Source organism: Aureimonas sp. AU40 (assembly GCF_001463785.1).
Lineage (GTDB): Bacteria > Pseudomonadota > Alphaproteobacteria > Rhizobiales > Rhizobiaceae > Aureimonas.
On record NZ_BBWL01000052.1, the window covers coordinates 1 to 55,821 of the forward strand.

General features: G+C 68.0%; 50 protein-coding genes and 1 pseudogene (1 of these 51 only partly in view). 27 read left to right on the top strand and 24 right to left on the bottom strand.

All coding sequences use genetic code 11. The features are described 5' to 3' along the window. From AUL32_RS19605 to AUL32_RS19630, 6 genes are all read right to left on the bottom strand, one after another. A partial coding sequence (locus AUL32_RS19605; protein ID WP_192847489.1) for an alanine racemase occupies positions 1-604 on the bottom strand: 604 nt, incomplete at its 3' end. Then, positions 601-1,557, bottom strand: coding sequence for an amidohydrolase family protein (locus AUL32_RS19610; RefSeq protein ID WP_062118824.1), 957 nt, complete (start codon positions 1,555-1,557; stop codon positions 601-603). The genes AUL32_RS19605 and AUL32_RS19610, both read right to left, overlap by 4 nt. Next, a complete protein-coding gene (locus AUL32_RS19615; RefSeq protein ID WP_062118827.1) occupies positions 1,554-2,501 on the bottom strand; it encodes an ABC transporter permease in 948 nt (315 codons plus the stop codon). The genes AUL32_RS19610 and AUL32_RS19615 overlap by 4 nt, the downstream gene beginning before the upstream one ends. Further along, the gene (locus AUL32_RS19620) at positions 2,498-3,451 is read right to left on the bottom strand and encodes an ABC transporter permease (RefSeq protein WP_062118830.1); all 954 of its coding nucleotides are present in this window, start codon (positions 3,449-3,451) and stop codon (positions 2,498-2,500) included. The genes AUL32_RS19615 and AUL32_RS19620 overlap by 4 nt, the downstream gene beginning before the upstream one ends. Continuing rightward, positions 3,448-4,974, bottom strand: a complete 1,527-nt coding sequence (locus tag AUL32_RS19625) for a sugar ABC transporter ATP-binding protein (RefSeq protein ID WP_062118833.1) — start codon at positions 4,972-4,974, stop codon at positions 3,448-3,450. The genes AUL32_RS19620 and AUL32_RS19625 overlap by 4 nt, the downstream gene beginning before the upstream one ends. 25 nt (positions 4,975-4,999) lie before the next feature. Next, positions 5,000-6,067 (bottom strand): ABC transporter substrate-binding protein, encoded by a 1,068-nt coding sequence (locus tag AUL32_RS19630; protein ID WP_062118836.1) that lies wholly within the window; start codon positions 6,065-6,067, stop codon positions 5,000-5,002. Positions 6,068-6,285: 218 nt separating this feature from the next. On the opposite strand from AUL32_RS19630, the gene AUL32_RS19635 reads away from it, so the two are divergent. From AUL32_RS19635 to AUL32_RS19660, 6 genes are all read left to right on the top strand, one after another. After that, a complete protein-coding gene (locus AUL32_RS19635) occupies positions 6,286-6,954 on the top strand; it encodes an amino acid ABC transporter permease (RefSeq protein WP_156421544.1) in 669 nt (222 codons plus the stop codon). An 11-nt stretch (positions 6,955-6,965) separates the two neighbouring features. Continuing rightward, the gene (locus AUL32_RS19640) at positions 6,966-7,616 is read left to right on the top strand and encodes an amino acid ABC transporter permease (RefSeq protein ID WP_061978083.1); all 651 of its coding nucleotides are present in this window, start codon (positions 6,966-6,968) and stop codon (positions 7,614-7,616) included. Then, positions 7,603-8,337 (top strand): amino acid ABC transporter ATP-binding protein, encoded by a 735-nt coding sequence (locus AUL32_RS19645; protein ID WP_062118839.1) that lies wholly within the window; start codon positions 7,603-7,605, stop codon positions 8,335-8,337. The genes AUL32_RS19640 and AUL32_RS19645 overlap by 14 nt, the downstream gene beginning before the upstream one ends. Before the next feature lie 37 nt (positions 8,338-8,374). After that, positions 8,375-9,157, top strand: coding sequence for a transporter substrate-binding domain-containing protein (locus tag AUL32_RS19650; RefSeq protein WP_062118842.1), 783 nt, complete (start codon positions 8,375-8,377; stop codon positions 9,155-9,157). Positions 9,158-9,249: 92 nt separating this feature from the next. Next, positions 9,250-10,266: a succinylglutamate desuccinylase/aspartoacylase family protein gene (locus AUL32_RS19655; RefSeq protein WP_062118845.1), complete on the top strand. Its 1,017-nt coding sequence runs from the start codon at positions 9,250-9,252 to the stop codon at positions 10,264-10,266. Positions 10,267-10,287: 21 nt separating this feature from the next. Next, positions 10,288-11,406: a LacI family DNA-binding transcriptional regulator gene (locus AUL32_RS19660; protein WP_062118848.1), complete on the top strand. Its 1,119-nt coding sequence runs from the start codon at positions 10,288-10,290 to the stop codon at positions 11,404-11,406. 71 nt (positions 11,407-11,477) lie between these two features. Here AUL32_RS19660 and AUL32_RS19665 read toward each other — a convergent pair whose 3' ends face one another. Then, on the bottom strand, positions 11,478-12,245 hold the full coding sequence (locus AUL32_RS19665; protein WP_082659867.1) for a sugar transferase: 768 nt from the start codon (positions 12,243-12,245) through the stop codon (positions 11,478-11,480). A gap of 395 nt (positions 12,246-12,640) precedes the next feature. Here AUL32_RS19665 and AUL32_RS19670 point away from each other — a divergent pair, with 395 nt between their 5' ends. Beyond that, positions 12,641-13,156, top strand: coding sequence for an acyltransferase (locus AUL32_RS19670; protein WP_062118851.1), 516 nt, complete (start codon positions 12,641-12,643; stop codon positions 13,154-13,156). A gap of 4 nt (positions 13,157-13,160) precedes the next feature. Further along, positions 13,161-13,901, top strand: coding sequence for an acyltransferase (locus AUL32_RS19675; RefSeq protein ID WP_062118854.1), 741 nt, complete (start codon positions 13,161-13,163; stop codon positions 13,899-13,901). A gap of 6 nt (positions 13,902-13,907) precedes the next feature. Here AUL32_RS19675 and AUL32_RS19680 read toward each other — a convergent pair whose 3' ends face one another. From AUL32_RS19680 to AUL32_RS19700, 5 genes are read right to left on the bottom strand one after another with little or no spacing between them, the layout of a single operon-like run. Continuing rightward, on the bottom strand, positions 13,908-15,524 hold the full coding sequence (locus AUL32_RS19680) for a GMC oxidoreductase (RefSeq protein WP_062118856.1): 1,617 nt from the start codon (positions 15,522-15,524) through the stop codon (positions 13,908-13,910). Between the two features lie 32 nt (positions 15,525-15,556). Continuing rightward, entirely contained in the window at positions 15,557-16,783 is a 1,227-nt protein-coding gene (locus tag AUL32_RS19685; protein ID WP_082659869.1) for a DegT/DnrJ/EryC1/StrS family aminotransferase, read from the bottom strand. Next, positions 16,780-17,754 carry an NAD-dependent epimerase/dehydratase family protein gene (locus AUL32_RS19690; RefSeq protein WP_202814433.1) on the bottom strand — a complete coding sequence of 325 codons (975 nt, stop codon included), beginning with the start codon at positions 17,752-17,754 and terminating at the stop codon, positions 16,780-16,782. Before AUL32_RS19690 ends, AUL32_RS19685 begins: the two co-directional genes overlap by 4 nt. Positions 17,755-17,791: 37 nt before the next feature. Then, complete coding sequence (locus AUL32_RS19695) at positions 17,792-18,913, bottom strand: DegT/DnrJ/EryC1/StrS family aminotransferase (RefSeq protein WP_062118862.1); 1,122 nt, start codon at positions 18,911-18,913, stop codon at positions 17,792-17,794. After that, the gene (locus tag AUL32_RS19700) at positions 18,910-19,941 is read right to left on the bottom strand and encodes a Gfo/Idh/MocA family protein (RefSeq protein WP_062118865.1); all 1,032 of its coding nucleotides are present in this window, start codon (positions 19,939-19,941) and stop codon (positions 18,910-18,912) included. The genes AUL32_RS19695 and AUL32_RS19700 overlap by 4 nt, the downstream gene beginning before the upstream one ends. 558 nt (positions 19,942-20,499) lie before the next feature. On the opposite strand from AUL32_RS19700, the gene AUL32_RS24680 reads away from it, so the two are divergent. The 5 genes from AUL32_RS24680 to AUL32_RS19725 are packed head-to-tail and all read left to right on the top strand — an operon-like array spanning position 20,500 to position 25,237. Beyond that, positions 20,500-21,792, top strand: a complete 1,293-nt coding sequence (locus tag AUL32_RS24680) for a glycosyltransferase family 4 protein (protein ID WP_244497992.1) — start codon at positions 20,500-20,502, stop codon at positions 21,790-21,792. After that, a complete protein-coding gene (locus AUL32_RS19710; RefSeq protein ID WP_062118867.1) occupies positions 21,764-22,666 on the top strand; it encodes a glycosyltransferase in 903 nt (300 codons plus the stop codon). Before AUL32_RS24680 ends, AUL32_RS19710 begins: the two co-directional genes overlap by 29 nt. After that, positions 22,663-23,619, top strand: coding sequence for a glycosyltransferase (locus AUL32_RS19715; RefSeq protein ID WP_062118870.1), 957 nt, complete (start codon positions 22,663-22,665; stop codon positions 23,617-23,619). Before AUL32_RS19710 ends, AUL32_RS19715 begins: the two co-directional genes overlap by 4 nt. A 10-nt stretch (positions 23,620-23,629) precedes the next feature. Further along, positions 23,630-24,367 (top strand): polysaccharide deacetylase family protein, encoded by a 738-nt coding sequence (locus AUL32_RS19720; protein WP_244497993.1) that lies wholly within the window; start codon positions 23,630-23,632, stop codon positions 24,365-24,367. A gap of 12 nt (positions 24,368-24,379) precedes the next feature. Then, positions 24,380-25,237, top strand: coding sequence for a glycosyltransferase (locus tag AUL32_RS19725; protein ID WP_062118873.1), 858 nt, complete (start codon positions 24,380-24,382; stop codon positions 25,235-25,237). A gap of 43 nt (positions 25,238-25,280) precedes the next feature. On the opposite strand, the gene AUL32_RS19730 is transcribed toward AUL32_RS19725, so the two are convergent. Both AUL32_RS19730 and AUL32_RS25690 read right to left on the bottom strand, forming a co-directional pair. Beyond that, positions 25,281-26,528, bottom strand: coding sequence for an O-antigen ligase family protein (locus tag AUL32_RS19730; protein WP_192847490.1), 1,248 nt, complete (start codon positions 26,526-26,528; stop codon positions 25,281-25,283). An 11-nt stretch (positions 26,529-26,539) separates the two neighbouring features. After that, a complete protein-coding gene (locus tag AUL32_RS25690) occupies positions 26,540-26,710 on the bottom strand; it encodes a hypothetical protein (RefSeq protein ID WP_192847491.1) in 171 nt (56 codons plus the stop codon). 248 nt (positions 26,711-26,958) lie between these two features. On the opposite strand from AUL32_RS25690, the gene AUL32_RS19735 reads away from it, so the two are divergent. Continuing rightward, on the top strand, positions 26,959-28,206 hold the full coding sequence (locus AUL32_RS19735; protein WP_062118880.1) for a rhamnosyltransferase WsaF family glycosyltransferase: 1,248 nt from the start codon (positions 26,959-26,961) through the stop codon (positions 28,204-28,206). 467 nt (positions 28,207-28,673) lie between these two features. On the opposite strand, the pseudogene AUL32_RS26090 reads toward AUL32_RS19735, so the two are convergent. Next, positions 28,674-28,976 (bottom strand): annotated as a pseudogene (locus AUL32_RS26090) (glycosyltransferase family 2 protein); the annotation flags it as partial. A gap of 215 nt (positions 28,977-29,191) precedes the next feature. Here AUL32_RS26090 and AUL32_RS19740 point away from each other — a divergent pair. Continuing rightward, positions 29,192-30,250, top strand: a complete 1,059-nt coding sequence (locus AUL32_RS19740) for a glycosyltransferase family 2 protein (protein WP_062118883.1) — start codon at positions 29,192-29,194, stop codon at positions 30,248-30,250. On the opposite strand, the gene AUL32_RS19745 is transcribed toward AUL32_RS19740, so the two are convergent. From AUL32_RS19745 to AUL32_RS19760, 4 genes are read right to left on the bottom strand one after another with little or no spacing between them, the layout of a single operon-like run. Continuing rightward, positions 30,251-31,171 (bottom strand): hypothetical protein, encoded by a 921-nt coding sequence (locus AUL32_RS19745; RefSeq protein WP_062118886.1) that lies wholly within the window; start codon positions 31,169-31,171, stop codon positions 30,251-30,253. It lies immediately after the preceding gene. A gap of 24 nt (positions 31,172-31,195) precedes the next feature. Beyond that, positions 31,196-32,422, bottom strand: a complete 1,227-nt coding sequence (locus AUL32_RS19750) for a pyridoxal-dependent decarboxylase, exosortase A system-associated (protein WP_062118889.1) — start codon at positions 32,420-32,422, stop codon at positions 31,196-31,198. Further along, on the bottom strand, positions 32,419-34,008 hold the full coding sequence (locus AUL32_RS19755; protein ID WP_062118892.1) for an acyl-CoA ligase (AMP-forming), exosortase A system-associated: 1,590 nt from the start codon (positions 34,006-34,008) through the stop codon (positions 32,419-32,421). Before AUL32_RS19755 ends, AUL32_RS19750 begins: the two co-directional genes overlap by 4 nt. An 18-nt stretch (positions 34,009-34,026) precedes the next feature. Beyond that, the gene (locus AUL32_RS19760; RefSeq protein ID WP_244497994.1) at positions 34,027-34,896 is read right to left on the bottom strand and encodes a hypothetical protein; all 870 of its coding nucleotides are present in this window, start codon (positions 34,894-34,896) and stop codon (positions 34,027-34,029) included. A 311-nt stretch (positions 34,897-35,207) separates the two neighbouring features. Between AUL32_RS19760 and AUL32_RS19765 the strand changes: the two genes are divergently transcribed. The 3 genes from AUL32_RS19765 (at position 35,208) to AUL32_RS19775 (ending at position 37,528) form a co-directional block, all read left to right on the top strand. Next, positions 35,208-35,846, top strand: coding sequence for a class I SAM-dependent methyltransferase (locus AUL32_RS19765; RefSeq protein WP_062118895.1), 639 nt, complete (start codon positions 35,208-35,210; stop codon positions 35,844-35,846). 10 nt (positions 35,847-35,856) lie between these two features. After that, complete coding sequence (locus AUL32_RS19770; protein WP_061978062.1) at positions 35,857-36,117, top strand: acyl carrier protein; 261 nt, start codon at positions 35,857-35,859, stop codon at positions 36,115-36,117. Between the two features lie 595 nt (positions 36,118-36,712). Further along, on the top strand, positions 36,713-37,528 hold the full coding sequence (locus AUL32_RS19775; RefSeq protein ID WP_156421547.1) for a LuxR C-terminal-related transcriptional regulator: 816 nt from the start codon (positions 36,713-36,715) through the stop codon (positions 37,526-37,528). Between the two features lie 83 nt (positions 37,529-37,611). Here AUL32_RS19775 and AUL32_RS19780 read toward each other — a convergent pair whose 3' ends face one another. Together AUL32_RS19780 and AUL32_RS19785 are read right to left on the bottom strand one after the other, a co-directional pair. Next, complete coding sequence (locus AUL32_RS19780; RefSeq protein WP_062118900.1) at positions 37,612-39,159, bottom strand: O-antigen translocase; 1,548 nt, start codon at positions 39,157-39,159, stop codon at positions 37,612-37,614. Positions 39,160-39,451: 292 nt separating this feature from the next. Next, complete coding sequence (locus tag AUL32_RS19785; protein ID WP_156421548.1) at positions 39,452-40,903, bottom strand: polysaccharide biosynthesis/export family protein; 1,452 nt, start codon at positions 40,901-40,903, stop codon at positions 39,452-39,454. Between the two features lie 425 nt (positions 40,904-41,328). Between AUL32_RS19785 and AUL32_RS19790 the strand changes: the two genes are divergently transcribed. Further along, on the top strand, positions 41,329-42,882 hold the full coding sequence (locus tag AUL32_RS19790) for a GumC family protein (protein ID WP_062118909.1): 1,554 nt from the start codon (positions 41,329-41,331) through the stop codon (positions 42,880-42,882). Positions 42,883-42,931: 49 nt separating this feature from the next. Then, a complete protein-coding gene (locus AUL32_RS19795; protein WP_082659875.1) occupies positions 42,932-43,741 on the top strand; it encodes a CpsD/CapB family tyrosine-protein kinase in 810 nt (269 codons plus the stop codon). Between the two features lie 330 nt (positions 43,742-44,071). On the opposite strand, the gene AUL32_RS19800 is transcribed toward AUL32_RS19795, so the two are convergent. Then, positions 44,072-45,469 (bottom strand): GntP family permease, encoded by a 1,398-nt coding sequence (locus AUL32_RS19800; RefSeq protein ID WP_062118916.1) that lies wholly within the window; start codon positions 45,467-45,469, stop codon positions 44,072-44,074. 137 nt (positions 45,470-45,606) lie between these two features. Between AUL32_RS19800 and AUL32_RS19805 the strand changes: the two genes are divergently transcribed. Next, on the top strand, positions 45,607-46,494 hold the full coding sequence (locus tag AUL32_RS19805) for a LysR family transcriptional regulator (protein ID WP_061978055.1): 888 nt from the start codon (positions 45,607-45,609) through the stop codon (positions 46,492-46,494). A gap of 53 nt (positions 46,495-46,547) precedes the next feature. Here the strand turns inward: AUL32_RS19805 and AUL32_RS19810 are convergent, their stop codons facing one another. After that, entirely contained in the window at positions 46,548-46,796 is a 249-nt protein-coding gene (locus AUL32_RS19810; RefSeq protein ID WP_061978054.1) for a CBU_0592 family membrane protein, read from the bottom strand. 171 nt (positions 46,797-46,967) lie between these two features. On the opposite strand from AUL32_RS19810, the gene AUL32_RS19815 reads away from it, so the two are divergent. The 5 genes from AUL32_RS19815 to AUL32_RS19835 are packed head-to-tail and all read left to right on the top strand — an operon-like array spanning position 46,968 to position 53,969. Next, positions 46,968-48,533 (top strand): ABC transporter substrate-binding protein, encoded by a 1,566-nt coding sequence (locus AUL32_RS19815; protein WP_062118919.1) that lies wholly within the window; start codon positions 46,968-46,970, stop codon positions 48,531-48,533. After that, a complete protein-coding gene (locus tag AUL32_RS19820) occupies positions 48,533-49,480 on the top strand; it encodes an ABC transporter permease (protein WP_062118922.1) in 948 nt (315 codons plus the stop codon). Before AUL32_RS19815 ends, AUL32_RS19820 begins: the two co-directional genes overlap by 1 nt. 5 nt (positions 49,481-49,485) lie before the next feature. Continuing rightward, positions 49,486-50,301, top strand: coding sequence for an ABC transporter permease (locus AUL32_RS19825; protein ID WP_187301352.1), 816 nt, complete (start codon positions 49,486-49,488; stop codon positions 50,299-50,301). Next, a complete protein-coding gene (locus AUL32_RS19830; protein ID WP_062118924.1) occupies positions 50,298-51,908 on the top strand; it encodes an ABC transporter ATP-binding protein in 1,611 nt (536 codons plus the stop codon). Before AUL32_RS19825 ends, AUL32_RS19830 begins: the two co-directional genes overlap by 4 nt. A gap of 54 nt (positions 51,909-51,962) precedes the next feature. Beyond that, on the top strand, positions 51,963-53,969 hold the full coding sequence (locus AUL32_RS19835) for a CocE/NonD family hydrolase (protein WP_062118927.1): 2,007 nt from the start codon (positions 51,963-51,965) through the stop codon (positions 53,967-53,969). Positions 53,970-54,176: 207 nt separating this feature from the next. On the opposite strand, the gene AUL32_RS19840 is transcribed toward AUL32_RS19835, so the two are convergent. Next, complete coding sequence (locus AUL32_RS19840; protein ID WP_062118930.1) at positions 54,177-55,046, bottom strand: SDR family oxidoreductase; 870 nt, start codon at positions 55,044-55,046, stop codon at positions 54,177-54,179. Between the two features lie 102 nt (positions 55,047-55,148). Here AUL32_RS19840 and AUL32_RS19845 point away from each other — a divergent pair, with 102 nt between their 5' ends. Continuing rightward, a protein-coding gene (locus AUL32_RS19845; protein ID WP_062118934.1) for a LysR family transcriptional regulator crosses the window boundary here: on the top strand, positions 55,149-55,821 show its 5' portion. Its footprint extends 224 nt past the window's final position; only the first 673 of its 897 coding nucleotides appear in the window; it begins with the start codon at positions 55,149-55,151; its stop codon lies beyond the right edge, outside the window.

A 55,821-nucleotide genomic window follows, 5' to 3' on the forward strand; every position in this document is an offset into this window, starting at 1 on the left:
GCGTCTCGGCGGCCAGCGCCGCCGCCAGCACCTTTTCCGCCGCCTCGGGCGTGCGCAGGCCGGCACGTCCGAGCCCGAGTTCCACCAGGAGGCCGAGCGGCGGCAGGTCGTCCCGCCCGGCCCAGGCCTCGGCGAGATGCCGGACGAGTTCCGCCGAGTCTACGAAAACATGGAGTTCCGCGTCGGGATGGCCGGCCAGAAGCGCGGCGAGGCGACGGCCGGCGGCCGCGCCGCCGATCTCGTTGGCGAGGATCAGCCGCTTGAGGCCGGCCTTCAGCATCACCGAGGCCTGCCGGATATCGGCGACCGTCGTGCCCCAGGCGCCGGCCTCCATGAGCCGGCGGGCCAGCTCGGGCGACATGGGCGTCTTGGCATGCGGGGCGATGGCGGCCCCCGCCTCGCGCACGGCGCGCATCATCAGCGCGGCATTGCCGTCGAAGGCTGTGCGATCCAGCGACAGGAGCGGCAGCGCCATGGCGCCGTCCTCCGGGCGCCAGCCCCTGCCCCCGATCGCGGACAGCGGCAGCGGCGCGTGGCCGGGCGGGAAGCCCCGGATGCGATCGTCGATCAGCGGATCGGTGTCGAAGGGCAGCAACTGGCTCATACGGGGTCTCTAGCGATATCTCTGGCGGGAAAGGCCGAGCGATCGAGGCCCAGCCGGTAGGTATGGTTGGCGGTGTCGAAGAAGAGCGCGGCCTGCTCGCTCGGCGAGAGGTCGGCGGCGATAGCGCGGAAGACGCCGTAGATCGCGTCGAAAGAGGCATGGAGGCCGGTGACGGGGAAGTCGCTGGCGAACATGGCGCGGTCCGGCCCGAAACAGTCGATCCCATGCGCGATGACCCGGCGCAGGCTCTCCTCCGTCCAGTGCGGATCGTAGGCGACGGGATCGGAGAGCTTGAGGCGAAGGTTCGGCGCTTGGGCGAGCGCGCGCAGACCCTCCGCCCAAAGACGCATTCCCTCCGGGCTCCGGTCGGCGGGGCTGCCGCAATGGTTCAGGACGAAGAGCGTATCGGGAAAGTCTGCGACGAGGCGCTGCGCTTCCGCCATCTGCGGGGGATAGAGCATGAGGTCGAAGACGAGGCCGAGCTTCGTCGCCGCTCGCAGGCCGTTTCGCCAGGCGGGATCGCTCATAAGGCCGGGGCAGGGCGCGAAGCGCTTGGCGGGATCGGGGTCCCAGCTCACGATGTCGCGAATGCCGACGACGCGCGGGCGCGCGGCCTCCGCTTCCAGAAAGGCTTCGGCTCGGGGGTGGGCAAGTGGAACACGGGCGACGAGGCGGCGGGCGATCCGATCGTCCGCTTGGCTCTCCAGCCAGCGCGTTTCACTCAAGGGATCGTCCTCGCGCCAGCCGGCTTCCACATGCACGGTGGCGACGATGGTTTGCCGCGCGGCGTCTCGGGCGTAATGTTCGCGGCGATAGGTCCGGCGGATCGGCTCGATCGAGCCGAAGACCATGTCCCCGCCCTCGGGGCGCTTGCGGAGCCAGGGATGGCAGTCGAGCGCGAGATCCCAGAGATGGTGATGCGGGTCGATCACCGGCCCGGCATAGGCGCTCATCGGCGCGCCTCGCGGCCGGAGATCAGAAGCAAGGCGAGGATCAGCGAGCCGAACATGATGGCGCGCCAGCCGGGCGAGGCGTTGACCACGGTGATCAGCGCCGAGGTCGTGACGAGCAGGATCGCGCCGGGAATGGTGCCGGCATAGGTGCCGCGCCCGCCGAGGATCGAGGTGCCGCCGAGCACGACCGCCGCGATGGAGGTGAGCAGATAGGGCTCGCCGATGCCGGCATAGCCCTGCCGGTTCATGCCGAGCACCAAAATTCCGGCGAGCCCTGAGCAGAAGCCGGATGCCGCGTAAAGCCGCAGGCTCGCGCGCTCGACGCCAAGGCCCGAGAGGCGCGAGGCCAGCGGATTGGCGCCGATCGCCATCAGCCGCGCGCCGAACGGCGCGCGATGGATGACGAGAAGCACTGCCAGCGACACGAGCGCCCAGAGGATGACGCCCGCCGGCAGGCCGAAGGGCCGCGCCGACCCCAGCCAGATAACCGCTGGATTGCCCACCGACACGGCGCTGCCGCCCGCCACGATGATGAGCAGCCCCTGCAGAAAGGTCGCCATGGCCAGCGTCATGATGATGGGCGGCACGCGCAGATAGGCCGCGCCCGCGCCGTTGAGACAGCCGATCCCAGTGGCCAGCGCCAGCGTCAGAGCGAGGCCGAGAAAGCCGGTCGGATCGGCCGCCGGCGAAAGGAGCGGCAGGAGGATGGCCGAGACGGTGATGACGGCGCCGACCGACAGGTCGATGCCGCCGGCGATCACCACCAGCGTCTGCCCGGCGGCGGCGATGCCGATCACGGCGCTGAGTTCGAGGAGGTAGCGCAGATGGCCCCAGCTGCCGAAGCCCCGCAGGGTCAGGCCGGCCACGAGCCAGACCAGGGCGACGAGAGCGAAAGTGAGCAGCCAGGGGCGCCCGGCGAGACGGGCGAGCGGGGCGGGCCTCATGCGCGATACCGGGCGAGGAGTTCGGGAACGGCCACGGCGCCGACGATGATGAGCCCCTGCGCCACATATTGCGCGACGGGCGGGAAACCAAGAAAGAACATGACGTTGATCATCACCGTGAGGAGCAGGCTGCCGGCAAGCGCCCCGCGCATCGTGCCGTGCCCGCCGAGAAAGCCGACGCCGCCGAGCACCGCGCCGGCAATGGAGTTCAGCGTCATGGGCGTGCCGATCACCGGATCGCCCGAGCCGGTCTGCGCAGCGACGAAGAGACCGGCGAGCGCGGTGAGGAGCCCCGACAGGGCGAAGGCCATGATGCGCACGCGCTCCACCGGCACGCCTGAGCGGAAGGCGCCGAGCGGATTGTCACCGGCGGCGTAGAGGCCGAGGCCGAGCGGCGTCGCCAGAAACAGCTTCCAGCCGGCGACGACGAGAAGCAGGACGGCGAAGGCGGTCGGCTGATGGCCGGCCAGCGCGTCGGAGAACCAGGCCGGAATGAAGCCGCCGGGGCGCGGCAGGACGAGGAGCGCGCCCCCGCCGACGATGAAGGAGCCGGCGAGCGTGACGATGATCGCCGGCAGGCGGAACAGGGCGACGATGGCGCCGAACAGGGCGCCGATGCCGAGCCCCGCCAGAACGACGAGGAGGATCGCGCCGGGCACGCCGAGCGGCCCCGCCATGCTGGTGGCGGCGATCACTGCGCCGAGGCTGACCATGGGGCCGATGGCGAGCGAGATGCCACCGTTTAGCATCAGGAGCGCCTGCGCCATGGTGACGAGCGCCAGCGGCAGCCAGTTCTGCGTGAACTTGGAAAAGCCGGACAGGCCGAGCACGCCGGGGAAGAGCCAGACATAAACGAGGAGAAGCGCGGCGACGAGGAGATAGAGCCCGCCGAGGCCTCGGTTTCGGCCGCGCTGGACCGCGCCGTAAAGGGAGCGAGGCGAGCGGCTCATGCGGCGGCCTCCTTCCGGCCAAGGCCCAGCGCGGCGCCGACGATGGCCTCCTCGGTGATGTCGGCGCCCTTCAGGTGGCCGGCCACCCGCCCCTCGCGAAACACGGTGACCCGGTCGCAGAGATGGACGAGTTCGGGCGTGTCGGAGGACAGGAGAAGCACCAGGGTTCCGCCGGCGGCGAGGTCCCGCAGCATGCGGTAGATCTCGCGCTTGGTGTCGAGATCGACGCCGCGCGTAGGGTCGTTGAGCAGGAGGATCGAAGGGCGACGCGGCAGCCATTTGGCGAGCGCCACCTTCTGCTGGTTGCCGCCCGACAGGGCCTGGACCGGCCGCGACGGATCGCCCTTGATGGCGAGGCGCTGCGAGAGATCGGCGACGAGCCCGGCCTCGGCCGCCCGGTCGCGAAAGCCGGAGCGGGCGAGGCGCGCAAGGGATGGCAGCGTCAGGTTCACCGCGATGGAATGGGGAAGCACGAGGCTTTCGCGCTTGCGGTCGGCCGGGACATAGGCAAGGCCCAGCCGATTGGCCGCTTCCACGCTGCCGGGCAGCGCCGCGCCGCCGGCAAGTTGCACGGATTTGGCGCGGGCGGGAATGGCGCCGTAGAGCCCTTGCAGAAGATCCTCCTGGCCCTGCCCCACCAGGCCGCCGATGCCGACCACCTCGCCGCGCCGCGCTTCGAAGTCGACGTCCCGCACGGCACCGGCGCAGAAGCCCTCCAGCCGGATCAGCGTCTCGCCGGGTGAGGGCGTCCAGGCCGGGAAGAGATGATCGGCGTCGCGCCCGACCATGAGCTTCACCAGCGCATCCGGCTCGACGCCTTCGAGCGAGCGGTCGGCCGTCACCACGCCGTCCTTGAGGATGGTGACATGGGAGCAGAGCGCCAGAACCTCGTTCAACCGGTGCGAGATGTAGAGAAGCGCCAGCCCCTCCCCCGCCAGCTGCCGTACGAGACCGGCGAGGATACCGGCCTCATGGGCCGAAAGCGAGGAGGTCGGCTCGTCCAGGATGAGAACGCGAGGCCGGCGGAACAGGGCCTTGGCGATCTCCACCATCTGCCGTCGCCCCAGCGACAGCGCGCCGACCGGGGTTTCCGGCGGCTCCTCGATGCCGACGAGCCGGCAGACCCGCTGAACGCCCTCGCCTAGGGCTCTATAGTCCACCAGCCCGAACCGGCGGGGATAGGCGCCAAGGCCGATATTCTCGGCGATCGAGAGATCGGCCGCGAGGCTGAGTTCCTGGCTCACCACGGCGATGCCCGCCCCGCGCGCGGCGGCGGGCGAAAAGCCTGTGACCGGGTGCCCGTCGATGCGGATGTCTCCCGCATCCGGCGCCAGCGCGCCGGAGAGGAGATTGATGAGCGTGGATTTGCCGGCGCCGTTCTCGCCCAGAAGCGCATGAACCCGGCCGGGGCGAAGCGCGATATCGACCCCTTTCAGAACCGGATTGCCGAAGAAGCCGCGGTGAACGCCGCGAGCCTCCAAGATCGCGGCTCCGCCGTCCCCTTCCCTTGCCTGATCCGGCATGGCCACCCCTCCCGAGCCGCCGGCCTTACTGCGCCAAGAGCTTGTCGAAGAGCGCCTTGTCGTAGCTGGAATAGATGTAACCGTCGGCGGGGAACTCGCTCGCGCGGGCGAGATAGGTGTCGATCGTGGAATCGTCGATCACCGGCAGCGGCACCTTGACGAAGGCGGGAACCGGCTTGCCGTCCAGCGCCTGAACCGCCGTGTAGACGGCGAGCGCGCCCAGCCAGTTGGGCTGCATCGTGGCCCAGCCCTTGATGCCCTTTTCCTTCCAGAGCTCCAGGAACTGGCGGGCGTTCTCGCCCGTGGTCGGCACGGGATCGCGGCCCTGCCGGTCGAAGGCGAGCAGAGCGCCGGCCGAAAGCGCGCCGCCGAGCGACAGGACGCCGTCGATCTCGGGATTGGCGAAGAGAAGGCTGGTCATCGCCTCCTGCGCCGGGGCGACGTTGTATTCCGTGTTGGTCTCGGTGATGATCTCGAGCCCCTTGTTGGCGTCAAGCACGGGCTGCGCGCCCTTGCGCCGGTCGTCGCTGACCGAGACGCCGGCCGGACCGTTCATGACGATGATCCGGCCCTTACCGCCAAGCTGGTCCACCATCCACTGTGCGGCCTTGGAGCCCCACTCGTTGGAATCGGTGTTGATCTTCGCGGTCACCTTGTCGGTATCGACCAGACTGTCGAAGTTCACCACCGCGATGCCCTTGTCGCAGGCGTCCGAGATGACGCGGTCGAGCGCGGTGGAGGAACCGGCGATCACGATGATCGCGTCCACATTGGCGTCGATCATCGACTGGATCTGCTGGATCTGCGTCTGCGCATTGCCCTGCGCGTCGGTCACCATCAAGTCCTTGACGCGACCGTCCTTCTTCAATTCCTCGACCTCGGCGGTGATCGTGCCTTCGGTCTGCTTCATCCAGGTCGGCACCGAATAGATATTGGCCCAGCCCACCGTATAGGGCGCCTTGCGGTCGCCCTTAATGCAGTTGGCGGCGGCCTCGGCCCCGCTTGCGCCCAAAAGCGCTGCGGAGAAGGCCAGACAGGCGGCGCTCGCTGTCAGGAAGGCGATGCGGCGTGAGGTCGGGGACTGCACTGTCATGAACGTCTCCACAGGCTTGTGATGAAGTTTCGGACGAGAGGCTGCTTGACAACGTTATCATCGTGCTGCCAGCTATGACAACGTTGTCACGATGAAAAATGTGGCCCGCCTAATATCTGGCCATTTGGCTGGAAGGGTCGCCCTTTTGTCGATCGCACTGTGCCGGTCGCTCCTCCGAGAGCGCCCCGCCTCCTGCCCCACGCTCGACCCGATGGCCGATGAACCGACTGAACTTCTCCCAGCTCTGGCGCTATGACGACGTGCTCCTGCACGGCGTCCTCGTCACGCTCCTCCTCACCCTGATCGCGACCGTCGCGGGCCTTGCGATCGGCGCGCTGTGCGCCAGCGCCGCCCAGAGCCGTTTCGCGTCCCTGCGCCTCGCCGTGCGGGCCTATGTCGAGATCATCCGCAACACGCCGACGCTGATCCAGATCTTCCTGATCTTCTTCGTGCTGCCCTTTGCCGGCCTGCGGCTACCGCCGGTCTATGCGGCGGCGACCGCGCTCTCGATCTATTTCGGCGCCCATGCCACCGAGATCCTGCGATCCGGGCTGGCCTCCATTCCGCGCAGCCAACTCGAAGCCGGCCAGTGCCTGGGAATGACGCGCTGGGAGGTGTTTCGCCACGTCATCCTGCCGCCGGCTCTGCGCAACGTCTTCCCGTCGCTGACCAGCCAGATCGTGCTCCTGTTCCTGGGCACCTCGCTCGCATCGCAGGTCTCGGCCGAGGAGCTGTTCCATGCCGCCGGCTTCGTGGAAAGCCGCACCTATCGCTCCTTCGAGGTCTATGCCGTCGTCTGCGCGATCTATCTGGCGCTCGTTCTTCTCATGAAGGGCGCCTTCTTCGCGGTGGAGCGCCTCGCCTTCCGCTGGCCGACCGGGCGCTGAGGAGACAGGTCATGCGCGGCTTCACCCCACAAGACGTCCTCACCATTCTCGCGGCCCTGCGCTGGACGCTGGTTCTCGTCGCGCTCAGCCTCGCCCTCGGCGCGCCCTTCGCGCTCCTGCTGGCGTTGGCGCGCACCGCGCGGGCCGGTGCCTCACGCTGGATCGCCACGGGCTTTCTCCAGATCGTCCAGGGCGTGCCGGTTCTCGGCCTCATCATGTTCTTCTATTTCGGTCTGCCGGTTCTGACCGGCGTGCAGGTCTCGGCGCTGGCCTCGGTCACCGTCGCCTTCGCGCTCTACACGGCGGCGTTTCTGGGCGAGATCTGGCGCGGCGCCATCCAGGCCATTCCCGCCGCGCAGTGGGAGGCCGGCGCCTGCCTCGGCCTCACGGGCTGGGAGCAGTTCCGCCACGTGATCGGGCCGCAGGCCTTCCGCCTCGCCCTGCCGGCGACGGTCGGTTTCCTCGTCCAGCTCGTAAAGAACACCTCGCTCGCCTCGATCGTCGGCTTCGTGGAACTGGCGCGCGCCGGGCAGATCGCCTCGGCGGCGACCTTCCAGCCGCTTGCCGCCTATGCCTGCGTCGCCGCCGTCTATTTCGCCATCTGTTTCCCGCTGACCCTCTGGTCGCGTTCCCTGGAGGATCGCCTCAATGGCGCTCGTTGACATCAGAGACGTCCGCAAGACCTTCGGCAAGCTCGAGGTTCTGAAGGGCGTCACCCTGCCGATCGAGAAGGGCGAGATCGTCACGATCATCGGCCGCTCCGGCTCGGGCAAGTCCACCCTGCTTCGCTGCATCAACGGACTGGAGGCGATCGACGGCGGCGAAATCCGCATCGAGGACGAGATCGTCCACGCCAAGACCACGGATCTGCGGAAGCTGCGCCAGCGCGTCGGCATCGTGTTCCAGCAGTTCAACCTCTTCCCTCATCTCAGCGTCGAGAAGAACATCACGCTGGCCCCTGGCCTTCGCGGCCGCGTGGCGAAGGGCGGGGCCGCGCGCGAGCTGGCGCGGCGCGTGCTCGCCCAGGTCGGGCTGGAAGCCAAGATCGACAGCTATCCCGCCGAGCTTTCGGGCGGCCAGCAGCAGCGCGTGGCGATCGCCCGGTGCCTGGCCATGGAGCCGCACCTCATGCTGTTCGACGAGGTCACCTCGGCGCTCGACCCCGAACTCGTCGGCGAGGTTCTCAAAGTCATGGAGGACCTCGCCCGCCAGGGCATGACCATGATCCTCGTCACCCATGAGATGAACTTCGCCCGCAACGTCGCTTCCCAGATCGTCTTCATGCACGAAGGCCGCGTCTGGGAGCACGGGCCGCCGGCCGAGATCTTCGCCGGGCCGAAGACGCCGGAGCTCAGAAGCTTCATCGGCGCCTCGCAGCACTGATTTCCCCTTCCCTTCCCCCACATCAGGACCCCAGCCCATGCGCGCCTTCCGCACCCTTCTCGCCGCCACCGCCTTCGCCCTCGCCATCCTGCCGGCGGGTGCGGCCTTCGCCGACAAGTTGCAGGACGTCCTGTCCGCCGGCACGTTGCGCATCGGCGTTCTCGCCGATTCCGCGCCTTGGGGCTTCAAGGACGGCTCGGGCGAGCTGACGGGCTTCGATGTCGAACTCGCCAAGCTGATGGCCGCCGACATGGGCGTGACGCTCGAGATCGTGGAAGTGACGGGCCCAAGCCGCATCCCCAGCCTCCTGTCCGACAAGATCGACGTGCTGGTGGCCGCCGCCGGCGCGACGCCCGAGCGCGCCCAGCAGGTCATGTTCTCGCAGCCCTATGTCGCGGTGCAGCTCGGCGTGTACGGCAAGGCGGACACGCCGAGCTTCGAGAAGCCAGACGACCTCGCCGGTCATTCGATCGCGGTCGCCAAGGGCTCGACGCTCGACGTCTGGCTGACCGACAATGCCAAGGGCGCCCAGATCGTGCGCTTCGAGGATGCGCCGAGCGCCATCGCCGCCTTCCGCGCCGGCCAGGTCGAGATGTTCGCCGAGAACAGCGCCATCGCGCTCAACGTTTCGGGTGCGGACGCCAGCGTCGCGCTGAAATTCGCCATTCGCCAGTCGCCGGCCCATGCGGCCGTGGCGCAGGGAGAGCAGAACCTTCTGAACTGGCTGAACACCGACCTCTTCACCAACCGAATGAACGGCAAGCTGCAGGCGCTGCAGATGAAGTGGTTCAAGGAAGCCGCTCCGCTTCCGACCCTGTGACCCCGGCCTTCGTGCCTTGACGGCGGCGACCGCCGCCGTCCGATTCCCCCTGACGGCCGGGCGGGCGCACGCGCTCCCCGGCGGAGGCTTTCATGCACACCGGTCTCTTTCATTCGATCGACTTCGAGCGGAACGGCAAGGTCCTGTCCTATCTCGGCATTCCCTTCTCGGTCGATCGCTCGCCCTATCATCAGGTCAAGGTCCCGATCTGCCGCATTCGCAACGGCGCCGGGCCGCGCGTCCTGCTCATCGCCGGCAATCACGGCGACGAGTACGAGGGCGAGATCTGCCTGACCCGCCTCATCCGGCGCATCGAGCCGGAAATGATCCGAGGCGAGCTGACGATCCTACCCTTCGCCAACCATCCCGCCGTCATGGCGGCGCGCCGCCGCTCGCCGCTGGACGAGGGCAATCTCAACCGCGCCTTTCCTGGCGACCCCTTTGGCACGCCGACTTTCCGCATGGCGCATTTCCTGGAGCATACGCTGTTCCCGCGCCATGATGTGGTGGTGGACCTTCATTCCGGCGGCACCTCGATGGAGCATCTGCCCTGCGCGCTGATCGAGCGGCAAGGGCCGCCGGAGCGCTTCGCCCGCGCGCTGGAACTCATGAAGGCCATGGGCCTCGCCTATGGTTTCATCGCCGAGAACGGCGCCGGTGCGCCGACCTCCATGGCGGCGGCGGCGCGCGCGGGGGCGATCGGCCTGTCCGGCGAGTTCGGCGGCGGCGGCACGGCGACCCGCGCCAGCGTCAGGGGCACCGAGCTCGCGCTCGACAATCTTCTCGTCAAGCTCGGCCTCGTCGAGACGCCGCCCTTCGGCACCGATCCCGGCAGTTTCGAGGAGATGACGATCCTCGCCCTGGAAAGCCACGAGCAGGCGATCTTCGCGACGCGGCGCGGCTGGTTCGAGCCGGCGGTGGCGCTGGGAGACCGCGTCGAGGCGGGCGATCTCGCCGGCTGGTATCACGATTTCGAACGGCTCGACCTGCCCGAGGCGGAACTTCGCTTCGAGCGCGGCGGCATCGTCCTGTCGCGCCGTCTTCATACCGATTGCCGATCCGGCGATTGTCTGGTCCAAGTGGCGCGGATCGTCGGCCCGGCCGAATAGCGAAAGGATGCGCGACCCGGCATGACGGAGGCGAGAAACGAACCGGCATCGCAGGGCGCGCCCACGCCGCTCCCCACATTCGACGAGGTGGTTCGCGTCCAACCCACGGGGCGCACCGCGCCAGCGCGGAGCCATGACGCCGCGCTCCTCGCCCGTCCGCCGAGGATCGAGGACGTGGCGCGAGAGGCCGGCGTCTCGCCCATCACCGTATCTCGCGCGCTGCGCTCGCCCGGCCTCGTCTCGCCCGCGACGCTGGAGCGGGTGCGTGCCGTGGTGGAGACCACCGGCTACGTCTCCAATCCGCATGCCTCGGCGCTGCGATCGGGGCGGTCCACCGTCGTCGCCGCCTTCGTCTCGAACCTCGTCAGCCAGCAGTACAACGAGGCCGCCGACGCCTGCTCCGAGATTTTGGAGGCGGCGGGCTACCAGCTGATGATCGGCCAGACCTCCTATTCCTATGCGCGCGAGACGGCGGCGGTTCAGTCGCTGCGCGCGCTCAAGCCCGCCGCCGTGTTCTTTACCGGCGTCGTGGAACTGGAGGACAATCGCCGGGCCTTGCGGGAGCTCGGCGTTCCCATCGTCGAGAGCTGGGCCTATCCGCGCGATCCCATCGACATGCTGGTCGGCATTTCCAACACCGATGGCGGGCGCATGGCGGCCGAGCATCTCGTCGCGCGCGGGCGAAGGCGCCTCGCCTTCGTCGGCCGCAGCGGCGGCCGGGGGCGGCTGCGGCTGCATGGTTTCGAAACGCGCGCGCGCGAACTCGGCGCCGAGATCGCCCTCGTTCGCGAGGTCGAGCATGTCCGTTCCATGTCGGAAGGCCATGTCGTCCTGCGCGAGTTGATCGCCTCGGCCCAAAGGATCGACGCCGTCTTCTTCGCCAACGATCTCCTTGCCATCGGCGCCGTTCTGGAAAGCCGGCGGCAGGGTCTCGCCCTTCCCGACGATCTCGCCATTCTGGGAATGGGCGACAGCGAGTTCGCCGCCGAGATGTCCCCCTCCCTCTCCACCATCGCCATAGACGGCCGCGCGATCGGGGCGCGCGCAGGCGCGCTCTTGTCCACGCGCCTCCTGGCGAGTGGCGACACGCCCGGTCGCGAATGCCTGCCGCTGCGCCTGATCCAGCGCGAGACGACCTGACGTCCGAGCAAGGCGTAATTGCTTGGGAAACTTCGTGCGGCTTGCCCTCCGAGCCCTATCGAGGACCCAGCCTAGTAAGCGTTCGGGCAGTGGAACGTCAGCGCGATCGTCCTGGATAGGATCATCAGGTCGTAGAGGACCGACGCGTGCCGGATATAGTGGAGATCCAGCGCGACGCGGCGCTGCATGTCGGAAGGGCGGACGGTCTCGCCCCGCGCGCCGGAAATCTGCGCCAGTCCGGTCAGGCCGGGGGTGCAGGCATAGCGCCTCGCGTAGCCCGCGACATGGCCGAGATAGTAGAGATCGTGGCTCCGCGCATGCGGGCGCGGGCCGACCAGCGACATCTCACCCCGGATGACGTTGATGAGTTGAGGAAGTTCGTCGAAGCTGAGCTGCCGCAGCCAGCGCCCGACCGCCGTCACCCGCCGGTCTCCCCGGCAGGCCTGCGGGAGAAAGCCGCCGGGCCTCTCCTGCGCGACGATCATCGTTCGAAATTTCAGGACCTGGAAGGGCTGATGATGACGCCCGCCGCGCTCCTGCGTGTAGATGACGGGTCCCCGGCTCGTGAGCTTGATGAGAAGCGCGATGTGCAGCATCAGGGGCAGGACGATCGCGAGGATCACGACAGCCAGGATCAGGTCGAGAACGCGCTTGCGTCTCGAATGGAGATAGGGACTGACCTCCTCCCGCCGGACGGACCGTCCGCTCGGGACCCGGAGGAGAGAGTCTGGACCGGGCACCGACGGTCCGAACCGGCTCCAGCCGAGGGCCGGCTCTGCGGTCAGCCGTTCGGGCTTCGACCGTGAACCCAGGTTGCGGGTGGGAAGTCCGGTCAGCATCGCAGGCGCTCCTGATCCGGGTTCGAACGAACCGTCGGAGCATTGGTAAAATATTGGTTAACGCGGTCAATTTCCCTCTTCGGCGGTCATGCCTCCCCGCCTGCCCGGCCGAAAGGGCGTAGGGCGGCCGGACCTATTCCCAAAGCGGCGGACAGGCCGACCAAAGCGCGTGCGCATTCGGCGGCGCCCATCGCGCCCGCCGGTCGGATCTTCGCCTTCCGTCGGACCTCTGAGGCGGCAGGTCGCGAGAGGGTCCCGTCTCCTGCCGGAGCGCTTGGGAGCAAGGCGGCGACCCCTTCGCCCAAAGCGGTACGCTTCCGCTCCGTAAGGCGACTTTACGGATATCCCCGTCCCATGATCGACTTCGACCGAGCACAGAGGGGACTCGTGAGATCATGACAACGCTGGCGCCGGTCCTTGAGGATGGAGTGACGATCCACCATCCGCATCTCGTCAATCTCTACGGCTGCCATGTCGGCGCCGGCTCTCGGATCGGAACCTTCGTAGAGATCCAGCGGAACGCCTTCGTCGGGCGCAACTGCAAGATCTCCAGCCACAGCTTCATCTGCGAGGGCGTGACGATCGAGGACGGCGTCTTCATCGGCCATGGCGTCATGTTCACCAACGATCTCTATCCCAGCGCGGTGACCGAGGACGGCACGGTGCAGGGCGACAGCGACTGGCAGGTCCATCCCATCCGCGTGCGGCAGCGCGCCTCGATCGGCAGCAACGCCACCATCCTGGCCGGAGTCACGATCGGCGAAGGCGCGCTCATTGGCGCCGGGGCCGTCGTGACGTGCGACGTGCCCGACTTCGCCATCGTGGCAGGCGTCCCGGCGCGGATCATCGGAAGCACGCGCCACAAACCGGCGCCGGCCGAGGCCAGCCAGGCTGCGGCCTTGGCCGAGTAGACCCATGTCGCTCGGGAGGAACAGGCTTGGCCGGATCGTCAGCGCGGTTCACGCCCGCCGAGCCGTCGAAGCCGATCCCGCCTACGAGAGCGACTTGTGCGAAGCCCTGGCCGCCACCTATGGCTCGGCCGGGCTGATCGAACTCTACGCCCGCTTCGCTTCGGGCGAGGGCTTCGTCGACGCCCTGATGCGCCGCTTGATCTGGCGCGCTCTGTCGCGTCGCTGCGCGGACGGGCTGCAGGTCTCGAGCGGTGCCGGTTTCAAGCATCCCGAGACCTTCGAGTTCGGCAAGGGCGTCTTCATCGGCGCGGATGTCTACATACAAGGGCGGTTCGACGGCCGCTGCGTGATCGGCGACCATGTCTGGATCGGGCCGCAGGCCTATTTCGACGCGCGCGATCTCGAACTCGGCGAATTCGTGGGCTGGGGTCCGGGCGCCAAGGTCCTGGGATCGGCTCATACGGGGCTGCCCGTCACCGTCCCGGTCGTGCAGACCGACCTTCGGATCGGGCCGGTTCGGGTCGAACCTTGGGCCGATATCGGCACGAACGCGGTTCTGCTTCCCGGCGTCACGGTCGGCAAGGGGGCGATCGTGGGTGCGGGAGCCGTGGTGGCGGGCGACGTCGCCCCCTTCTCGATCGTGGCCGGCGTGCCGGCCCGCTTCATCCGCTGGCGAACCGACGAGACGGGCGATCATCCGGCAACCGCGCAGGAAGCCGAGAGGATCGCTCCGCCTCGTCTCTAGCGAAGGTCAAGCCGATATCGTGGCCCTTGGGGTGGCTTCGGGATGCCGGGCCATCAGATGATCGGCGAGCCGCAGGGCGAGGGCCATGATCGTCAGGGTCGGATTGGCGCTGCCGGCGGTCGGGAAGGTCGATGCGCTGGCGATGCTGAGATTGGGGATGGCATGGCAGGCGAGGTCCGGGGCGACGACGGACTCGCGCGGGTCCGTTCCCATTCGCGTCGTGCCCGAAGGATGCGCGCAGGCTTCCGCCAGCGGCGCGATCGGGCGGGAGGCGTCGCATGCGGCGGGCGTCCAGGACAGGGGGCAGGTTCGGTCGAACCCGGCACGGGCCCAATAGGCCTCGATCCGGGCGATGGCGAAGCGGAAGGTTCGCTCGTCGGCCTCTCTCGGCCGCCAGTCGAGGAGAACCTTCGGCATGGCGAGGCTGTCCCGGCTCTCCGACAGGCGAATCTGGTTGCTCCAGTCCGGCAATTGCTCGATCCAGACCTGAAGATCGAACCCGACATGGCGTGGCACGAGAAGCTGCCGCCGCACCCAGCGCCAATAGGCGGACCGGGCGAGAAAGGGGACGTGCCGGCCGAGGGAGGCCCAGTCGCGCGGCTCCATGTCGCGCTTCTGCACGTCCTGTACGATCTTCTTGACGATGCCGAGCGGGCTTTGGCTGAGCGCCATCGTGACATAGGCGAAGGCGCTGGCCGCGCCGTCCTCCCGCTGCGCCGCGGCCGTGGTTTCCAGATGCAGGTCCCGCCGCGAAGATTCCAGAAAACGATAGGCGAAGAGCCGGTTGGTGCCGAGCCAGTCGCCGCGCGAGATCTCGGCCACCTTCACCTTGAGATGGTCCTGGAAATAGCGCCCCAGCACCTGGCAATCGGCGAAGGCGCGGTGTTCGGACAAGGCGTCCAGCCAAAGCAGGAGGCGCGTGGTCTCGATCGTGCCCGCCGCGAAGACGAAACGGTCGGCCCGCACCGTCAGCGTGCGCCCCGCGCGGCTGCGCGCATCGACGGAGAGAAGACGCCCAGCTACGCGGTCGAGCTGGAACCCGCAGACCGTGGCGTCGAGCCAGATGCGAAGGGACGAAAGGTCCCCGATATCGCGCGCCAGAAGCGTCGCCACGTTGGAGCGCCGGAACGAGGGGCATTTGGCGAAACGGCTCGTCAGGTTCCCGTCGTCGCGGGGGAAGCGGCCGTCCCGGTCCACCGTGTCGAGAAGGTCGGCCTCGTAGGAACTCGGGCCGATGCCGAAGAGCTTTTCGATCTCGGGCAGATAGGCGTCGAGCTCGCTCCGATCCACCGGCCAGCCGGGAAGGGACAGATAGTCCCGCGCCGACACCTCGTGCCGGCTGATCGGGAGCATCCGCCCACCCCATTTGACGGAGGAGCCGCCAAGCGCGCGATAGCGCCCCGTCAGGGCGCGGGTATAGGCGCCGGAGGGATTGTCGATTTCGTTGAGCGCCTGCGCCGTCGGCTCCAGCGTCGCGCCGCCGCTTTCCAGAACGACGACCCGTCGTCCCCTGCTGGCAAGGCGGCGGGCGAGCAGGAGACCCGCGATCCCGGCGCCGATCACGCAGATCTCGGCGGTGTCCTCGGCGTCTTGGGGATGGTCGGAAAGCGGGATGAGAGGCACGAGCGTAACCCTCGATAGCAGACACCGGACTGTCAGGAGTGAAGCGGAGCGGTCTCCTCGTCGCTCGGCAGAGGTGATCCGGGCGAGGATGCCGGCACGGCGCGCGTCCTCGGAACCCGGTCCTCCCGCACCAGGGCGAGGGTCAGCGCCTCGACGATCTCGGCCTGCGTCGACCGGGTCATCTGCGCATAGAGGGGCAGGAGGATGCACTTGTCCTGCGCCGCCTCGGAGTGGGCGAGATCGCCTTTCGACACGTCGGCATGCGCCTCCTCCCGGTGGCAGCACATGATGCCGCGCCGGGTCGCGATGCCCCGGTCGAGCAGGGATTGCATGACGCGGCGCTGCGAGACGCGCGGCGGCAGGCGCACGCAATAGCTCTGCCAGTTGCTGCGCGCCCAGTCCGGCTCGCAGGGCTTAAGCGTGCCGGTGACGCCCTCGAGAAGCGCGGCGTAATGTTCGGCGTGCCTGCGCCGGGCCGCAACGATCTCGGGCAGGCGCTTCAACTGCTGGCGACCCACGGCCGCCTGCAGATCGGTCATTCGGTAATTGTATCCCTGGACGGGATAGGTCTCGAACACGACCGTGGCCGAGCCGTGCCGCACCGTATCGGACACGCTCATTCCATGCTGGCGCCAGAGCCGGAACAATCGGTCCCATTCGGGATGGCGCGTCGTCAGCATGCCGCCGTCGCCGGTCGTGATGACCTTTCGCGGGTGGAAGGAGAAACAGGCGACGTCGCCATGCGGACGGCCGATCCTTTGCCACTCGCCATCCATGCGGATCTGCGACCCCGCCGCGCAGGCGGCGTCCTCGATCAACGGCACACCATGCGCGCGCGCCAGCGGAACGAGGCGCGAGAGATCGCAGGGCATGCCCATCTGGTGGACGCAGACGATGGCCGCCGTCTTGTCGCTCAGCGCCGTTGCCACATGGTTCGGGTCGAGGTTGAAGGTCGCGGGATCGATGTCCACGAAGACTGGCGTCCCCCCACATTGACGGATCGCGTTGGCCGTCGCCACGAATGTGTGGCTGGGAACGATCACCTCCCGCTCGGCATCGACGCCGCACGCCTGGAGGGCGAGATGCAGCGCCGTGGTGCAATTGCTGACCGCGCAGGCGAAGGGCGCGCCGACAAAGGCGGCGAACTCCGCCTCGAAAGCGGCGACCTGCGGCCCCTGCGTGAGCCAGCCGGACAGGACGGTTTCCGCCGCCGCTTCCGCTTCGGCCGTGCCGACGAGGGGTTGGCCGATCGGGATCATTGCGCCGCTCCCTTCAAGAGAACCTCTTGCTCGCGCCACCAGGCGGCGAGGCCGGCGAGACCCGCTTCGAGCGGGATACGGGCCTCGAAGCCGAGATGCTCGCGCGCCATCGCGACATCGGCGAGGCGCCGGGGCACGGGGTTTACGCCGCGCTCGGCCTCGTGCATGGGCGTGAGATCGGGCCGCCCCATGACGGCGCAGAGGCTGAGGGCGAGATCGAGAAGCGAGGTCTCGCGTCCGCTCCCGATGTTGAAGGCCCGGTCGGTCACGGGCGCGACGGCGGCCAGTATATTGGCGCGCGCGACATCCGCGACATGGACGAAATCCATGGTCTGCCGTCCATCACCGAAGATCACCGGCGGCAATCCGGCGTCGATCCGCTCCATCCAGCGGATCAGCACTTCGGTATACCGGCCATGAACGTCCATGCGCGGACCGTAGACGTTGAAATAGCGAAGGCTCACATGGTCGAGATCGTGGAGATCCTGGCAGGCGCGCAGCATCCCCTCGCCGAAGGCCTTGGCGGCGCCGTAGAGCGTGCGATTGTCCCAGCCGCCCGCCGCCTCCGGGGTCGGAAACCGATCGGCGAGGCCATAGACGGAGGCCGAGGAGGAGTAGACCACCCGCGACACCCCGCGCGCGGCGCAGGCCTCGAACAGGTCGAAGCTCGCATCCACCATCACCTCCAGCGCACGGCGCGGTTCGGCCGCGCATTGGGTGATGCGCAGCGCCGCCATATGGAAGACGATCTCTGCCTCGCCCACGAGTTCGGCCATCAGCGGCTGGTCGCGAATGTCGCCTTCCACGAAGCGCACGTGGCCCGACGGCAGCGCCCGGCCGAGATTGGCGATGGAGCCGCGCACGAGATCGTCGATGATCGTGACGCGGGCGCCCGCCTCGACCAGCAAGTCCACCACATGCGAGCCGATGAACCCGGCCCCGCCGGTGACGAGAACCCGCCGCCCCCGCAGCGCCGCGAGGGCGCCGGGCGCGGGTCTGATAGCGGTCTCATGCGGCGCGTTCATGGCTCACCTCGCAGATCGATCCGAGCCGCTCGATGATCCGGTCGATGTCGGCCAAGGGCAGTTCGGGCCAGAGCGGCAGCGAGAGCGTCTCTGCCGCCAGCCGTTCGGTCACGGGAAGGCTGCCGCGCGCGAAGCCGGCGGCGCCCCTGCCCGGCTGAAGATGAACGGGCATGGGGTAATGCACCGACGTCGCGATGCCGGCCTCGCCCATCCGCTGGCGGACGCGGTCGCGCTCTGCCACCCGCACAGCGAAGACATGCCAGGCATGGTCGCCGCCCTCGTCCGGCGCCGGGCGGCCGATCGAGGCGAAGCGAGAAAGCCGCTCACGATAATGGGCGGCCCGCGCCCGGCGCTGGCGGGTCCAATCTTCGAGAAAGGGCAGCTTGGCGCTGAGGATCGCCGCCTGCAGCGCGTCGAGGCGCTCGTTGAAGCCCGGCTCGTCATGGCAATATTTGGCGCTCTGGCCCCAGTCGCGCAGCCGGCGCACACGCGCGGCGAGAGCCGCGTCGTCGGTCGTGATCAGGCCGCCCTCGCCGCAGGCGCCAAGATTCTTGCCGGGATAGAAGCTGAAGCATCCCATTTCGCCGAAGGCCCCGGCCCGCCGTCCGCCGCGCTCGGCGCCATGCGCCTGGGCCGCGTCCTCGATCACCAAGAGCTTGTGCCGGTCGGCGATGGCGCGGATGCGATCCATCTCGGCCAGCCGCCCATGCAGGTGCACCGGCACGATGGCGCGGGTCTTGCCCGTTATCGCGTCCGCCAGCCGATCGGGGTCGAGGGTCCAGCTTGCGGGATCGATGTCGACGAAAACCGGCTTCGCCCCGCTCATGCCGATGGCCGCAACCGTCGCGACGAAGGTGGAGGAGACGGTGACGACCTCGTCGCCCGCCCCGATATCGGCCGCGCGCAGCGCCAGATGCAGCGCCGCCGTGCCGGACGAGACGCCGACCGCGTGGCGCACGCCGCAGAAGGCGGCGAAGGCCTCCTCGAATTCGGCGACGTCCGGGCCGCCGACATAGTGGCCCGAGCGCAGGACCGCGAGCGCCGCCGCTTCGACCGCCGCGCCGACGGCGCCATATTGCGGCGCGAGGTCGAGAAACGGGATCATGACGCCATCCTCAACCGGGACAGCTCGACGGGCTGCCCGCGCTGGGCGAGTGAGCAGGATGCCGCCTCCAGCATCTCGACGATCCGCAGGCCCATGGAGCCCGATGTCAGCGGCCGGGCGCCGGTCTCGATACAGTCGGTGAAATGCTCGAACTCGATCGCCAACGCCTCGCCGAGCGGCAGATGGGGTGCCCACATGTCGCCCGTCCGGTAGGACACCAGCCGGGCGCGGCGATCCTCGGTCTCGCAGGCGTTGAGCGCCGCGCCGCGATCGTAGACCTTCAGCTTCTCGTCGGGCTCCAGATCGTCGTAGACCACCATCTTGCGCGTGCCGCCGATCAGCGTGCGCCGCATCTTCACCGGCGAGAGCCAGTTGGTGTTGATATGGGCCATGGCGCCGTCGCCGTAGTAGAGCGTGACATGGGCCAACGTCTCGTGCGCGGCGCCCAGCATGTCGCCCCCGTTGGCCGAGATCGCCTGGGGCGCGGCCTCGAACAGATGGTCGAGGATCGCGAGGTCATGGACCGCGAGATCCCAGACGACGTTCACGTCCCGCTGCACGAGGCCCAGATTGATGCGTGTGGAATCGTAGTAGAGGATGCGCCCGAGCTCGCCCGCGTCGGTCATCTCCTTGATGCGCCGAACCGCTGGCGTATAGAGGAACGTGTGGTCGACCATCAGCGTCAGCGAGCGCTGCGCTGCCTCGCCGACCAGGAAGGCGCATTGGGCCGAGGAGCGGGCCATGGGCTTTTCCACCAACACGTGCTTGCCCGCCGATAGCGCCGCGAGGGCCATCTCGAAATGGCTGTTGACGGGCGTCGAGATCAGGACGGCTGATATCTCCGCGTTGTCCACGATCTCCTGCCATTCGCGCGTCCGGCGCGTGCCGGGATGCTGCCGCCGCGCCCGCTCCAGGGCGGCCTCGTCGCGATCAGCGATGGCCAGGAGCCGGGCTCGCGGATTCTGGGCGGCGACGCGGGCAAGGTTCGGCCCCCAATAGCCGTAACCGATCAGGCCGATACCGAGCATTCGACATCCCTCCGTCTCGCCGGCGCCCGAGGGCCGTTCCGCCCCGCGCCCGCCGCGCGTCCCTCCACCTGCAAAGCCCGCGCCGGAGCCGCCAGGCCAAGCCGGCGGCCCCGACACGTCCTCCCGACAGTACGCGGCGAGGCCGTGCGGCAAAGCGCTGAAAGAGGCCGATCCTCGGGGGAGGTAGGTCCCGCGCCCCGTGTCCCTCGCAGGCCGCAAAAGGGCGGAGGCGGTCGTCCGAACGGCGAGGAGCTACCTCCCGCGAGCCCTCGGCCGCGCACGGGAAGCCTCCCCCTGACCCATGGGATAATGGTCGAAGTGCAAGATTGATCCGAGGATTCCCGGCGCGGATGATCGGGCGGACAGGTCGAGAGCCCGGCATTCCGGGCGCCGGAGGAGACCATGGTCGATCAGGCCCTTCCGCCCCGCACCGACAGAACGAGCCCCACCAGGAACGGCCGCACCCTTCGTGTGGCACAAGCTCTTGGTGCGGTAGGCGCTTCGCTTCGCACTTGGCTACAGTTCCAGGCCCTTTCGAGGCCGGCCGCGTCCCGCCTCGTGGCGGATCGCACGGGCGCGGCCGTCGCTCCCGTCAGCGGAGAGGCGGGCGCGCAGGGCGACAGGCGCGGCCGGCGCCATGTTCTCATTCTCGTGGAGAACCTGCCCGTTCCCTTCGACCGGCGCGTCTGGCAGGAGGCGAACGCCCTGCATGAGGCCGGCTATGCCGTCTCGGTGATATGCCCGACGGGCAAGGGGTTCGACGCGCCGTTCGAGATCCGAAACGGCATCGAGATTCATCGCCATCCCCTTGTGGAAGCCTCTCGCGCCCGCGACTACCCCCGCGAATATCTCGGCGCGCTCGCCCATCAGCTGCGCCTCTCGATCCGCGTCCATCGCCGGCAGCCGATCGACATCATCCAGGCCTGCAACCCGCCCGATCTCCTGTTTCTGGTCGCGCTGGTTCACAAGACGCTGTTTGGAACGCGCTTCGTCTTCGACCACCACGATCTCAGCCCCGAACTCTACGCGACGAAGTTCGGGCGCAAGGACGTCCTCTATCGCATCCTTTGCTTCCTCGAGCGCCGGACCTTCCGCCTCGCCGACGCCAGCATCGCCACCAACGAGGTGTTCCGGGAGATCGCGGTGAAACGCGGCGGCATGGACCCGCGCGAGGTCTTCGTCGTGAAGAGCTATCCCGAGCTTGCCCGCTTCCAGCGGACCGACCCGGACCCCGCGCTCGCCGGGCTCGGACACCATGTCGTCGGTTATCTCGGCATCATGGGCGAGCAGGACGGCGTGGACATCCTGCTGCGGGCCATGGCCGAGATCGTGCACGGGCGGGGGCGGGGCGACTTCGCCTGCGTCGTCATCGGCGACGGGCCGCAGTTCCAGCGGCTCGGCGCGTTGTCGCGCGAGCTGGGAGTCGACGGCGTGGTCCGCTTCACCGGCTATCTCTCGGGATCAAGCCTGATGGCGCATCTTTCGGCGCTTGAGATCGGGGTCATCCCCGACCCGCCGAACGAGTTCAACCGCAAGCTCTCGATGAACAAGGTCTTCGAGTACATGATGCTCGGCCTGCCCTTCGTGCAGTTCGACCTCGACCAGGCGCGGCGAGAGGCGGGCGCGGCCGCCTTGGTGGCGCGCCGCCATTCGCCGGAAGCGCTGGCCGACGCCATCCTCGCCCTTGCCGACAACGCCGCCCTGCGCCAGCGCATGGCGAAGGTCGGGCTTGCCCGGGCCGCCCGCGACTTTCGCTGGTCCACCGAGCGCACACGCTATCTCGCCGCCTACGAGGCGGTCTTCTCGCAAGGACGGCACGTCCATGATCAGCGTTATCATCCCGCATCTTAATCAGGAGAAGGCGCTTCGCAGGTGCCTCGCCTCGCTGTGCGAGCAGGGCGGCCTTCGCGAGCCCGCCGAGATCATCGTCGTCGACAACGGCTCGCTCGCCCTGCCCGACAAGGTCTGCGCCGACTTTCCCGGCGTGGTCCTGCTCCAGCAGCCCGAGCCCGGCCCCGGCCCCGCCCGCAATCTCGGCGTGAGCACCGCCCGAGGCGACATCCTGGCCTTCATCGACGCCGACTGCGTGGCCGAGGAGACCTGGCTGTCCACGATCGAGCGCCGCTTCGAGGGATCGCCGCAAACGACGATCCTCGGCGGCAATGTCCGCATTCTCTACGACGACCCCGGGCAGATCACGCTTCTGGAAGCCTATGAGAGCGTCTTCGCCTATCGGATGAAGGAGTATATCGAGAAGCGCGGCTTCACCGGCGGGGGCAATCTCGCGATGCGCGCCGAGGTGTTTCGCGCGGTCGGCCCCTTCGGCGGCATCACGATCGCCGAAGACACGGAATGGGGGCAGCGGGCGAGCCGGCTGGGCTTCCGCATCCGCTACGCGTCCGAGATGATCGTCTACCACCCCGCGCGAAAGACCTTCACCGAGCTCAGCCGCAAGTGGGACCGGCATATCGCCCATGATTTCGCGGAAATGCGCGGCGAACAGTTCTGGTGGCCTCGCTGGGTCCTGCGCAGTGCGGCCGTGGCCCTATCGCCCGTGGCCGAGTGCCGGCGCATCCTCGTTTCCGACCGGCTGATCGGCGCGCGTGCGCGCCTGCTGGCCTTTCTGGGCGTGGTTCAGATTCGCTTCTACCGAGTCCGCGTCATGCTCGCCTTAGCCGGCGGGGCCGATGTCTCCGACCTCAGCGCCCGGTGGAACCGGCCATGATCGCGCCGCTCCACCAAAAGAAGCGCGTCCGCACGCCTGAAAGGGACGCGGGCCTCAGTGTCGTGACCGTCGCCTACAACAGCGCCGGGACGCTGCCCGGACTTCTCGACTCGCTTCCGGCCGGGCTCGAAGGGATCGCTTCCCCCGAGATCGTCGTGGTCGACAACGATTCCAGCGACGGATCGGCGGAGATCGCAGAGGCCCATGCCGTGGCCCCAAAGGTCATTCGCACCGGCGAGAACGGCGGCTACGCCGCCGGTATCAACCGCGCCTTGCGAACCATCGCGCCCGGCCGGCACGTTCTGATTCTCAATCCCGACGTGCGTCTGACGCCGGGTTCGGTGCGGCCGCTTCTCGATCGGATCGAAGCGCCCGAGATCGGCATCGCCGTCCCGCGCAATCTGATGGTGGACGGCGCGATCGACCCGACGCTTCGCCGCGAGCCTTCCCTCGCCTCGGTCTGGGCGGAAAGCCTTCTGGGCGGCCGGCTCGCCGGGCGCCTCGGCTTCGGTGAAGTCCTGATGGAAGCCAGCAGCTACGAGTATGAGCGGACCATCGATTGGGCCTCGGGTTGCGCGCTTCTGATCGCGGCGCGGGCGCGCCGGCTCGCGCCGGAATGGGATGAATCCTTCTTCCTCTATAGCGAGGAGGTCGAATATCAGCGGCGGGTGCGAGAGGGTGGATTGCAGATCGCCTATGTCGCCAGATCGCGCTTCCGGCATATCGGTGGCCCCTGCCGAAGCGACCCTCAGTTGACGGCCCTGCTCGTCTCCAATCGCATCCGCTATTTCCGCCGCCACCATGGCGCGCTCTCCACGGCGCTGTTCCGCCTCGGTCTCGCTGCCGGGGAGGCGGTGCGCGCCTTTCGGGGGGGAACCCATCGGACGGCCCTTCGCACCGCCCTGCACCCGTTGCGCCCTCCTCTTTCCTATCGCGCCGAGAACTCGGGTTGAGGACGGGCTCATGGACTCCCACGCCGCAATGGAAACGCTCTCCACCGACGCCGCTAAGATCCAAGGGCTGGACGTCCTCGAACGCGCGCCGATCCTGACCTTTCACGGGATCGGCGAGCCGCAGCGCGAACTCGACCCCGGCGAAGCGCCCTTCTGGATCGGGATCGAACGCTTCCGCGCGCTTCTCGACCGGGTCGCGGCCTTGCCGGCCGCCCATCGTCCCTCGCTCACCTTCGACGACGGCAATCTTTCCGACTGGGCGATCGCCGCGCCCGAGCTCGAACGGCGCGGGCTCCGGGCGACGTTCTTCGTCCTGACCGGACGCTTGGGCCAGCGCGGCTCGCTGGGCGAGGATCACGTCGGAGAGCTTGCGCGGATGGGGATGGGCATCGGCAGCCACGGCGTCGACCATCGGGACTGGACGACGCTCGGTGCAGCGAACCTTGCCCGCGATCTTTCAGCCTCGAAGGCCGCCCTGGAGTGGATCTGCGACCGGCCGGTCCGGGCCGCCGCGATCCCCTTCGGGCGCTACGATCGCCGGGTGCTCGAAGCCCTGCGCGAGGCCGGCTTCGAGGCCGCCTATTCCAGTGACGGCGGCACGGCCCGCCGGGCGGACTTTCCCCGGCCGCGCACGTCGGTCCGCGCCGACATGTCCGTGCGGGCGGGCGAGGCGCTTCTGACCGGCGCCCTGCCGCTGGCCCGGCGGCTTCGCCGGATGGTGTCCATGCAGATCAAGCGACGGATGTGAAAGGGGGCGGACATGACTTCGCGCATCGCCCATGTGCTGCTGACGCGGTTCAACCTGCCCTCGGTCAGCGTCGAGCGGATCATTCGCGCCCGGGATGGCTGGCTGCAGGAGCGCGTGGCCCTGTTCGAGCGCTACTGCCTGCCCTCGGTCCGCGCGCAGACGGCGACGGGGGTCCATTGGATCATCTATTTCGACCCGGAAAGCCCGGACTGGCTGAAGACGCGGATCGAGGAGCATCGCGCGCTCGGCCTTTATCAGCCGATCTTTCGCGCCTCCGTCAGCCGGGAGGAGCTTCGCGCCGACATACGCGACGTCGTGGGACCAGGCTGCGACGAGCTCGTCACCACCAATCTCGACAATGACGACGGCCTCGCCGCCGATGCCCTGGCCCGCATCCAGGCGGCGGGGCGCGCGGGCGAGAGAACGGCCATCTATCTCACGCAGGGCCTCGTCAGGCAGGACCGGCGCCTCTACCGCTTTCGCGATCCGCACAACGCCTTCTGCTCGGTGCGCGAGCCCTGGGACGCGCCCGTCACCTGCTGGTCGGACTGGCACACGATGCTGGGGCAATCCATGCCGGTGATCGAGCTCGGCGGTGCGCCGGGATGGCTGCAGGTCATTCATGGCCGCAACGTCAGCAACAGGGTTCGCGGCAGCCGCACCCGCCCCTCGTGCTACCGGCGCCGCTTTCCCGGCTTGGTCGATGACCTCGCCGAGCCGACGGCGCGCGAGCGCGCCTTCGACCTGCTTCTGGGGCTGCCGATCCGCGCATTTCGAGAGGTTGGCCGAAATACCCTCAAGCGCGCGGCGCTGGGCGTTCTCGGACGCGACGGTCTGACCCGGGCCAAGCTGATCTGGGCGTCGCGCTAGAGGCAGCTATGCACGCGCGGAGGTGCGGGACTTCGCCGTGTCCTCACGCGTTCGGCCTCGGTTCTTCAAATCCGCGCCGCCGGCGGGACCGGTCCGGCGCAGCCTCGCCCCGCGCCCTCCGACGGGGCGAGGGGTCTTGCGAGGCCTCGGCCGGCGCATCCAGAAGCCACAGGCCGCTGCCCAGCAGGAACATGAACCAGAGATAGGACACGCCCCAGAAATGGACGGTCCACCCCACCAGGAAGAAGCTGGTCATCACGATGACATAGGCCATGCGATAGGCGGCCAGCCGATCGTCCAAGCCCTTGCGCCAGCCGACCGCCAGAACCGCCGAAAGGAACGCGCCGAGCATCAGCAGCCCGGCGGGAAGCCCGTGGCGCATCGCGTTGAGCAGCCAGAACATGTCGATGCTCGACGACATCCAGCTTTCGCGAACCCATTCGCCGAACCCGATCCCGAAGAGTGGATGCTGGAGAACCGAGGCCGAGCCGTACTGCCAGATCAGGAGGCGGTGCCAGCCCGTGTGCGGGTCGAAGGTAAAGCGCGAGATGTAGAACTGGACCGGGGTCTGGTTGGAGCCGACCGCGACCACGAGATAGGACGCGGCGACCAAAGCCCAGAGGAGCCTCCAGCGCGCCGGGTTTCGTCGCAGGCTCCAGCCCCAGACCATCAGGAAGACCTGCGCCAGAAGAGCCGCCATCGGCGCGGAGGAGAGCGACAGGAATGCCGTCCCCCCCACCACGCCCGATCGCCACCAGCGCGTGAAGGCTGAGGCGCCCCGCCCCAGCACGAGATGCGTCAGCGCCAGCGCGCTGCCGGTGCAGATGCCGAACAGGATCGGGTGCTCGAAGACCGTCTGAACGCGGTAGAGCCCGGCCCGCATGTCGCCCCCCGCATCGGCGTAGGAGGGCAGGATCGCGGCGAAGAACTGGAGGAGAATGTCCCGGTCCGTCAACGCCTCGAAAAGCGCGAAGGGCATGAGAAAGGCGACGATCCGAAACAGAAGCCGCGCCAGCGCGAGGAAGTCGTCGGCATCGCGAATGTAACAGCGCGCCATAAGAAAGGCGCCCATCGTCTCCACGAAGAGGATGCCGCTGGGCTGGACGGCGAAGCCCGGCCCGTGGACCACGGCAAGGCTGAGCCCGCACCAGGCCCAGAAGGCGAGAAGGCAGAGATCGGCGGCGCGGATCGCCCCGGCCCGGCCTCGGACCCAGCGCAGGAAGCAGGGCCCGACGAGGACGACGAGGATCGCCCTCGGGATCGACATGGCCAGCGGCCCGATCAGAATCATCCAAGGGATCGTCAGCGAAACGAGGAAAAGAACCACCGGCCAGGCGAGCGCGCGCCGCGCGTCCCGAGGCTGGGGCGCGACCCGCGCTCGCCCGCGCGGCGGCCGGACGGCGCGCTCGGGCGCGCGGGCGCCGTGGCCCGGCGGGCGCCGGCGCCGAAGGCGGGCGCGATCGAGGTCTTCATGCGTTGGCGCGTCCACCGACATTCGCGATCTCGCAGCCCCCTCGCCTTTGGGAGAACTTGCGCGGCCTGCCAAAGCATCCACACTGCTCGGGCAGCAGAGTCCGCGTTCGCGGGGCCCAAATCAATGCAACAACACGGCAGACAGGCCAGCATTAAGCGTTACTTCGACTGATCACCTCCACGAAAGCTCCGCCCGAAGACGAAGGTTTCGCACCGTTACCAAGGTCCCTTTATTCGAAAGGTGTAAGATGAATAGCCATTGGCAGGGGGAGATCATGCGCCGGGCGCGGCAGGTCCGCTCCACCTGGCGGCAGGAGGGGCCCCATTGGGTCGCGGACCGGGTCCGCACGACGCTGGCCGACCGCATCCGGCCGAAGATCGCCGTGTCGCCCGTGCGGCCCGCCGATGTTGTCGCCGCCGATCTTCACCATCCGCCACGGGTCTTCGTGCCCCCGCTTCGGGAGGGCGAACCCGTCGCTCTCAACTGGGTGATGTCGCCGCCCTCCAGGGGGTCGGGCGGCCACACGACGCTGTTTCGCCTGATCCATCATCTCGAGGCCAACGGCTACCGGAACCGGGTCTATTTCTACGATCCCTATCGCGGCGACCATCGCTATTACGAGGAGATCGTCCACGACGCCTATGGCTTTGCCGGCCTCGTCGCGCCGGTGGAAGGGGGCATGGCGGATGCGCACGGGGTCGTCGCCACGACCTGGTCCACCGCCTATCCCGTCTTCAACGCGCGCTCGGCCGGCAAGCGGTTCTATCTCGTCCAGGATTTCGAGCCGATGTTCCACGCGACCAGCAGCGACAGCATCCTGGCGGAGAACACCTATCGCATGCCCTTCCACGCCATCACGGCGGGGCGCTGGCTGGCGGAGCGGCTGCGCGGCGACTACGGGATGGAGGCCGATCATTTCGACTTCAGTTGCGACACCGCCCGCTACAGGCGGATCGGCGACAGGGCGCGCTCCGGCATCGCCTTCTATGCCCGGCCGAACGCGACGCGCCGGGGCTTCGAACTCGGCCTCATGGCGCTGGAACTCTTCGCCCGGCGCCGGCCGGACATCACCATCCACCTTTATGGCGATACGATTGGCCGCCTGCCCTTCCCGTTCGTGGACCACGGGCTGGTCACGCCCGACGCGTTGAACACGATCTACAACCAGTGCTTCGCCGGACTCAGCCTGTCCCTGACCAATGTCTCGCTGGTTCCGCTCGAAATGCTCGCGGCGGGCTGCATTCCCGTAATGAACGACGCGCTCCACAACCGGATGGTGCTGGGCAATCCCCATATCCGCTATGCGCCCCCTTCGCCGCACGAACTGGCGGCGGAACTAGAGGCGGTGGTCGCGGTGCCCGACTTCGCGTCTCTTTCCCGGCAGGCGGCAGCGAGCGTCGAGGGGCTGACCTGGAGCGATGCCGGCGCGAAGGTGGACGCGATCATCCGCCGCTCGCTCGCCGCATCGCAAGGCGCAAGCCCGTCGCCGGGCTGACGGCGAGAGCCGCGAAGACGGTGATGCGTGAAATAGGCGAACAGGACGGCGTTGAACCATCGCGCCCTCACGGTCGAGCGCGGCTTGACCACCCGGCCCGCGACCCGCGCGATCGCCCGCCAGCCGAGGAGCGACGGCTTGGCGTACATTGCCACGGCGAGATATTCGCGCAGCCACTTGCTTAAGGGATAGCGCAAGGGACTGTCATAGATCATGCCGCCGCCGGATATGCGCGCGATGCCTAGCCCTTCCGTCTCGAACAGCCAGCGCGACCATTCCTGATCCTCGGCCGAAAAGACTTCGGGGCGAAATCCGCGCCGCTTCAGAAGCGCCGTGCGATAGAGGGCGCAGGTGTTCCAGACGCCGTTGAAACCATGGAAGCTCTCGCCGTCCACGCGCTCGTACGAGAAGGGACCGGGAGACCCGAGCAGGAAATAGGCCGCGCCGAGCCGATCGTCCCGCGCCAGGAGATCGAGCGCGAAGCCGATCGCCTGCTCGTTGGCGAGCGAGGTGTGCGAACTGACGACGAGGACATAGGGCGTGTCGACGAAACCGATCCCCTGGTTCAGCGCCTCGGAATAGTTGAACGCCGCGCCGACATAGCGATGCGACACCGAGCCCGGCGGGAAGAGCGCCGGGGTGCCGTCGCTCGACCCCGAATCCACGAAGACGTGCCGCAGAGGGGGCACGCTCTGCCGCTCCAGCGAAGCCAAGGTCTCGGGAAGCGTCCCGGCCGAATTGAAGGTGCGGATGAGCGCGCAGTAGCTCATGGCTCGCCACCGCCTTTCGCGGCCCACTTTCGTGTCTGCCCAGTCCGACGAAAGAGGGAGACGGGCCTTAAGTCTTCCGTATCAGGCTGCATCCTGCATCCCCCTATTTGCCACTCGCCCTCGCGCAACCAACGGTTACTATAAAACAACCTGCCGCCGGCACGACCCGCAAACGCTAGACCCGCGACAGGCTCAACACGCGTGGGATTTTCGCCATGGCATCGCTTGACCCCGACAGGACGGCATCGGTCGACGTGATCGTGCCCTGCTACCGCTACGGCCATTTTCTGGAGGAGTGCGTGGGCAGCATCCTCGCGCAGGCAGGCGTCGGGACGCGCGCGATCGTGATCGACGATGCCTCCCCGGATGGTTCGGCGGAGGTCGGCGCCGAGCTGGCGCGGCGGCACGAGGCGGTGACCTTCGTACGCCATGCCGCCAACAAGGGCGCGATCGCGACCTACAACGAAGGGATCGAATGGGCAGAGGCGGACTATCTCCTGCTTCTGTCGGCCGACGACGCGCTGGTGCCGGACACGCTTCGCTTTTCCACGGAGCTCATGGATCGTCATCCCGAGGTCGGCTTTAGCTTCGGCAACTGCCTTTCGCTGTTCGAGGATGGCTCGCTTCAGCTGGTGCGCCCGCTCGGCGGCGGAGCGCCCAGCGGGCCTCAGGTGTTCGGCGGAGAGACCTTCATCCGGCGCTGCGGCGCGACCAATATCGTTCCGACGCCGACGGCCGTGGTCCGCACCACGCTGCAGAAGCGGCTCGGCGGCTATCTCCCCGAACTGCCGCATAGCGGCGACATGGAAATGTGGTTTCGCCTGGCCGCCCATGGGTCGGTCGGCTTCACGGACGAGACGCAAGGCGTCTATCGCCGCCACGACCGCAACATGTCGCAGGGATACGACACGGCGGGCGGACTGCCCGATCTCCAGCAGCGAAAGCTTGCGATCGACCTGTTCGTGGAACGGCAGGCCGACGCTCTGGCGAACCCGCAGGGCTGGCGCGGCCATCTCTACCGCGACCTTGCCAGGGTCGCCGTCACAAGGGCGAGCTCGGTCTTCAACACGGGCGATCTTTCCGCCTCGCGGAACCTGTCGAGCTTCGCCGCCACGCTCGACCCGCGCCTGCGGACCTCGCTTCCCTGGCTGAAGCTCGGGGCCAAGCGGCTGGCGGGCCCGCGCGGCTGGCGCCTGTTGCAAGGCGCGCTTTCCTCCGCACGGGGCAAGTCCTCCGTGCCGGGCGAGGCTGCGGCCGGGACCCATCCGGCCTGATCAATTGCCCGCTTCCGTGTCGCAGCGCTGCCGGCGCAGGATGGCCTTGGGCTGGTAGTCGGCCCCGGCCGTCACGATCTCGGCCTCCCAGCTCCCGACTGCCGAGCATTTGACGTCGATCGGCCCATAGCCCCAGGATTGCGCCACGATGCTGAGGCCCCGCACCGATGCGGGCACACCGAGGCGAAACAGGTAGCCGCCGCCCTGGACGAGCAGGCCGTCGATCCGGGCGGACGTGTTGCCCTGTTTGTCGGGATAGAAGAAGGGCGCGGTGCCGCCGCAGCCGGGGCGCTCGTCGAGGTGCAGCGTCACGTTGTGCACCGTCAGGGGCGGGCCGTCATAGCCCTGGATGCCGTCGCCGTGCCAATCGCCGCAGGGCTCGGGCGAGACGACGCGCACGAAACTGTCTTCGATCGTCACCGGGCCGCAGCCATGGCTGACGCCGCCGACGCGAAACCCTTCCGCCACGCCGTCGATCCTCACCCGGCGCGCGGTGTAGCCGCCGGTAGTGATCGCGGGATACTCGCTCGCCTTCGCCTTGTCACGCGAAGGAAGGATCGACGTGTCCTCGACGGTGAGCCCGTTTCGGCAGGCGTTGGCGGGGTCGTTGACGATACGCCCGCCCAGAAGCTCCACCCGCCGCACAGTGACGTTTTCGGCGTCGACCAGGAGATTGCCGTCCACGATGCGAAGATCCTCCACCACCGCGCCCGGCTGGCTGACGACCACGTCGCTCTCGCGGGTGTCCCTGGGCTGCCAGCCCGGCGGCACGCCCGCCGTGGCGGCGTTGGGGAAGGGTTTTGGACCGTTTCCCTGCGCTTGCGCGGGCGCGCAGACCGCGCACAGGCCGGCGAGGGCGACGATCCAACGACCGGTGAAACAGCCGCCGGTCTTCTGGCTGGTTGGTGACGAACCTGGCATCGGTGTTTCCTCCGTTGTGGAGTTTCAGACCAGCACTTCGATGGCAGGCGCATGCCCAAGAAACCCCGTGGGGCTGGCGGTCGGGCCATAGGCGCCGGCCTGGAAGATCACGACGAGATCCCCGATCTCGGCGCGCGGCAGCGACACCTGATCGCCCAGGAGATCGAGCGGCGTGCACAGGCACCCGACGACGCTCACCGTTTCCTCGGCCGGAGCGCCCATCCGATTCGCCAGCGCGATGGGATAGTTGCGGCGGATCACCTGGCCGAAATTGCCGGATGCGGCGAGTTGATGGTGCAGGCCCCCGTCGACCACCAGATAGGTTCGCCCGCGCGACGGCTTGCGATCGAGAATGCGGGTCACGTAAATCCCGGCCTCGCCGACGAGATAGCGGCCGAGTTCGATCACCACCCGGGCCTCCGGCATCCCGGACCGGATGGACCGCTCCATCAACTCGGCCAGATTGGCGCCGATCGGGTCCAGATCGAGCGGTGCATCCCCTTCGAAATAGGGAATGCCGAAGCCCCCGCCGAGATTGAGATACCGGATCGGCGCCCTCGCCCGCTGGCCGAGCGCCATCAGGAGATCCACCGTCCGACGCTGCGCCTCGCACAGGATCTCGGCGTGAAGGTTCTGCGATCCGGCAAAGACATGGAAGCCGAGAAGATCGAGATCGAGACCGGCGAGATCCGCCATCAGCGCGGGAACGCCCTCGGCGTCCACCCCGAAGGGCTGCGGCCCGCCGCCCATCCGCATGCCCGACCCCTTGATCCGAAAGTCCGGATTGACGCGGATCGCGACCCGGGGGCGCAGGCCGAGCCTTTCCCCGGCTGCCGCGACGCGCAGGGATTCCGTTCGCGATTCCAGTTCGATCGTCACGCCGGAGGCCACCGCCTGGGAGAGTTCGGCATCCGTCTTGCCCGGGCCGGCAAAGCCGACATGCGTGGCGTCGATCGGCGTATCGAGCGCGGTGCGCATCTCCTGCGCGGAGGCAACGTCGAACCCATCCACCAAGCCGGCCAGATGCTGCACGATCGCCGGCATCGGGTTGGCCTTCACGGCGTAGTTGAGATGAATGCCCCTCGGCAGGATCGAGCGGAGCAGGCCGACGCGGGCCGTCAGGAACCGCCGGTCATAGGCGAAGAAGGGTGTGCTCCCGACCCGCTCGGCCAATCGGTCGATGGTCATGCCGCCGATAGCGAGGCGCCTGTCGGCCTCGTCGAAACCCGTCCTGTCGGGGCGGAGCGTCATGGTGCCAGCTCCATGCGCAGCCGCGCGCGGTCGAACTTGCCGTTGGGCGAGATCGGCAGCCCGTCGCGCGCGATCACCCGCGAGGGCAGCATGTAATGAGGCAGATGCGGCCTCATCGCCACCAGCAGCGCCGCCTCGTCCAGCGGCCCCGCATCCGTGGCGCTCGCGACCAGCACGACGCGCTGTCCGCGCTCCTCGTCCTCCACGCCGAAGGCGGCGGCTTCGCGCACCAGCCCGGTGGCATAGGCCACCTCTTCGATCTCGGTCGGGCTGACGCGGTAGCCCGAGGTCTTGATCATCTCGTCGCGCCGGCCGACGAAGTAAAGGAACCCGTCCGCATCGGCGCGCACGACATCGCCGGAAAACACCGCCCGCTCGGCGTGGAGCCCAGAAGGCTGGGCCCCCAAGGGCCGGAAGCGCTCGTCGGTGCGCACGGGGTCGTTCCAATAGCCCAGCGCCACCAGCGCGCCGCGATGGACCAGCTCGCCCTCCTCGCCCGCCTCGCAGGGCGAGCCGTCGGGGCGCAGCACCAGGATCTCGGCATTGGGAATGGCCTTGCCGATCGAATCCGGCCGCCGGTCGATCTCCGCCGGGTCGAGATAGGTCGAGCGGAAGGCCTCGGTGAGCCCGTACATAAGAAAGGGCCGCGCCTTCGGAAAATGACCGCGCAGCCGGGCGAGCAAGGCTCTCGGCATGCGCCCGCCCGTGTTGGCGAAGTAGCGAAGGCGGCCGCTCGCCTCCTCCGGCCAGCGCTGCGCGGCCAGTTGCGCCCAGAGCGGGGGCACGCAGGTCAGGCCCGTGACGCCATGCCGGGCGCAGAGTTTCACGACGTCGCCGGGCAGAAGATAGTTGGCGAGAACGACGAGCGCCCCGGCGCTGAAGCCAGTGGTCAACTGGCTGAGCCCCGCGTCGAAGCTCAAGGGCAGCACCGACAGGATGACATCGTCCTTCGTGTTGCCGAGATAATGGCTGACGCTCTCGGCCCCAACGAGAAGGTTGCGGTGGCTGAGAACCACGCCCTTGGGCTTTCCGGTGCTGCCTGACGTGTAGAGGATCGCCGCCATGTCGAGATCGATGCGGGCAGGCGCCTGGAACGCCGCGTCTCCCAAAGCGTCGAACTCGCCCCAGCCATGGAGCGCATAGGGCACATGCCGGGCGGCCGAACCATCGCCCGCCTCCTCGTCCACGAGGATCACATGGTCCAACGCGGGACAGTCACCCAGCGCCTCGCGCAGCTGGGCGAGACGGTCAGGCGAGGTGACGAGAACGCGCACGTCGCAATCGGCGAGGATGTGGCCGACCTGCGCCGGCCGCAGCAGCGGATTGACCGGCACGAAGACGGCGCCGGCGACCGAGGCGCCGAAAATCGCGACGACGGTCTCGATCCGCTTCTCCAGATAGATCGCGACGCGCTCGCCCCGCTCCAAACCGAGCGCGCCGAGCGCAGCGCCGAAGCCCCGCGCCTGCCGCCAGAGTTCGGCATAGGACAGGGTCCCGGTCCTGTAGACGAGCGCCGGCGCCGCGCCGTCCCGCGCCGCCGCTTCCTCGATCAGGTGATGGAGACACAGCCGCATGATCGAACGCACCTTCTGCCGAGAACGGTTTCACCAGGCGACGCAGGTCAGCTCGCTATAGAGATAGTCGATCTGGTCAGGGCCCAGCGCGTCGCTACGGAACATCTTGGGGCGGGGCGCGCGCAGCATGACGGAGGGCCAGGGCCGGCCGCCGATCACGCGCAGTTCCGCCAGCGTCGCCGGAATGCCGTGGCGCAGGAGCAGATGCGAGAACACGTGTCGCCCGGCCTGCGCGAACAGGGCGGGATCGCCGACATGCAGAATGGAGGCAAAGAGCGGCAGGTTCTTGCGCCGGTCGCGCCGGAAGATCACGTAGCAGGTTCGCCCCCGCGCCCGGATCGCCAAGTGGTGCGCGGCCTGGGCGTGGCGATGGTCGCGGAAGATGTCGAGGTCCCGCGCTTCCAGCAGCGGCTCGATCTCGGCGGGATCGGACACGATGCGCACCCGCCCCGGCCGGGCCGGCCAGGGCAGGTTCGGCACCAGCGCGGTGGCCGTGTCGAGCGGCTTGAACTGAAGGCGCGCGTTCAGAGGCACGACATAGCCGCTCGGCGAAAGATCGGTGAACTCGTAGTTCGGCTGCGACAGCAGCGTCTTGAGAAGCCGCAAGCCCTCGAAGCGAAACTCCCGCAGGACGCACCAGGCCGCAAGATTACAGATACGCCGGACGCCTTCGCCCGAGCGCCGTTCCGAGTAGAAGGCGAGATGCGCGCCGACGATGCGCCCGTCCGCGACCAGCATGAAGCCGTGGTTCGGCGCCTCGATCGCCCAGGTGGGCCTTGCCGCCCTGGCCCAGCTTTCCGCCGGAATGCGCGCGTTCATGTGCTCGTGGAGAAAGCGGCCGACCTCGGGAAGGTCGGCTTCCCCGATCGGGCGCAACTGCGCGGCGCGGCTCGGCTGCACGGCGAAAGCTCCTTGGATGGAATGCGCGGATGGAATGGGCGATCCGGCCTCTCGGGTCCTATGCTAGGGACGGGAAAACCGACGTGAAAGACGAGAAAACGACGGCTCGGAGCCCTCCGAAGAGGAAGGCGGAGCCTGTCCGTCCGACGATGGGCGTAAGGCGTTCCACCCAAAGCATGAGGGGATGCCGGAATGGGCCGATGGACCCGTTCGCGCGCGCTCGGCTAGCCTGACGGCGTGCCGCCGGCGCCTTTGCCGGTCTCGAACGCGGCCCCGGGCCGCCCGTCAGCCTACGACGCCGGGAGGTCGCCTTGCCGTCCCATTTCCTAGCCGCCCCGATCCTGCCCACCATCCCGAAGGCCCGAGATCTTCTCGATCGTCTCGACAATCTGCGATGGGATTGGCAGCTCGGCATTCGCACGCGGGGCGTCGTCGCCACGACCAAGCCGGACGCCAATCACTACGCGACGATGGGCTATCGGTTCGTGGGACGCATCGTCGATGCTCTGTCGCTGCGGCCGGACGACGTCTTCGTGGATGTGGGAAGCGGGCGCGGCCGCGTCCTGTGCTGCGCGGCAAGGCGAACCTGCCGCTCGGTGGTCGGGATCGAATACGCGCCGGACTTGTGCCGCGACGCCTGCCGCAACGCCGAAAGCCTGCGCGGGCGCAGGACCCCGATCGCCGTCCACAACGGCTTGGCCGAGAGCTTCGACTATTCCCGCGCGACGGTCGTCTTCCTGTTCAATCCGTTCGGCGCTTCGACGCTGGACCGCGTCCTGGAGAAGCTTCGGGCGGATCGGGACGGCCAGCCGGTGCGTCTCGCCTTCGCCAATCCCGACGGCTCCCAGGACGGCGTCTTTCGCCGCCATTCCTGGCTCCAACCCTTCGACCGCTGGGAAAAGCAGATCGGCGGCGCCGAGCATGGCGTCGCCTTCCACCACTCGCGCTGAGGATCATGCCATGAGCCGTTCGGAAGAAATCTTGTGGGAGGTGCGCGCGGTCGTCGTCGACACGCTGGGCATCGATCAGGACGCCTGCCCCCCTAACCCTTCCACGCGCCTGTTCGGCAGCCTGCCGGAGCTCGACTCCTTCGGCGTGGTGGAACTGGCCGGGGCCATCGAGCGGCGTTTCGGCATCCAGCTCGAGGACGACGACTTCACCACGGAGACCTTCGACACGCTCGGCAACCTTGCCGACGTCATCGACGCCAAGCGGCATTGACGAACGCGCAAGGCCGCTTGGGTCTTACCCTGGCGGACAGCCGCGATCGTTTGCGGCTTCCCTGACAGGGACAGGGTCAAGCGCCGTCGCAAGAGAGCGGACGGCTCGCGGCTGTTCCGACGAGAGGGCGGCTCCCCCGCTTCGCGGGCAGGAGACAGGCGTTCGACGCCGCTCGCTTCGCCGTCTCGTCGTTCCAAGCTAGCGACGCGGCTCGCCCCTCGCCCATCACTCCAAAATTTTCCGCACCGCAGAAACCGTCATCGGCATGCGGCGGCCTTCCGCTCTGTGCAATCAACCTAAGATTGTATTAAAGCTTCCACATCACTATTTTCTTACCTAACGATAGAACAGTCAATCTCAAGTAGGGAAAAGTCCGACACGTCGCGAATTCAAATGCTCGGAAGTTTACTACCCGATATTGGTCAAACCAATTTTATATTCTCAGCTAAATAGCAACGGCACCCGACACGATCTTTTCATAAGACGACGCAAATGGGGGTACACCCTTCGATATGGATAGATAAATCGTTAAAAATGTTTAACCATACAGTGCGGCGATCGTCTTGAAGCATCGAACCTAATTCGGGAGGACAGCGTGAATAGTCATCAGTCGAACCTGCATTACAGCAACGGCACCGTAGGCACGACAGCCTCCGCAAGCCTGAGTAGCCGCACCCAAAGCGTGCCCCCTTTCGGGAGCATCGGCGCGCGCGATGCCAGCCTGCCGATCGCCATGATCCATGGATGCAGGATCTTTCAGGAGTGCCTCGAACAGGCCCTTCGGGTCAGGGCGCCCAATATCGGGATCCAATGCTTCGAGAGCGTGGACGAGTTCGCCGCGGACTTGACCGCCTCTTCGCCCTACGCGCTGATCCTGCTCTACATGGGCAGCCGGGCCAGCGGAGAAGACACCACGCGCGAGGAGATGGCTTTTCTGAAAAGCCGGCTTTCCGTGCCCCTCGTGGTGCTTGCCGAAGGCGACGGGATCGACAGCATCAAGCTCGCCATAGACGCCGGCGCGCAGGGCTACATCGCCATGAACATGGCGCTCAGCGCGGCGGTCGAGGCGCTGCAAATGGTGAGGGCGGGGGGAATGTTCATTCCGGCCAGCTGCATCTCGTCCTATCACCGGCCGGAACCGGTTCTGCCCAAGGACCTGCGCTTCGAGGCCGACGCCTTGTTCACCAACCGTCAGGCGGCGGTCGTCCGCGCGCTGCGGCAGGGCATGGCCAACAAGCGCATCGCCTATGAGCTGAACATGCGCGAGAGCACGGTGAAGGTGCATGTGCGCAACATCATGCGCAAGCTCAACGCTCGCAACCGGACGGAAGTCGCCTTCCGCACCAACGCCCTGTTCGCGGACGAAGACCTCGTCGTCCCAGCTCCGACCCGGCTTTCGAGCGGGCACTGACGCGGGATGAAGAGATCGCCTTGGAGGGCGTCGGCTGTCGCAACGGCCGGCGCCGTTTCCTTGTGTTCTGCTCGCGCCTTCCGTCAGCCGATCCGCCCTGAATGGATGCGCCGGTGCGCGTTCGACAGGCGCCGGGGCATGCGGTTGCGCAGCACCGGCGGCAGAGCGTCGGGCGAGACGATCCGCATCAGGACATGGAAGGACACGAGGCTGCTGGCGAGGACGGCCGCCGTTCCCACAAAGGTGGCGGGCCAGAGCGGCAGGCGCTCGAACGCGGCGAAGACGAGCGCCATCGAGAGGATCAGCAACAGCCCGAGCCGCCGGTTGGCGACCGACAGGCGAAACCCCGTCATCCTCCGGGCGATGAGATAGACGGCGGCGGTGTGCCAGACATAGAGACCGAAAAAGGCCTGCCCCGCCCCGTCGAGGCCGATCCGCGAAATCAGGAGCCAGGCCAGCGCGACGTGAACCACGGCCGCCGTCAGTTCGGTGCAGAAGAAGACCGCCTGCGCGTTGCGCGCCAGAAAGATGAAGCCGACCGGCCAAGCCACGATCCGCAAGGTCATGCCCAGGCACACCCAGCGCAGGAGCCCGGCCGCCGGCCCGAACTCGGCGGAATAGAAGACGGTCATGATGAGGGGCGCGAAGGTGAGCGTCGCCAGAACGCCCGGGCCGGCCATGAGAATGCTGATCTCGGCCTGTTCATTGACGAGACGATTGCATTCGTCCTTGTTCTGCGCAGCGGCGGTGAGCCGGGGGTAGAAGTCGGCGCCCATGGCCTGGAGGATGAAACCGGCATAGAGCCCGCCGAGCGTCCAGGCCGCCTGATAAAGGCCGGCTTGCGCAACTCCTTCGTGCTGCACCACCAGGATCCGCACGAGATAGGCCGCGCCGATGGTCAGGAATCCGCTGGCCATGAAGGCGAAGCCGAGCTTCAACAGGCTTGCGACCTCGCGGCGAACCGGAAGGGCGGAGGGCTCGCAGGCGCCGAGATCGATCCGCCGGGAATACCACCACGAGACCAGGGCGGACGCCGCCGCCATGGCGATGAGCGAGGGAACGATGCCCCTTTGCCCAAGGTCGTAGATCAGCGGGATCGTGACGAGCGTGCCCAGAAGCGTGCCAAAGACGCCGAGCCGCGCCAGATCGGAAATGCGCCGAAGTCCCTGGATCAGCGCCGCCTGCGCCCCGGACACGAGACGAAAGAACACCGCGAGACCAAGACAGGCGACGGCGCCCGCATGGGCCTGATCGCTGAAGGTGATCCGCGCAACCGGCCCTGAGACGAGCGCCAGCAGGCCGGCGCCGCCGACGGCCAGCCCCAGGGACAGGCGCTTGAGGACGAGGGCCGTGCGGGCGATCCGCGCCCGGTCGCCCGAGCCGGCCGCTTCCGCGATCTGCCGCACGCCGCTGCTCTGCACGCCGAGCCCGGCCAGGGTCTGCGCGAGGTCCACCACCGCCATGTAGAGGCCCATCAGCCCGACGCCGCCCGGCCCCAGGAGGAGGGCGAAGACCTTGGCCCGGAGCATGCCGAGCAGGATGTTGACGAGGGACGACCCGCCGATCAGCACGGTGGACTTGAGGATCTGCCCATAGGTCCGGCGGTCGATCGGCGGCGCTTGCGGGTTCATCGATCGGACCTTTTCTGCGGGTCGGGGCAGTGTGTAGGGAGGCCGGCCCAAGTCGATCGAGAGGGCCGGCAGGAGCCGGGGGTGGAGAGCGTACGAGTCGGGGAAGAGACGCCCCCGCTGCCGTTGGCAGGGCTCGGCTGCGACAATGTCCGGCGACGAACCCGGCCACCTCAGCCGGCAGAACCGTATCCGAGTGCTCACGGTCCCCCAGCGCGGGAGCTTTTCGCATCAGGGCGCAGGCCCCCGCCATGGCGACGAGCGAGGGAACGATGCCCCGGCCGTAGAGGTGTCTTCATGGCGCGAGCCCAGCCGACACTCGAGCCGGCGGCCGGTCAGTCTTGGACGAGCCCTCCGCCCCGGTCTCGGGCCCTGAAACGGCCTGAGTCTCACCCCCGGGCGCGGAGAGCGTCGGCCCGCCGAGACTGGCCTCGGCGCGTGCCCCCGGCACCTCGCGAGGCGGATCGGCCCGCCGCGCCACCGGCCCGCTCCCTCGCCCGTTGCCGCCGGCCGATCGCACCAGATCGACCTTCAGAACGTCGCCCGGCTGAAGCGCTGTGGCCTCGTCTGCCGCGATCTCCTGCGTCCCGTCGACCGACTTCCTCACCACGACGTAGCGCAGCGTCGGCGCCTGACCCTCGGCCTCGCTCGCTCGGGGTTCAACCGCGCTCGCCAGCAGCAGCCGCTCCACGACGTCGCGCCGCGTCTGCAGTCTCTGGATGTCGGCCTGCACGCTTTGGAGATCGCTGGCGATGTCGGTGGCGCGCATGTCGCGCAGGCTCAGCCCGTCGCGCGTCGCTTGGTTGAGGCTCTGGCGCGCGCGCATCGTCGCGGTCACCTGGTCGAGGCGTTCGGCGTCCAGGCTGGAAATCGCCCGTTCTAGGTCCGAGCGCCGCCCGGCGGTCGCAACGCCCTGTTCCACCAAGCGCTCGACATTGGTCAGGTCCCGCCGCATCGTCTCCAGCGCACGCTCCAGCGCCCGGCCCTTCTGGCCGAGCACGTCGATCTCCGCCGCGAACAGCGTCTTCAACTCGTCGAGCGTGGTCAGCTGGCGCTCCAGCCCGCTGGCGCGTGTCGTGAAGATCAGCCGCTCCTGCGCCTGGATCTCGTCGGCGAGCGGCCCGCCCGATCCGTCCGTCAGCTCGAAAGGAAAGGTGATGTCCTTATCGCCCGCCCGCTCGGCCTGAAGCCGCGCCAGCCGCCCGCGCATGCGCAGGATGTCGTCCTTCATGGTTCGCAGGTCGCCGAGGCGCCCGATCTGGTCGCTCGCACCTGTCTCGCCTTGTGCGCGATACAGGCCGCCCGCCACGGCCACGGCCTGGAGAGCGTCGATCCCGGGCCGAAACGGAAAGGCGCCGGGCTGGGCGACGCTGCCCAGCACGTAGAAGGGCGGATAGTCCGCGATCTCGACGCGGGCATCCGGTAGGGCGACGAGCCCGACCTTGTCCTTCAGTCGCGCCTCGATCTCGGTGGCCAGCGCCGCTTCGTCCAGACCCTTGGTCTCAAGCGTGCCGATCAGGGGCAGCAGGATCGTCTCGTTCGCTGAGACGACATAGTCGCCACTGACCGCGTCCCACCGGGCATAGTCGCCTCGCGCAGGGTTCCACTGCACCACCGAGAGGCGAATCCTGGTCTGAGGCGGCAGGGGATCGGCCGGGGCGCTCCCCATGCCGGCCAGAAGCGCCACACAGAGAAACCCGCCGAAGAGCGGCCATCGCCTGCCCGATGCCATCGAAGTCGAACGCATCGTCCCATGCCCGATCGAGTGGATGACGCGCGAAGTATGGCGACCGGCAGAGCCGCGTGGCAATCGACCGGGCCCCTGCCAAAACGGCTGCGGGGTCCACCTTTCAGCGACGGCCTCAGCCTTTCGGCGAAGGCTGCCCCTCCCCTCCAGCCTCGCGGCCACCCTCTTCTCGCGCCCGCGCGATCGCCTCAAAACGGCGCCGCGCCAGCCCGGGACCCGTCTCCGGCGTGTCGCCGCCCCCGCGAAAAGAGGGAGCGGCGCGCCCCGCCCCTACCTCCTATTGATGACCCGCCGGGTCGATATACAGCGCCCCGCGCCGCGACTACGCTTCTCACGGCAGACCGGACGCGCCGCACGGCGAGCCCGGCCTCCCGATCCGCGGCAAGCGGGGCGAGCGGCCCCGCGTTCGAGGCTGGAACGCGACGATGGGCGATCTCGATCTTCGTTTCTACCTGTCGATCCTGCTTCGGCGCCTGCCGATGATCGTCGCCATCGTCTGCCTCGTCACGGCGCTGGGCGTCACGATCGCCCATCTCCTGCCGCGCACCTACCGCTCCTCCGCGACGCTGATGGTGGAGCCGCCGCAGATTTCCGAAACGCTCGCCCCCTCCACCGTCCCGCCCAACACGGCCGGTCAGTTGCAGATCATTCAGCAACAAGTTCTGAACGGGCCGAGCCTCCTCGCCCTCGCCGATCGCTTCGACATCTATCCCGATCGGGGCAACCTGACCGCGCTCGATATCGTCGCCGACATGCGCTCGCGCGCCGGGATCGAGCCGGTCGCACTGGATGGCGCGGCCGGTTCCAAAGCCATCAGCTTCGCCGTCTCGTTCGACGCCGCCCGCCCCGAGATCGCCTTCCAGGTCGTCGAGGAGTTGGTGGATCGCATCCTGCGCATGAACAGCCGGACCCGGACCGACCGGGCCGTGGACACGCTGGCCTTCTTCCAGGGCGAGGTGAAGCGGCTCGACGCGGTGCTGAGCGGCCAGGAAAGCCGCATCCTGAACTTCAAGAACGAGCACCGGAACGCGCTGCCCGACAGTCTGGACTTCCGGCGCCAGGAGCAAGGCGCCCTGCAGGAGCGCCTCCTGCAGCTCGAACGGGAAGCGGCGGCCCTGCGAAGCCGGCGCACGAACCTCCAGCAGTTCGCCGACATGGCCGAACCCAGCCTCGGGCCCGCTGCGGCCCTGACGCCCGAGGAGCAGTTGCTGGACCAGTACCGGCGAACCCTTCTGGCGCAACGCGCGCTGTTCACGGAAGCCAGCCCCGGCATCCGGTCCCTCCAGAGCCAGATCGCAGCACTGGAAGCTGCGGTGCGCGCCCAGCGCCTCGGCAATCCAAGCCCGGACAAGGGCCGTGCGCCGCCCTCCTCGACGGCGCTGCAACTGGCCGATATCGATGGGCAGCTCGACTTTATCGCCAAGGAAGGGGCCTCCACTTCGAGCGCCCTCGAAGAGCTGTCGCGCTCCATCGTCGCCACACCGGGCAACGCCTCGGTCCTGAACGCGCTCGAGCGCAGCAGCCGGAACACGCAGACGGAGTATGATTCCGCCGTCGCCCGGCTGGCGGCCGCCAGCACGGGGGAGCAGATCGAACTGCGCGCCAAGGGCGAAAAGCTTGCACTGGTCGATCCCCCCCTCCAGCCTCACGATCCGATCCGGCCCAACCGGCTCAAGATCGCCTTCGGCAGCTTCGCGGCCGGGATGGGCCTCTCCCTCGGCCTGCTGGTGCTTCTGGAAATGACCAACCGGAGCGTCCGCCGCCCTCTGGAACTGGCGCAGGCGACGGAGATCGAGACTTTTGCGGTGATCCCGTTCATCCGCACCCGGCAGGAGCGCTTCAGCCGGCGCGTCGGCATGGCCCTTTCGCTCATGGTGCTGCTCGCCGTTCTCCCGGTCGCGCTCTACGCCATCGAGGCGCATCGCGAGATCCTCGACGCCGCGTCCAGCCGCATCCTGTTCCGCATGGGTTACGGCTGATCGAGACCGCTCTTTTCCGCTCGTTGCTCTGGTGCCCTGCGAGGCGAATATGATGGACAGTCCCCGGACCAATCTCCTGAAGGCACGGCCCCGGGGTCTCCTTCCCGCCCCTGGCATGGACGAGGAAGGGAGCGTCGATCGGACCGACATCGGCCAAGCGCAGGTCCGGCAAGCCTGGCGAGCACTGCGGTCGATCCCGCTCGAACCATCGCGCCTGTCGGATCGGCGCATCGTCACGCTGGAGCGCCGCGACCCCGCGCATGTCGCCTTCGACATCATGCGCACCCGAATGCTCAAGACCATGGGCGAGAACAACTGGCGGCGCGTCGGCGTCACCTCCCCGACCGCCGGCTGCGGCAAGACGATGGTCTGCGCCAATCTCGCCTTCAGCCTCGCCCACCATCTGGAATGCCGGGTCGCGCTTCTGGATCTCGACCTCCGCCGGACCAGCCTCGCCGATCTGTTCGGCGTCGGCCAGGCGCCGAGCATGGCGCGCTTTCTCCAGGGGAGAAGCGCGGTCGAGGACGTGTTCCTGCGCCATGCCGACAATCTGGCGCTCGGCCTCAATGGCTGCACAGAGAGCTTCACGACGGAGATCCTGCACGGGCGGCAGACGGGAAGCGCGCTGGAAACGCTGGAGCGGACGCTGGAACCCGACATCATGCTGATCGACCTGCCGCCCCAGCGCACCAGCGACGAGTTGCTCGCCTTCCTCCCTCATCTCGACTGCATCCTGCTCGTCGCGGCGGCGGGCGTCAGCACGTTGAGCGAGATCGACACCTGCGAGCGCGAACTAGTTGAGGAAAGCCATCTCCTCGGGGTCGTTCTCAACAAATGCCACGAGCCCGGCGGGCGGTGAGCCAGGGCCGAGAAAGTCCCACCGCAGGCTGAGCGGGGCGCCCATTTCCCTCTCGACCCCGGACGTTCCGGCGATAAGATGGGCGCAACCCTTGATGCCCGTCCCCCGGCGGGACGGCCGGACCGCCATGGGAGACGCGCCACGTCCGATCCGCTCTCCTCCAGAAAGGCCAGACCGCGCGTCTCCCCTCGCCGCTCGTATCGCGTTCCCAAGGGATACCGAATGCTGGGCTGGATCGCCCTCAGCTGGGTTTCGGCCCTGGCGGGCATCGTCGTGCTGTGGAGGTTCCTCGGCCGGAACTGACGGGCGAAGACACCTTGCTTCGCCGCGTCAGGCGAGCGGCGGAAGAAGGTTCATGAGAAGCACCATCGCGAGCCCGACCAGCGAGACGATCGACTGGATGGTGGAGATCGTCGCGGTCGCTTCACCCATGCTCATGCCGAAGGATTCCTTCACCAGCCAGAAGCCGGCATGGTTGGCGTAGTTGAAGAACAGCGATCCGCAGCCGATCGACAGGGCCAGCAAGGGCGCGTTGACCGCCACGCCGCTGGCCGCCAGCGGGGCGAGAAGCCCGGACGCGCCGACGATGCCGACCGTTGCCGAGCCCGTCGAGACCGACAAAAGCATGGAGATGATCCAGCCGAGAACCAGCGGGGAAAGCGAGAGCTGCTGGCTCATGTGCATGATCGCGTCGCCGACCTTGGCATCGGTCAGAACGCGCTGAAAGGCGCCGCCGCCGGCAATGATGAGAAGCACGTTGGCGATCGGCTTGACGCTGGCCGACAGGGCGCCGCGCAGGGCTTCGGACGCGCCGCCCCGCATGAGGACCAGCACGAAGGATGCAAACAAGACGCCGAGAAGCATCGCGATCACGGGGTGACCGATGAAGCCGGTGGCATGGACGATCGCCGAATCCTTGGCGAAGACGAGCTCCGCCGTCGCGTTCAGCAGCATGAGGAGCGCGGGCAGAAGCGTGGCGAGGAGACCGAGGCCGAGGCTTGGCCGAGGCAGCGACGCGCCGAAATCATCGCCCGCGCGCTTGGCTGCGAACTGATCGAGAAGGTTCTGGTCGGGCGTGACGCTCATGCGCGGCGTGACGAGGGCGCCGTAGACCGGACCGCCGAGGACGATCGCGGGAATGGCAGCGATGAAACCATAGAGCATGGTCGCGCCGACATTGGCATTCAGCGCCGCGATCGCCGTCAGCGGGCCGGGATGCGGGGGCACCATGCCGTGCATGGCGGCGAGCGCGGCGATCACCGGCACTCCCACATAGACATAGGCCGAACCTTTGATGCTGGACGCGGCGTCGAGCTTGCGCGCGACGCCGAAGATCAGCGGCAGCAGAACCACGAGCCCCACTTCGAAGAACATGGGAATGCCGATCACGAACGCCGCGCCGGCCATCGCCCAGGGCAAGAGGCGGACGGAGGTCTTGCGCAGGATCAGCTCGGAAATGCTCTCGGTGACACCCGCATCGGCCAGGATCTTGCCGAGCATGGCGCCGAGCGCGACCACGAGTCCGACGGCGCCCAGCGTATGGCCCGCGCCCGATTCGATGGATTTCAGGACCGTCTCACTCGGCATTCCCGCAGCGAGCCCGACGCCGAGCGAGGTGATGAGGAGCGCCAGAAGCGGATGCAGCCGACTGCGCGAGACGATGAGAACGACCAGCAGCAGCACCCCGCCGGCGGCCGTTGCGAGAAGCTGGATATCGACAGAGGTCATGGCGTGCCTGCGATGGGTTGAGGGCTCGACGAGCGAGCGTATAGAGCCAGTTCGCGGTCAAGCGAAGGGACCTCAGCCCGGCACGGTGGGAAAGAGGGATCGTTGCGCGCCAACCCGCGATTTGCGACAGACCCGTCATGATTCTCGGCCGCCGCCTCCCTCCCCTCGACGCGCTTGTCGTCTTCGAAGCCGTTGTGCGTGTCGGGAGCTTCTCGCGGGCCGGGCGCGAACTGGCCCTCACGCAGAGCGCGGTGAGCCGGCAGATCGCCAAGCTCGAGGCCTTCGTCGGCACCAGCCTATTCGTGCGCACGCCGTCCGGCGTCCACCTCACCTCGTCGGGCGAAACCTACGCGGTGGAAATCGTCCGGCTTCTCAACGAGATGGCCGGCGTCACCGACAGCGTGCGGGCCTGGAGCGGGCCGCGCCAGGTGACGCTCGCTTGCTCGCGCGGCATCGGCGATCTCTGGCTCATGCCCCGGCTAAAACGGATGAGTGCAGAGATCCCGGAGCTGGAGCTGCGCCTGCGCGTCACCGACGATTTCGACCATCTGCGCCTCGACGAGTTCGACCTCGCCATCTTTTACCGGCGCCACCGCCCGAGCGGCGTCCATGCCGTGAAACTCGGCGAGGAGGAGATCGTCCCGGTCACCCTCCCCGGCGGGTTGCCGCTGGACGAGTGGCGCCCGCCGACGCTTCTCTCGATCGAGGACCCGCGCCGCGAGTGGATGGGCTGGACCGACTGGTGCGCCGGGGCCGGTCTCGCCATGCCAGACGACACGCGCCACTGGCGCCTCGGCGACTATCGGCTCGCGGTGGAAGCGGCCGCCGAGGGCATCGGCATCGCGCTCGGCTGGACCTGGATCATCGGGCAGCAGATCGCGGAGGGGCGCCTCGTTCCCGCCCATTCCTATCGGTTTCGGACGGACGGCGGCTTCTACGTCATTCGCTCGGCGCATCGCCACACGAGACGGATCGTGCGCGAGTTGGAGGACTGGCTGATCGCCTCCAACGCCACCGAGAATTGAGCTACACGCAGCGCTTGTGACGCGCCGGTAGGACTTCCCGCCCGCTCTCGGCCTCAGGCCAGAGAGCGCAGGCGGCGGCCGCGAAAGTAGCCGATGGCGGTGAAGGCGAGCCACAGGGTCTGGGTCACGAACGCTGCCAGATTGAAGTTGAAAATCAAGGAGTAGAGCAGCGTCACGCCACCAAAGGCGTTGAGCCCGAGATAGCGCGGATCGTCGACCGCCAGCGTGCGCAGCTGCAGGAGCGCATAGGCTGTGAGATAGGCCGCCACACCAGTCAAGCCGATGAGATCTGCGACGGTCATGAGAAGAGCTTTCCTGGATGCTGAGGCGAGCCCCATAAGCGGATTCGGGGAAGGCCGGGAGCCGACGATTTGGCATGGGGATATGCATAGAAAGCATTGCCCTCTTTTTGGACATTGCTTTAACTGTTTGCACGTCTCAGCCCGCAGTCGCTCGCCCGGCAGGAATCACCCATGGCCCGTTCCCCCTTCACCTCCACTCTCGATCGCCGCGCGTTCCTGGCCTCCACCGCCGCCCTCGGCGCCGGGCTGCTTCTGCCCGCCGGCCTGCCCGGCGCGCGGGCGCAGGAGGCGACGCCTCGTAAGGGCGGCGTCCTGAAGCTCGGCATCGGCGGCGGCTCGACCTCCGACACGCTGGACCCGCGCAAGCTGACCGACTGGGTTCCGGTGAACCAGGCCTTCATGCTGATGAACGGGCTGGTCGAGATCGACAAGGACAACAAGGCCGTTCCCGAACTCCTGGAGCGCTGGGAGGCCAAGCCCGGCGCCACGGAATGGGTCTTCGACCTGCGGCAGGGCGTGACCTTCCACGACGGCAAGTCCCTGACCGTCGAGGACGTCATCTATTCTATCAACTTGCATCGCGGCGACACATCCTCCGCCGCGCGGGCCGTGGCCGCCGGCATCGCGGACGTGAAGAAGCTTTCGGATCGGCAGATCGCGATCACGCTGAAGGAAGGCAATGCCGACCTTCCCTATGTCCTGTCGGACTATCACTTCTTGGTCGTGCCGGACGGGTTCACCGACTGGACCAAGCCGGTCGGCACCGGCCCCTTCGTCTTCGAGACCTACGATCCCGGCGTTCGCTCGCGCTTCAAGCGCAACGAGAGCTACTGGAAGCCGAACTGCGCCAATGTCGACGCGGTCGAGGTCATCGTCATCAACGACATTTCGGCGCGCACCAACGCGATGATGTCGGGCCAGGTCCACGCGATCAACCGCGTCGACTTCAAGACGGTGGATCTTCTCAAGCGCAACCCGCGCCTGCAGGTCGTCCAGTCCGCCGGCGGGCAGCATTTCACCTTCCTGATGGACTGCACGCAGAAGCCCTTCACCGACAACAACATCCGCCTCGCGCTGAAATACGGCATCGACCGCCAGCAACTGCTGCAGACCGCGCTGCGCGGCTACGGCCGGATCGGCAACGACCATCCGATCCCTTCCACCGACCCGTTCTTCGCTAAGGATCTGGCCCAGCGCGCCTACGACCCGGACAAGGCGAAATATCATCTGAAGCAGGCCGGGCTGGATTCGCTGCCCGTCACCCTTTCGGCCTCCGACGCCGCCTTTGCCGGCGCGGTGGACGCGGCGGCGGTCTATCGCACGGCTGCGGCCGGAGCGGGGATCGACCTTTCCATCAAGCGCGAGCCGGCGGACGGCTATTGGGACAATGTCTGGATGAAGGCGCCCTTCTGCATGTCCTATTGGGGCGGACGGCCGACGGCGGACCAGATGCTGTCCATCGCCTACCAATCCTCCTCCTCGCAGAACGACACCCATTGGAAGAACGAGGAGTTCGACAAGCTTCTCGTCGAGGCCCGCGCCATGCTGGACCAGACCAAGCGCGGCGAGATCTACGCCCATCTGCAGGAGCTGATCTCCAACGATGGTGGCGCCGTCATCCCGATGTTCGGCGACTATCTCGACGCGGTCTCGACCAAGGTGAAGGGCGTCACGGCCCATCCCATGTTCAACTTCATGGGCGCGCGTCTGGCCGAGAAGGTCTGGTTGGACGCCTGATGACCCAACTGATACTGAAGCGGCTGGGCCTCGGCCTCGTCACGCTCTGGCTGGTCTCGGTGCTGATCTTCGCCGGGACGCAGCTCCTGCCCGGCGACATCGCCTCCACCATCCTGGGACAGAACGCGACGCCGGAATCGCTCGCCCGGCTGCGAACCGAACTCGGGCTCGATGCTCCGGCGGCGCTTCGCTACGTCCAATGGCTGAAGGGCTTCGCGACCGGCGATCTCGGCCAGAGTCTGGCCAGCGGCCAGCCGGTCTCGGCGCTGCTCTGGCCGCGCTTCTGGGCCACGATGGCGCTCGCCGCCTATGCCGCCGCGATCGGCGTGCCGCTCGCCGTCGGGCTCGGCATCCTGACGGCGGTGCGCCGGGGGAGCTTGTTCGACCGGGCCGCCAACGTCCTGGCGCTGACCGCCGTCTCGCTGCCGGAATATTTCCTCGGCCTGCTCCTGATCCTGGTCTTCTCGGTGCAGACCAACTGGCTGCCGAGTCTGGCCGACACCTATCCCGGCATGGGCTTCTCGGCCTGGATCGAGGCGACGACCCTGCCGATGCTGACGCTGCTTCTCGTGACCGTCGCGCAGATGATGCGCATGACGCGCACGGCGGTACTCGCCGTGATGGACCGGGCCTATATCGAGACGGCTTTCCTCAAAGGCCTGCCGACGCGCCGCGTGGTACTGCGCCACGCGACGCCCAACGCCGCCGCGCCGATCGCCAACGTGGTGGCCTTCAACGTCGCCTATCTCATCACCGGCGTCGTGCTGGTGGAGGCGGTGTTCAACTATAACGGCCTCGGCCGCTTCCTGGTGGACGCCGTGTCGAAGCGCGACTTCCCGCTCGTCCAGGCCGCCGCCATGGTCTTCGCCGCCGTCTATCTGCTTCTCAACATGGTGGCCGACATCGCCGCGATCGCGCTCAACCCGCGCCTGCGCCATCCCCGCTGAGTTCCATGAAGAAAATTCCCGTCACCGCGTGGATCGGCCTGTTCATCCTGGCCGCCAATCTCCTCGCCTTTCTCTTCGGCCCGATCCTTGCCCCCTATGGCGAGGAGCAGATCGTCGGCATGCCCTTCGACCCGCCCTCGGCCGACTATTGGCTGGGGCTCGACCAGAACGGGCGGGACATGCTTTCCCGCGTCCTGGCCGGAGCGCAGATGTCGATCGGCGTGTCGCTGGCGGCCTCGCTCCTGTCCTTCTCGATCGGCATTCCGCTCGGCTTCCTGGCCGCGCTGGTCGGCGGCTGGTTCGACACGGTTCTCTCGCGCCTCGTCGATACGGTCATGTGCGTGCCGGTGCTGATCTCGGCGCTGGTCGTCTTGCAGGCGCTGGGCTCCTCGTTGCCCGTGCTGATCGTCACCATCGCGCTTCTCGACTCGACGCGCGTCTACCGCCTGTCGCGGGTCCTGGCCGAGGGCATCGCGGTGATGGAATATGCCGAGAGCGCGCGGCTGCGCGGCGAGGGCTTCTGGTGGCTGATCCGCCGCGAGGTCCTGCCCAACGCCTTCGCGCCGCTCGTGGCCGAGTTCGGCCTGCGCTTCTGCTTCACCTTCCTCTTCGTTGCGGGCCTTTCGTTCCTCGGCCTCGGCGTGCAGCCGCCTTTCGCGGATTGGGGCGGCATGGTGCGCGACAACCAGCAGGGCATTCTCTACGGCCTCTATGCGCCGCTCTTTCCCGCCGGCGCCATCGCGCTTCTGACGGTCGGGGTCAATCTCGTGGTGGACTGGCTGCTGGCCAACCGCACCAGCATCCAGGGCGAAGGGCGATGAGCGACACGATTCTGGCGATCAAGGGCCTGCGCGTCGAAGCGCCGAACGGCGCGGTGCTGGTGGACGGGATCGACCTGGCGCTCGAGCGCGGCGAGGTGCTTGGCCTGATCGGCGAGTCCGGCGCCGGCAAGTCGACCATCGGCCTCGCCGCGCTCGGCTACGGTCGCGGCGGCTGCCGCATCACCGGCGGCGAGATCACGGTCGGGGGCCAGGACCTCATGTCGGGCGGGCGCTCGGTGCGCGAAAGCGTGCGCGGCGCCCGCGTCGCCTATGTCGCGCAGAGCGCGGCCGACGCGTTCAACCCCGCCATGCGCATCGGCGCGCAGGTGATCGAAGGCCCCTTGCGCCATGGCATCATGGACCGGCGCGAGGCGGAGAGCTGGATGCTGGAGCTGTTTCGCGCGCTCGATCTCCCCTCGCCCGAGACGTTCGGCCAGCGCTATCCGCATCAGGTTTCCGGCGGCCAGTTGCAGCGCGCCATGATCGCCATGGCCATGTCCTGCCGCCCGGACATTCTCGTGCTGGACGAGCCGACCACGGCGCTCGACGTCACCGTGCAGATCGAAGTTCTGGCGCTCTTGAAGCGCCTGATCGCGCGCTACCGGACGGCCGGGCTCTACATCACGCACGATCTCGCCGTGGTGGCGCAGGTGGCCGACCGGCTCATGGTTCTGCGCCACGGCAAGCTGGTGGAAACCGGCGAGACCGCGCGGCTGATCTCAGCGCCGACGGCCGACTACACGCGCCGCCTCGTCGCCGAGCGCGGCGCGGCGCTGGCCGGCACCGGCGCACAGCACCAGGCGGGCGAGCCGCTGCTCGAAGTCACCGGCGTGACGGCGGGCTATGGCAAGACGACCGTGCTCGGGGACGTGTCCTGCCGACTCGCGCGGGGCGAGACGCTGGCGGTGGTCGGTGAATCCGGCTCCGGCAAGTCCACCCTGGCGCGCGTCATCACCGGCCTCCTGACGCCCTCGCAGGGCGAAGTGCGCTTTGCCGGCGAGCCGCTGGCGCCGAACTATCGCAAGCGCAGCAAGGACCAGCTTCGCCGCATCCAGCTCGTCTATCAGCTGCCCGACGTCGCGCTCAATCCGCGCCAGACCGTCGGCGAGATCATCGGCCGCCCGGCGCGCTTTTATTTCGGCCTGAAAGGCAAGGCGCTGGCGGCGGAGGTCGAGCGGCTGCTCGGCCAGATCGGCCTCCCAGTGGAGTTCGCCGACCGGCTGCCCTCCGCCCTGTCGGGCGGCCAGAAGCAGCGCGTGTGCCTTGCCCGCGCGCTCGCCGCCAAGCCGGACCTCATCATCTGCGACGAGGTCACCTCGGCGCTCGATCCGCTGGTGGCCGAAGAGATGCTGCGCCTCCTGCGCGCGCTGCAGGACGAGCTCAAGGTCGCCTATCTCTTCATCACCCACGATCTCGGCGTGGTGCGCCGTCTGGCGGACCGGACCATGGTCATGCAGCTCGGCAAGGTGGTGGAGACCGGCCCCACGGCGGCGATCTTCGAGCCGCCCTTCGAGCGCTATACGGGACGGCTCGTCGCCTCCATCCCCGAACTGCGGACAGACTGGCTCGACGAACTGACGGCACGCCGCGCCGCCACTGCGGGCTGATCCGCCCCGATCCCCCAACATTCCCTACCGCATTCCTGGTCGCAAGGTCCCAGCATGGCCGTTCAAACCATCGAGCATCTCTGGATTCCGCTTATCGACGGAACGCGCCTCGGCGCGCGCCTCTGGCTGCCTGAAGGGGCCGAGGCCGCGCCCGTGCCGGCCATTCTGGAATACATTCCCTATCGCAAGCGCGACGGCACGCGCGGGCGCGACGAGCCCATGCATGGCTATTTCGCCGAGCATGGCTATGCCGCGCTGCGCGTCGATATGCGCGGCACCGGCGAATCCGACGGGCTGATGGAAGACGAATATCTCCGCCAGGAGCAGGACGACGCGCTGGAGGTGATCGCCTGGATCGCCGAGCAGCCCTGGTGCTCGGGCGCGGTCGGCATGATGGGCAAGAGCTGGGGCGGCTTCAACGGGTTGCAGGTCGCCGCGCGCCGTCCGCCGGCGCTCAAAGCCATCATCACCGCCTATTCCACCGACGACCGGTTTCGCGACGACATCCACTACATGGGCGGGTGCCTCCTCAACGACAATCTCTGGTGGGGGGCGATCATGCTCGCCTACCAGTCGCGCCCGCTTGATCCCGAGATCGTCGGCCCGTCCTGGCGCGAAAGCTGGCTGAAGCGGCTCGACCATCTGCCCTTCTTTCCCGCGCTCTGGATGCGCCACCAGCGATACGACGACTATTGGAAGCATGGCTCGGTGCAGGAAGACTGGTCGGCCATCGAGTGCCCGGTGCTCGCCATCGGCGGCTGGGCCGACAGCTACACCAATGCCGTGCCGCGCCTTCTCGAAAAACTCCATGTACCGCGCCTCGGCATCATCGGCCCCTGGGGCCATATCTATCCGCAGGACGGCGTGCCCGGCCCCGCCATCGGCTTCCTGCAGGAGGCCGTGCGCTGGTGGGACCATTGGCTGAAAGGCCAGGATCGCGGCATCATGCAGGAGCCGATGCTGCGCGCCTGGCTCTCGGACTCCTACCCCCCGGACGGCACGCGCGGGGAGACGCCGGGCCGCTGGGTCGGCGAGCCCGCCCTCCCCTCGCCCCAGATCCGCCCGCTCGCCCTCGGCCTTGCGCCGGACGGCTCGCTGCGCCTCGACGGCACCTCCATCGCGGGCGAGCGCTCCATCCGCTCGCCGCAGAGCCATGGCCGCGCCGGCGGCGAATGGATGGGCACGGGCTGCGTCGGCGAAATGCCGGTGGACCAGCGGCTGGACGATGGCGGCGCGCTCCTGTTCGAGACGGCGCCGCTCAACGAGGACCTACCGGTTCTCGGCGCGCCGGTTCTCCACCTGCGCCTCAAGGCCGACGCGCAGCAGGCGCAGATCGCCGTGCGCCTGTCCGAGGTGCTGCCGGGCGGCGAAGCGGTGCGCGTTTCCTATCAGGTACTGAACCTTGCCCATCGCGACGGGCACGAGGCGCCCGAGGCGCTGACGCCCGGCGAATGGGTGGATGTCCGCATCACGCTGAACGATTGCGGCCACCGCTTCGCCGCCGGCAACCGCATCCGCCTCGCCGTCGCCACGGCCTATTGGCCGCTGGTCTGGCCGGCGCCCTATGCCGCGACGCTGACCGTGGACACGGGCGCCAGCCGGCTGGAGCTGCCCCGGCGCGAGCGGGACGACGATGTTTCGCCCGCCTTCCCCCCGCCCGAGCGCGGATCGGCGACGCCGACCACCCAGCTCGACGCCGGCTCGGTGCGTCGCTGGTCGACGCAGGATCACGTCACCGGCGAGAGGCTCTATGTCACCGAGGGCGTCGGCGGCCTGTTCGGCGAAGGCGTGCTGCGGTTCGACGAGATCGGCACCGAGCTCTCGCACACGCTGCGGCGCGAGCTGACCATTCGCGACGACGACCCGCTCTCGGCGCGCTACGTGCTGACCCAGAGCTACGAGATGGGCCGCGAAGGCTGGCGCACGCGAACCGAAACTCGTTGCGAACTCACATCCGACCGCGAGACCTTCCATCTCACCGGGCAGCATGTGGCCTTCGAGAACGGGCAGGAAGTCCACCGGCGCGACTGGGACGAGCGTATCCACCGGGATCATCTGTAGGGCTCCGCGCCGCCGATCGGCATCGGCTCCCTTGCGGGCCTCCCTCTTCTTGACCGGGTTTCCTTAGATTCCGGTTCCGGGCTGGTCGAGAAAAGGTGGATGGGGCCCCCATCCAAGTCCCGTGCGTAACGGCGCGCCGATCGGCAGATTCACCGATCGGCGCGGAAAGGCAGCAAGCCTGGCTTGGTTTTACCGGGACGGTAGCACTCAGGCCGTGGCCGTGATTTCGGCCGCGAAGTCGCGATACGTGCGCAGCGGACGCCCGAGAAGCGCGGTCAGGCGATCGACGTCGCCGCCTTGAGGCACCATGCCGTCGGTCACGAAGCGCTCCGCCATCAGGCGCATGTCATAGGCCATCCAGCCCGGCATGAACTGCCGCAGGTTCTGCTCGAACCCGGCGGCATCGTCGCCGCCGTAGGCGATCGGGCGGCCCAGCAGCTCGGTCCAAATTCCGGCGACATCTGGCCCAGTGAGCGTGTCGGGCCCGACAACGTTGATGCGTTCGGGCGGCAGCGCCTGCGCCGACCGCTCGCGGCGGATCAACTCGACTGCCGCGATCTCGCCGATGTCACGCGCGTCGACCATGGCGAGGCCCTTGGCGCCGATGGGCATGGGGTAGACGCCATGGCCCGTCACCACGTCCTTGATCGTGAGATCGTTGTTCATGAAATAGGCCGGGCGCAGGATGGTCGCGCCGAATCCTGCCTCTTCGATCATGCGTTCGACGCCGAACTTGCCGGCGAAATGCGGCACGTTCACATAGACGTCGCTATGGATCACGGAGAGATAGACGAGCCGCTCGACCCCCGCGTCCCGGGCGAGGTTGAGGGTGGTCAGCGCCTGCGTGAATTCCTCCGGCACGACGGCGTTGAGGAGAAACAGCGTCGAGACGCCCCGCAGCGCGCGCCGGATCGCATCGACATCCAGAAGGTCGCCCTGCACGAGATCGACGCTGGAAGGGAGATTGGCCCTGGCGGGATCGCGGACGAGGGCGCGAACATCGGCCCCTCGCGAGACGAGTTGCTCGACGACGTTGCGGCCGACGGTGCCCGTGGCGCCGGTAACGAGGATGGTCATGGGAAAGCTCCGGTTTGCATTTGACGACAGATGCAAGATCGGTGATCCAATAAGATCCCGATAGACGCCGCTTTTGGACACGCCGTCTCGCTGGTGGAACAGATGGACCTTCTCGCGCTTGCCGATTTCAACCTCGTCGCTCGGCACGAAGGGTTCGGCCGGGCCGCGCGCGCGACGGGGCGCCCGAAGGCGACGCTTTCTCGCCGGGTGTCCGAACTCGAAGCCAGCCTGGACCTACGTCTGTTCGAGCGCGGCGGGCGCGCGCTGAAGCTGACGGAGGAAGGGAGAGCCCTGTTCGAGCGGACGGCCGTGCTTTTGACCGACCTTCAGGAGACCGCGTCCGCCATCGCCTCGGGCGGGCATCGGCCGCGCGGGCGGCTGCGCATCAGCGCGCCGCTGCTCTTTTCGCAAACCGCCATGGGCAAGCTCGCCGCCGGGTTCGCACTGAAGCATCCCGAGGTGCGGCTGGAGGTCACGACGGAGGATCGCGCCGTGGACATGGTGGAGGAAGCCTTCGACCTCGTGATCCGGGTGAACCCGGAGCCGGACGATAGTCTCGTCGGGCGCATCTTCCTGCGCGACCGGCTTGTGGTCGTGGCGAGCCCGACCCTGCGGGCGCAAGGGGCGGGATCGCCCTTTCCCGCCGTGGTTCGGGGCGCGGCCACCCGCCCGCCGGAAACCTGGCGGATGACGACGAAGGAGGGCGAAACGAGCATCCTCGTCGATCCCATGCTCAGCCTGTCGTCGCTCGTCATGGTGCGCGACGCGGCCCGCA

What these genes read in the sequence shown, in the direction of transcription:
- AUL32_RS19625 (WP_062118833.1), bottom strand. Translation starts at nt 4,974, where the DNA reads ATGCCGGATCAGGCAAGGGAAGGGGACGGCGGAGCCGCGATCTTGGAG.
- AUL32_RS19790 (WP_062118909.1), top strand. Translation starts at nt 41,329, where the DNA reads ATGGGCGATCTCGATCTTCGTTTCTACCTGTCGATCCTGCTTCGGCGC.
- AUL32_RS19725 (WP_062118873.1), top strand. Translation starts at nt 24,380, where the DNA reads ATGACTTCGCGCATCGCCCATGTGCTGCTGACGCGGTTCAACCTGCCC.
- AUL32_RS19780 (WP_062118900.1), bottom strand. Translation starts at nt 39,159, where the DNA reads ATGAACCCGCAAGCGCCGCCGATCGACCGCCGGACCTATGGGCAGATC.
- AUL32_RS19770 (WP_061978062.1), top strand. Translation starts at nt 35,857, where the DNA reads ATGAGCCGTTCGGAAGAAATCTTGTGGGAGGTGCGCGCGGTCGTCGTC.
- AUL32_RS19685 (WP_082659869.1), bottom strand. Translation starts at nt 16,783, where the DNA reads ATGATCCCGATCGGCCAACCCCTCGTCGGCACGGCCGAAGCGGAAGCG.
- AUL32_RS19745 (WP_062118886.1), bottom strand. Translation starts at nt 31,171, where the DNA reads ATGCCAGGTTCGTCACCAACCAGCCAGAAGACCGGCGGCTGTTTCACC.
- AUL32_RS19620 (WP_062118830.1), bottom strand. Translation starts at nt 3,451, where the DNA reads ATGAGCCGCTCGCCTCGCTCCCTTTACGGCGCGGTCCAGCGCGGCCGA.
- AUL32_RS19820 (WP_062118922.1), top strand. Translation starts at nt 48,533, where the DNA reads ATGACCCAACTGATACTGAAGCGGCTGGGCCTCGGCCTCGTCACGCTC.
- AUL32_RS19750 (WP_062118889.1), bottom strand. Translation starts at nt 32,422, where the DNA reads ATGACGCTCCGCCCCGACAGGACGGGTTTCGACGAGGCCGACAGGCGC.
- AUL32_RS19735 (WP_062118880.1), top strand. Translation starts at nt 26,959, where the DNA reads ATGAATAGCCATTGGCAGGGGGAGATCATGCGCCGGGCGCGGCAGGTC.
- AUL32_RS19805 (WP_061978055.1), top strand. Translation starts at nt 45,607, where the DNA reads ATGATTCTCGGCCGCCGCCTCCCTCCCCTCGACGCGCTTGTCGTCTTC.
- AUL32_RS19825 (WP_187301352.1), top strand. Translation starts at nt 49,486, where the DNA reads ATGAAGAAAATTCCCGTCACCGCGTGGATCGGCCTGTTCATCCTGGCC.
- AUL32_RS19610 (WP_062118824.1), bottom strand. Translation starts at nt 1,557, where the DNA reads ATGAGCGCCTATGCCGGGCCGGTGATCGACCCGCATCACCATCTCTGG.
- AUL32_RS19675 (WP_062118854.1), top strand. Translation starts at nt 13,161, where the DNA reads ATGTCGCTCGGGAGGAACAGGCTTGGCCGGATCGTCAGCGCGGTTCAC.
- AUL32_RS19670 (WP_062118851.1), top strand. Translation starts at nt 12,641, where the DNA reads ATGACAACGCTGGCGCCGGTCCTTGAGGATGGAGTGACGATCCACCAT.
- AUL32_RS19840 (WP_062118930.1), bottom strand. Translation starts at nt 55,046, where the DNA reads ATGACCATCCTCGTTACCGGCGCCACGGGCACCGTCGGCCGCAACGTC.
- AUL32_RS19730 (WP_192847490.1), bottom strand. Translation starts at nt 26,528, where the DNA reads ATGATTCTGATCGGGCCGCTGGCCATGTCGATCCCGAGGGCGATCCTC.
- AUL32_RS19615 (WP_062118827.1), bottom strand. Translation starts at nt 2,501, where the DNA reads ATGAGGCCCGCCCCGCTCGCCCGTCTCGCCGGGCGCCCCTGGCTGCTC.
- AUL32_RS19830 (WP_062118924.1), top strand. Translation starts at nt 50,298, where the DNA reads ATGAGCGACACGATTCTGGCGATCAAGGGCCTGCGCGTCGAAGCGCCG.
- AUL32_RS19695 (WP_062118862.1), bottom strand. Translation starts at nt 18,913, where the DNA reads ATGATCCCGTTTCTCGACCTCGCGCCGCAATATGGCGCCGTCGGCGCG.
- AUL32_RS19640 (WP_061978083.1), top strand. Translation starts at nt 6,966, where the DNA reads ATGCGCGGCTTCACCCCACAAGACGTCCTCACCATTCTCGCGGCCCTG.
- AUL32_RS19835 (WP_062118927.1), top strand. Translation starts at nt 51,963, where the DNA reads ATGGCCGTTCAAACCATCGAGCATCTCTGGATTCCGCTTATCGACGGA.
- AUL32_RS19660 (WP_062118848.1), top strand. Translation starts at nt 10,288, where the DNA reads ATGACGGAGGCGAGAAACGAACCGGCATCGCAGGGCGCGCCCACGCCG.
- AUL32_RS19630 (WP_062118836.1), bottom strand. Translation starts at nt 6,067, where the DNA reads ATGACAGTGCAGTCCCCGACCTCACGCCGCATCGCCTTCCTGACAGCG.
- AUL32_RS19710 (WP_062118867.1), top strand. Translation starts at nt 21,764, where the DNA reads ATGATCAGCGTTATCATCCCGCATCTTAATCAGGAGAAGGCGCTTCGC.
- AUL32_RS19785 (WP_156421548.1), bottom strand. Translation starts at nt 40,903, where the DNA reads ATGCGTTCGACTTCGATGGCATCGGGCAGGCGATGGCCGCTCTTCGGC.
- AUL32_RS19800 (WP_062118916.1), bottom strand. Translation starts at nt 45,469, where the DNA reads ATGACCTCTGTCGATATCCAGCTTCTCGCAACGGCCGCCGGCGGGGTG.
- AUL32_RS19665 (WP_082659867.1), bottom strand. Translation starts at nt 12,245, where the DNA reads ATGCTGACCGGACTTCCCACCCGCAACCTGGGTTCACGGTCGAAGCCC.
- AUL32_RS19795 (WP_082659875.1), top strand. Translation starts at nt 42,932, where the DNA reads ATGATGGACAGTCCCCGGACCAATCTCCTGAAGGCACGGCCCCGGGGT.
- AUL32_RS25690 (WP_192847491.1), bottom strand. Translation starts at nt 26,710, where the DNA reads ATGAAGACCTCGATCGCGCCCGCCTTCGGCGCCGGCGCCCGCCGGGCC.
- AUL32_RS19810 (WP_061978054.1), bottom strand. Translation starts at nt 46,796, where the DNA reads ATGACCGTCGCAGATCTCATCGGCTTGACTGGTGTGGCGGCCTATCTC.
- AUL32_RS19715 (WP_062118870.1), top strand. Translation starts at nt 22,663, where the DNA reads ATGATCGCGCCGCTCCACCAAAAGAAGCGCGTCCGCACGCCTGAAAGG.
- AUL32_RS19635 (WP_156421544.1), top strand. Translation starts at nt 6,286, where the DNA reads ATGAACCGACTGAACTTCTCCCAGCTCTGGCGCTATGACGACGTGCTC.
- AUL32_RS19740 (WP_062118883.1), top strand. Translation starts at nt 29,192, where the DNA reads ATGGCATCGCTTGACCCCGACAGGACGGCATCGGTCGACGTGATCGTG.
- AUL32_RS19700 (WP_062118865.1), bottom strand. Translation starts at nt 19,941, where the DNA reads ATGCTCGGTATCGGCCTGATCGGTTACGGCTATTGGGGGCCGAACCTT.
- AUL32_RS19645 (WP_062118839.1), top strand. Translation starts at nt 7,603, where the DNA reads ATGGCGCTCGTTGACATCAGAGACGTCCGCAAGACCTTCGGCAAGCTC.
- AUL32_RS19650 (WP_062118842.1), top strand. Translation starts at nt 8,375, where the DNA reads ATGCGCGCCTTCCGCACCCTTCTCGCCGCCACCGCCTTCGCCCTCGCC.
- AUL32_RS19655 (WP_062118845.1), top strand. Translation starts at nt 9,250, where the DNA reads ATGCACACCGGTCTCTTTCATTCGATCGACTTCGAGCGGAACGGCAAG.
- AUL32_RS19815 (WP_062118919.1), top strand. Translation starts at nt 46,968, where the DNA reads ATGGCCCGTTCCCCCTTCACCTCCACTCTCGATCGCCGCGCGTTCCTG.
- AUL32_RS19720 (WP_244497993.1), top strand. Translation starts at nt 23,630, where the DNA reads ATGGACTCCCACGCCGCAATGGAAACGCTCTCCACCGACGCCGCTAAG.